Consider the following 56,710-nt stretch of genomic DNA (forward strand, 5'->3'; position numbering starts at 1 on the left):
ACAGCCGCCAATCATTGGGAATCGAAAGCCAACCGACCCGCAAATCGGCCTGGCGGACGTGGCAGTGTACCTAGCTGGCTGGGGAACGCCGACAGCATCGGAGCCGGGCGGGACGGGCGACCAGTATCTAGCCAGGTCGCAGGACAAGACGGGCAACACATTCCCCTCGATGCTGACGCATCAGGTGGCGATGGCGGGATGGCCGACGCCACTGGTGGGCAGCACCTCTCCTGCAGCGCACGGGCAGATCAGCGGGCAATGGCGTGCAGCCATGGAGCCATGCAAGCCGCACCCGGACCAACCGGCCCGACTAACGGCTACTGGCGAAATGCTGACTGGCTCTTCTGCCGGGATGGCCGCTGGCGGCCAGTTGAACCCGGCTCATTCCCGCTGGTTGATGGGGCTCCCGCCCGAGTGGGACGCCTTCGCGCCTACGGCAACGCCATCAACGCGAAAGCCGCGCAAGTCTTCATCGAAGCCGTGATGGACAGCCAGCAGTGACCACCCCACCCGACTGGTACGCCGCAGACAAGGCCTACCAGCTCCACCACGCCAACTGCCCCACCTGCCGCGCCGCCGGCACTGCCCCTGGTTCAAGGGAGCGGTGCCCAGCAGGGCTGGAGCTGTGGGGCACATATCAACAGGCGGGAGATCCGCCGCACTTCACCTGGCTGCGCAAGCGCCAGCGAGGAAAGAAACCGTGAAGACCATCCACATCAGCTACGGCGGCCCCGACCGCCAGATCAAGGACGCCACGGGCAAGGTGTGGCGCTTTGAAATGCACCCCTACTGCGGGCCAGCCGTGCAGGACGACGACGGCGAGCAGGCCGAGAAGCAGCCCGGGGAGCGCTCGCCCTTCTGGGAGGCCGTGACCCTCTGGGCTCAACAAGGCGCCGTCATTGGGCCCGATGGCCTGTGCGCCTGGAAACCCGAACCTGAAGCCTCGCTCACCCACCTGGGCGGGCGGAACTATGCAATCGCCGGGTCTGGCCTGGCTGAGAAGTACGGGAGAACCACACCATGACCGAAGCAACGAACCACATCCTGGGCGAAAACATGCTGCCGCTGGCCGATGTAGCCAAGCCGGTGTTCAACATCAGCCCGCGCATTGCCCAGCGCAAGGCAGCCACCAACACCCTGCCAGTCCCGGCATTCCGCATCGGCGGCACCCGCAAGGGCCCGATGTACGTTCTCAAAGACGATCTGGAGAAATGGGTGCGTGAGCGGTCTGCAAATGCCAAGGCGCAGCATCGTAAGATGCAGGCCGTTTGATTTTCTGTCACACCGGTGTGCCAATCGGTGTGACAGATGCCTCGCTACAGAGGGAGATAGGTCGAACCTATAATTTGATCGCTCATGAACTTGCTGCCGCTGCCCGCCTTTACCGACAACTACATCTGGATGCTGCACGACGGCCGCCAGGCGATCGTTGTGGACCCGGGCGATGCCGCACCCGTGGCGCAGGCCCTGGACGACCTCGGCCTGGGTTTGCAGGCCATTCTAGTCACGCACCACCATGCCGATCATGTCGGCGGGGTAGATGCCTTGCGCGAGGCCACCGGCGCCCGGGTCTTTGGCCCGGCGCGCGAGCGCATTCCCGAGCCCCTGGTGCGCCTGGCGCAGGGCGATGTGATGGACGGGGCCGATGTGCTGGGCCTGCGCTTCACGGTGATTGATGTGCCCGGCCACACGGCGGGCCACATCGCTTATTACTGTGCAGACATGGACGGCGAACCGTTGCTGTTCTGCGGCGACACCCTGTTCTCGGGCGGCTGCGGCCGCCTGTTTGAAGGCACACCCGCGCAGATGCTGGACTCGCTGGACCAGCTGGCCGCCCTGCCCGGCAACACCCGCGTGTGCTGCACCCACGAGTACACCCTCTCCAACCTGAAATTTGCGCGTGCCGTGGAACCTGGCAACGCCGCCTTGCTCCACTACAGCAGCCAATGCGAGGCCCTGCGGGCGCAGCAGCAACCCACGCTGCCGTCCCGCATGGACCTGGAGCGAGACATCAACCCTTTCCTGCGCGTCAGGCAACCTGCGGTGGCCCAGGCCGCCCGGGGCCACGACGCACAGGTGCCCGAAGACGACGCCGTGGCGGTGCTGGCCGCGCTGCGTCAATGGAAGAACGAATTCCGATGAAAATTCTGCACATCGCTTGCCTGGCGGGCCTGCTCTGGCTCACAGGCTGCGCCACCACCGGGCCCACGTCCACCGACCAGGCGGCCCCAGGCGGCAAACCATCCCCCGGCACTGCCACCTCTTCCACCCACACCCCCCTCATCCCCAATGGGCCGCTCAAGCCCATCACCGCCGCCCAGGCCAGCAGTGGCGAAGTGGCCTCGCTGTCGGCCCCGGCCGACCTGTGGGACCGCATCCGGCGTGGCTTTGCCATGCCCGACCTGCAGCACGAACTTGTGCAGGACCGCGAGCAGTGGTACGCCACGCGCCCCGACTACATGCAGCGCATGACCGAGCGATCCAGCAAATACCTGTTCCACATTGTTGAAGAGCTGGAGCGGCGCGGCATGCCCACCGAGCTGGCCCTGCTGCCCTACATCGAGAGCGCTTTCAACCCCCAGGCCGTGTCCAGCGCCAAGGCCGCTGGCATGTGGCAGTTCATGCCTGCCACGGGCAACTATTTCGACCTCAAGCAAAACGCTTTCCGCGACGACCGCCGCGATGTGCTGGCCTCCACACGTGCCGCGCTCGACTACCTGCAAAAGCTGTACGGCATGTTCGGGGACTGGCACCTGGCCCTGGCCGCCTACAACTGGGGCGAAGGCAGTGTGGGCCGGGCCATCGCGCGCAACCAGAAGCAGGGCCTGGGCACCAGCTACACCGACCTCAACATGCCGGCCGAGACCCGCATGTATGTGCCCAAGCTGCAGGCCGTGAAGAACATCGTGGCCAACCCCGATGCCTTCCGCACCGAGCTGCCGCTCATCGAGAACCACCCGTACTTCCAGACGGTGGACATCACACACGACATCGACGTGGCCCTGGTGGCCCAGCTCGCAGGCATCCGCGAAGAAGACTTCCGCGCGCTGAACCCTTCCTACAAGCGCCCCGTGATTTTGGCTGCCGGAACGCCCCAGATCCTGCTGCCCTGGGACAACGCCAAAGTCTTCCTGCGCAACCTGGAGGCCCGCCGCGAGGGCCAGTACGCCAGCTGGACCGTGTGGTCTGTGCCCAGCACCATGAGCGTGGCCGAGGCCGCGCAGCGCGCAGGCATGAGCGAAGCCGATCTGCGCAGCATGAACAACATCCCGCCCCGCATGCTGATCAAGGCGGGCTCGGCCCTGATGGTGCCCCGCTCCGCCACCACGCGCCAGGATGTGTCCTCTCACTTGGCCGACAACGGACAGGTGGCACTGGCCCCCGAGATCGTCACCCGCCGCACCACCGTACGCGCAGGCAAGGGCGAGACCGTGGCCAGCATTGCGCGGCGCTACAAGCTCACGGCTGCCAGCGTGGCCGACTGGAACGACGTGCGCGCCAACGCCGTCTTCAAGGTGGGGCAGCAGGTGGTGGTGTACCTGCCCGTGCGGCAGGCCCAGGCCAATGCCCGGGCAGGCAGCGGCAACAAGCGCGCGGCCGCCCCCCCGGCCCGCAAGGGTGGCACGCCCTCCAAGGTCAAGCGCCGCTGAGGCCTCAGGCGGCCCCGGACGGCACGGGCCGCCGCCCCTGGCGGATGAAGATCAGAACCGGAGCGTGTGCATCCCCAGCAACCCCAGGATGCCCATGATGATGAGGTACAGCGCCACGATGGTGCTGAGCAGACGCGGCATCACCAGAATGAGGATGCCTGCAATCAGGGAAACAAGCGGGCCGATGCTGAGGCTCAGCGACATGGGAAAGTCCTTGGAAAAATCAAACACGGAGTAAGGGGCCGCAGCCTGCGGATGCGCCCCGGCACATTGGGCAGAAGGCCTGCGCGAAAGGCAGGCGCGCCCCGCACTGTAGTCCAAACCAGCCCCTGCGCCAGGCCGGCGCTCCCGATAAAAGCCCCCACGCCACGCACCATGCCACAGTGATGCAGAGCGCAAGCCCCAGGGTCAGACGCTGTACTTCTGGCGCGCCTTGCGCACTAGGTCGTTGGTAAAGGTGCGCGCCAACTCCACCTTGGTTTCTGCCAATTCTGGCTGCACCCGGGCCAGCACCCGCAGCGCCGTGGCCGGGCCGTCGTCCGGCATCAGGCCATTGGGCGAAAAGGTCTCGCGCACACGGCCAAAGGCCGCCAGATACAGGCCCCGGTCGCCCATCAAGTACGCAGCAGGCACGGCCTTGACGAGGTCGGCCGGTCCGGCGGTCTGCAGCCACTTGAGTGCATGCACAACACCATTGACCAGCGCCTGGGCCTGGGCCTGCTGTTTCTGCACAAAGGCCTGCGGTGCATACAGGCTGCCAGCGGGCCAGGTGCCACTGCCCACCACTTCCTGAGCCGCCTTGAGCGAACGCAGGTCGCCCACGATGCGCGTATCGGCCTTCTGCTCCAGCAGCGTCATGATCGGGTCGGCATGGCACAGGGCATGCACCTGGCCCGAGCGCAGCGCGTTCATCGCGTTGGTGCCCGAGCCCACCCCCACAAACGCCACATCGCGGGGCGACACCCCCGCGCGCACCAGCATCAGACTGGCCGCCAGGTGGGTGGAAGAGCCGACGGATGAGACACCAACGCGCCGCCCCGCCAGATCGCCCAGGTCCTTGTAGGCTGGAAGCGAGCGCAACGACACCCCCAGCGCCAGCTGAGGCGCCCGCCCTTGCAGCACAAGCGAGCGGTAGGCCTGGCCCCGCACCTGCGCGCGCAGCACATGTTCAAACGCGCCCGAGCAGACATCGGCCGTCCCCTCCTGCACGGCCTGCTGCGCCAACGCACCCGCAGCAAAGTCACGCACCACCACCTCCAGGCCTTCAGCCCGGAAATAACCCAGGGCATCCGCCAGCGCGAGCGGCAGGTGGTAAAGCACCCCCTGCCCGCCCACCGCCACGGTCACACGCCCCAGCATGGCCCCATCGGTTTGCGCCCGCACGAGCGCAGGCGCACACACCGCAGCCGCCGACAGGGCGGACACGGTGCCAAAGGCACGGCGGTTGAGCAAAGGCAGGGGCATGGGGTCAGGAAACAAAACAATGTTGCATTGCAACAATCGTGCCCCAGAGGGGGGCAGACCGCATCAGGGAGATTCCCTGCGGGTTTCTACGTAAGCACAAGGTGAGGTGGCAGGGACAGTCTGCAGGCGATTCCGCCCACGGGGACATCGGCCTGCAGTAGCCCGTCCGGGGCTATGCCTTTAACGGTAGCCGATGAAAAGAATCGCCACGTTGACCAGGAAACCCGCCGCCCACACAGCGCTGCGGGCCGTGGGCATGTCGGAGACATACATCATCACGTAGAAGATGCGCAGCAGAACAAACAGCAGCGCCAGCATGTCGAGCACCGTCTGCCCGGCACCGAGCAGGTGCGCAATGATCACCGCACCGATAAAGAACGGCAGCGCCTCGAAGCTGTTGGCCTGGGCCGCATTGGCCCGTGCGCGCCAGTCGGTCTGCCGGGCCATCCAGGCGCGCGGATCGTGGTTGTCAAAGCCGCCGTCCTTGCGCGACTTGCCCAAGTTGCCGCTCTTGGCCAGCCAGGCGCAACCCATCGGCAGCAGTGCGGCGATCAGCACGCACCAGTAGGCCACGGTAAACCGGGCAACATGCATGGTGGTATTCATAGTTTTCGACCTTTTTTGGCCGCCAGCGCCTGATGGATAAGCCCGAGCAGCTATTAAATTGTGAGTATTTTAACGGCCACGCAGGGGCGGTGCCGTCACCTGCGGTCCACCAGCGCATGCGCGATGGTGCCCAGGTCCACATATTCCAGTTCGCTGCCCACGGGCACCCCGCGTGCGAGGCGCGTCACATGCACGCCCCGGCTCTTGAGGGCCTCGCTGATCACATGGGCCGTGGCCTCGCCCTCGGCGTTGAAATTGGTGGCCAGGATCACCTCCTGCACCTCGCCGCTGGTGGCCCGCTCCATGAGCTTCTGCAGACCGATTTCCTTGGGCCCCACCCCGTCCAGCGGGCTGAGCCGCCCCATGAGCACAAAGTACAGCCCCTTGAAAGCCCCGGTGCGCTCCATCGCGGATTGGTCCGCAGGCGTTTCGACCACACACAGCCGCGTGGCATCCCGCTCCGGGTCCAGGCAGGTGCTGCACACCTCGGCCTCGGTGAACGTATGGCAACGCGCGCAGTGGTGCACAGTGCCCACCGCCTCCCCCAGGGCGCGCGACAGCGCCAGGGCGCCTTCACGATCATGCTGCAGCAGATGAAACGCCATGCGCTGCGCAGACTTCACCCCCACCCCCGGCAGCCGACGCAGCGCCTGGATCAAAACGTCAAGGGAGTTGGTGGTGGACATGGACAGGCTGGAGGTAAGGCGCGTGGGTTGGTAAGGCGTGGATGAGTGAGGCGCAAACAGGGCCAACTCGAACGGATGCGAGGAAAAGCAAAGGGGATGTGCCCCCTGCCTTCACACCCCACCCTCAAGGGCGTAGCGAGCGGGATCAGCTGCTAGGCGGACGGAGCGCAGGAACCGGAACGTACTTGAAGTACGTGAGGATTCCGAGCCCCGCCCAACGACGCAGATGGCCCGCTCGGTAGCCAGCATCAGAAAGGGAATTTCATGCCGCCGGGGAGGCCTGGCATGCCTTGCGTCAGCTTGCCCATCTTCTCCGAAGAAGTCTCTTCCGCCTTGCGCACCGCCGCATTGAACGCTGCCGCCACCAGGTCTTCCAGCATGTCCTTGTCTTCGGCCAGCAGGCTGGGGTCGATGGTGATGCGCTTGACGTCGTGCTTGCAGGTCATGACCACCTTCACCAGGCCCGCGCCCGATTCGCCTTCCACTTCAATGAAGGCCAGTTCGTCCTGGGCCTTCTTGAGGTTGTCCTGCATGGCCTGGGCTTGCTTCATCAGGCCGGCGAGTTGTCCTTTGTTGAACATGGTGTGGTTTCCTTTTCGGTTTCTATTGAAATGAGTGAATAGTGGTCGTCGGTCACGCGGGTTTGATACTGCCCGGCACGATTCTCGCGCCGTAGTCCCGCATCAGCGATTGCACGAAGGGGTCGTTGTGCACGATTTCCTCGGCGCGGCGCTGACGTTTGGCAGCGGCAGCGGCGTTGCGGCGGGCGGGGCTGTCGATGACCACGCCCACCTCGACGCTGATCTGGGTGGCGTGGCCCGCAGCCTCCAGCGCCGCGCGCAGGCGCTCGCGCGCCGTGGGCTGGTTGAGCGACTCGCGCTCCACGCGCAGCAGCCAGTGGCCACCGTCGCGCGCCACCAGTTGCGATTGCAGGGCCAGCTCCCGCACCAGGGCGTTGATGGCTTCAGCCGCGACCATCTGCTGCACCGTGGTGTGCCAGACATCGCCTTCTTCGGTGGGCGTGTAGCGTGCGGATGCAGGCACAGGCGCGGAATGGGGAGCCGGTTGCAAACGCACACCGGGCTCGGGGGCTACGCGCACCGGGATTGCTACAAACTCAGGAGCTGCTTGCGCTTGATCAGCACGCGCAGGGCCGCGATTCTGATCAAATCCCTGCACCTCGCGCACGGGCAACGCCGTGACGGCTGCGAGCGCCGCTGGCACCGCGTGTGCACCGCCTGCGGTGCCAGCATCGTCCTCCGCCCCAGGCCAAGGCGGCGGCTCTGACGAAGAAGCGTCGTCGCCTTCTGATGAGGAGGCTTCTTCCCGCGCTGGCACGGCAACTGCTGGGGCAGAAGCTGGAGCCGACACGGCGGGTGCCACAACAGGGGCCGCAACGGGCGGCGCGGGCACCGCTGGTGCGGGCTGTGGCACCGGCGCAGCCATGGCAGAAGACGCCGCAGGACGCGCCGGAGCCAACGCCGGTGGCGACGCCAGAGGTGCCGACGCAGCCGCCGAAGCCCCTGCGGGCGCGGTTTCAGGCCGCGTCAGAGTTTTTTTTTCAGCCGGTTCGCCAGCGCCCCCTGCACCGCTGACGGGCTTGAAGGCCAGCAGGCGCAGCAGCACCATGGTGAGCGCTGCATATTCATCGGGCGCCAGGCCCAGCTCGCCACGCCCATGCAGGCACAGGCTGTAGAGCAATTGCGTTTCGTCGGCGGGCATCAGCGCAGACAGGCGGGCGGTTTCGGCGGCCTCGGGGTCGTCGGCATCCACCGCACCGGCCATTTGCGGCACAGCCTGGAACACGGCCATGCGCTGCAGCACGGCACTCATTTCTTCGAGCGTGGAGGCGGCCGACAGGCCGTTCATGCGCAGCGCGTCCGAGGTTTCGACCACGGTCTTGCCGTCGCCTTGGGCCAGCGCGTCAATGAGGCGGAACACATAGGAGCGGTCCACGGCACCCAGCATCTGGCGCACACCGGCTTCCTGCAACTGACCGCTGCCAAACGCGATGGCCTGGTCAGTGAGCGAGAGCGCATCGCGCATGGAGCCCCGCGCAGCGCGCGACAGCAGGCGCAGCGCCTGCGGCTCGGCGGGCACGTTCTCGCTGGCCAGCACGCGGGTCAGGTGCTCCAGCACCGTCTCGGGCGCCATGGGGCGCAGGTTGAATTGCAGACAACGACTCAGCACCGTGACCGGCACCTTCTGCGGGTCGGTCGTGGCGAGCACAAACTTGAGGTATTCGGGCGGCTCTTCCAGCGTCTTCAGCATGGCGTTGAACGCCGTGTTGGTGAGCATGTGCACTTCGTCGATCATGAAGACCTTGAAGCGCCCCTGCACCGGCTTGTAAACCGCCTGCTCCAGCAGGCTTTGTACCTCGTCCACACCCCGGTTGGAGGCTGCATCCAGCTCGGTGTAATCCACAAAACGGCCGCTGTCGATGTCGGTGCAGGCCTGGCACACGCCGCAGGGCGTGGCGGTGATGCCACCGTTGCCATCGGGCCCCTGGCAGTTGAGCGACTTGGCCAGAATGCGCGACACCGTGGTCTTGCCCACACCGCGCGTCCCGGTAAACAGGTAAGCGTGGTGCAGGCGCTGCTGGGTCAGCGCATTCGACAGGGCTTGGACCACATGCTCCTGCCCCACCATTTCGGTGAAATTGCGAGGGCGGTACTTGCGGGCGAGCACGAGGTAGGACATGCGGGCGATTCTACGGGCTGGGCCGGACAGACCTGCAGGCATCAGGACAATGCAGCGTGTCGAGAAGTGCACCCCACATCCAGCGTACAATCGAAGGTGACGGGCCTCCTCGCATGGTGAAGCGGCCAACCGGGTCAGGTGGGGAACCAAGCAGCCCTAACTGTGGAGTCAGTGCCGGGGGTAAGGCTCGTCAACTTCTTCTTTCTTTTTTGCGCGCTCGCGCAAAAACGCCCCACTCCAGTATTTCCGTAGCGCACATGGGCAAGCCTGCCAGGCTCGCCCAACCGGCACGCAGCGCCTTCTCAAGCCCCTGCGGACCGCCCCAACCAGCGCAGCGCTCCCTCGCCCGCCACGCGGCCGCTGGCCATGCTGGCGGTGAGCAGGTAGCCGCCGGTAGGCGCCTCCCAGTCCAGCATCTCCCCTGCACAGAACACGCCCGGAAACGCCGTGGCCATGAGTTGTGCGTCCAGCGCCTCAAAAGCTACGCCACCCGCCGTGCTGATCGCCTCGTCCAGCGGACGCGCAGCCACCACGGTGATGGGCAAGGCCTTGATCGCGTGGGCCAGGGCCACGGGGTCGTTCATGCCGTCCTTGCCTAGGTGTTCGTAAAGGATGCCGGCCTTGATGCCATCCAGCCCCAGGCGACTCTTAAGGTGGCTGGACAGCGAGCGCGAGCCGCGCGGGTGGCGCACCTCCACCAGCACACGCTCCGGGCTGTGGTCGGGCAACAGATCGAGGTGGAACGTGGCGTGGCCGTGGGCTTGCACCTCGTCGCGCAGCAGGTGCGACGCGGCATAGACCAGGCTGCCCTCCACCCCCGTGGCCGTGACCACAAACTCGCCCCGGCGGCTGAAGCTGCGGCCGTGGCTGTCGGTGAAGCTGAGCGCCACGGTCTTGAAGGGCTGGCCCACAAACTTCTCTGAAAAATGTGGCGTCCAGCCCACCGTGGGCGCGGGCGTGCGGCCCAGCAGTTCTTGCAGAAAGGCACGGCGCGTCTCGCCCACCGGGGCATCGGCGCGCAGCACATCAAAGCCGCAGTTGGAGGGGCGCAACGGCTCCACAGCCACGCCGCGCTGCGCCAGCAACGGCACCCAGGCACCGTCCGACCCCAGGCGCGCCCAACTGCCGCCGCCCAGTGCGAGCACCACGGCCTTGGCTGCCACGCGCACTTCACCTGCCGGTGCAGCCAAACGCAGCACGCCCTCGTCGGCCCAGCCCAGCCAGCGGTGGCGCATGTGGAACAGCACCCCCTGCCCGCGCAGGCGCTGCAGCCACGCGCGCAGCAGCGGCGCGGCCTTCATGTCGGCGGGGAACACACGGCCTGATGTGCCCACAAAGGTCTCCACGCCCAGCCCCTGCGCCCAGGCACGCAGTTCAGGACCGCCAAAGGCGCGGACCAGCGGCTCGATCTGCTGCTCGCGCCCGGCATAACGTCCCACAAAGGGCTCGTGCGGTTCGGAGTGCGTGAGGTTGAGCCCGCCCTTGCCCGCCAGCAGAAACTTACGCCCCACCGACGGCATGGCATCAAACAAGTGCACGGCCACGCCCGCCTGGGCCAGCACCTCGGCGGCCATCAGGCCCGCCGGGCCGCCGCCGATGACGGCCACATCGCACTGCAAGGTCTCCGCAGACAGGGTGGGTGTATCGGAAGGAGAAAGGGTGTGGGACACGAAAGGACCTTGCTAAAAAATGGGGGCGTCGCGCTGCGTTGGGGCCGGAAGGACCGGTCAGAACAAAGAGCCTTGCGGTGAATCCGCAGGCCCCGGCGCGGCGCGCCCGGGCTTTGCCGGGGCGACCGGCGCAGCGGGGGCGAGAGTATGCCCGACCCTAGGCGGCTTGGCGGAAGACGCCCCTGCGCCGTCCGGCGCATCGCCCACCATCACCATGCGCCCATCGCCCGTGAGGAAGGCGGCATGCACGGCCTCGCCCGGCATCAGTGCCGACACGGCTTCGCGGTAGCGCTCCAACTGCGCCACCAGCGCCTGCTGGCGCTGGGGCTGGGTGGCGCTTTTGTAGTCCAGCACCCACCATCCCGCAGCAGCATCCTCGGCCTGCGCTGCGCGGCGCAACACCAGCCGGTCGATGCGCAGGCTCTGGCCCTGGTAGTGCAGCGGGGCTTCGTTGATGGCGGTTCGAATCAGCGTTGGCTCCCACGCCCATGCGCCCTCGCCGGCCAGGATGCCCTGCGCCATGCGGGCGGCCTGCTCGGCGGCGGCGGGAGTAATGTCGTGGTCGGCAGCCAGGCGGGCCAATCGCGCAGCGGGCCACCCCTGGGCGCGCAGGTCGGCCAGCGGGGCGCCGGCCACACCGGCCTGCTCCAGCAGCTGGTGCATGGCGTCGCCCTGGCGCGACAAGGGGGTGGAGTCGCCATCGCCGGGCATGGCCACGGGCGTGGCGCCGCTGGGGTCGGCGGCGGCCGCTGCACCCGGTTTGGTGCGGGCACTTTGCAAGGCCTCGGGCAAGGACGGCAACGCAGCCATGGTGAAGGTGTCGGCGGCCGCCCCTGCCCCGGTGGCAGGCGCCTGGGCGGTGCCCACATCCACCTCGATCACCAGCGGGGCCAGCCGGTTCCACCAGCTACCCAGGGCCGAGTTGCTGGGCAGCACGGACGACAGCGCCAGGCAATGTTTGGCGCGCGTCATGGCCACGTAGAGCATGTTCAGCTCCTCACGGCTGCGGGCCTGCTGCTCGGCGGCCAGCGCCGCTTCTGCGCTGGGCGGCGGATTCGATTCGCTGGCCAGAAAGACGAAGGCCGAGGGCACAGTTTGCTCGCCCGGCCAGTCCACCAGCACACCCATGGTTTCGGCCTTCTGCGGGCGGGTGTCGGTGTCGAGCAACAGCACGCAGTCGGCCTCCAGCCCCTTGGCGCCGTGCACTGTCAGCAGGCGAATGGCCTGCGCATCGGCCCGGCCAGGGGCACGCACGCCGCCTTTTTTCATGGCCCGCACCAGGGCATAGGGCGTGAGGTAGCGGCCACCATCGTGCTGCAACGCAGCCGCCAGCAGAGCTCGCAGGTTGGCCTGCACCGCTTGGCGCTGAGTGGCTGGGGCCGCAGCAGCAAAACGTGCCAGCACATCACCGTGTTCGTAGATGGCATGCAGCGCGTCGTGGGGCGGTAGGCTGCCAACCCAGGCTTGGTATTGAAGCAAAACAGGCCCTAGCGCTTGCAAATCAAGCGGCAGCAGCTCACTTTTCAATAGCAATTCAAACCAACTGCTGCCTGCATGTTCGGATTGGCGGCGCAGCACGGCCAGGTCTACCAGGGCGTCGTCGCCCAGGCCGAACAACGGCGACTTGAGCGCACGCGCCAGCGACAAGTCGTGCGTGGGCGAGACCAGCACATCGAGCAGCGCCACCATGTCCTGCACCTCGGGTGCGTCGAACAGATCGGCCTTTTCCGGTTGCACGCAGGGCAGGTGCAGGGCGCGCAGGGCGTCTTGCATGCTGGCCAGGCGGTCGCGCTTGCGGGCCAGCACCAGCACCTCTTTGGGCGGCGTGCCGCTGGCGATCTGCGCGGCCACCCAGGCCGCAGCCTGCGTGCATTCGCGCATGCGCTGGGTTTCTTCGGCTTCGTGGCGGGGTTCGGTCAGGCTGTCGCGCCAGGCCAGCGGGTCGCGCGCCGCGCTGCCTCCATCGCCCGCATCGTCGTCATCGGTGATGGCAGGCAGGCGCAGCAGTTGGCCCTGGTGTTTGGATTCGGTGGTGTGGTCGCGAAAGCCGCTGGTCTCTTGCTGCGCCTGGGCCTGGCCCATGACGGCGTTGACGGCAGCAATCACGCCCTGCGCATTGCGGCGCGTGTGGTCGCAGCTGAGCAGGTCGCCGCCCAGCCCGTCGCGCACAAAGGCCTGCGCGGCGATGAACACCTGCGGCTCGGCGCGGCGAAAGCGGTAGATGCTCTGCTTGGGGTCGCCCACGATGAACACGCTGGGCGCGGCAGAGCCACCACCCGAGCCTGCATAGCCCGCCAGCCACGCGTGCAGCGCCTGCCACTGCAGCGGGTTGGTGTCCTGGAACTCATCCACCAGCAGGTGGCGGATGCGGGCGTCCAGCCGCTCCTGCACCCAGCCACTGAGCACCGGGTCGGCCAGCATGACCAAGGCCGTGCGCTCCACATCGTTCATGTCCACCCAGCCGTGCTGCTGCTTGACCGCCACGAACTGCGCAATCAGGCAGCGCGCCAGCCGGGCCATGCGCTGCTGGTGCAGCCAGGCCTCGTGCTGGCGGCGGGCAGTGAGCAGGCGCTGCAGCTCGGGCTCGGCCTCTTGCGCGGCGGGAAACTTCTCCAGGTTCTTCGACAGGCGGTCTTCCTTGGCGACGAACATGGCTTTGCGCAGCATGTCCAGGCGCTGGTTCAGGTCGGGGCAGGCCAGCGCGTCGATGATGGCGTCCGCCGCCTTTTGCGGGGTCTTGTTGGACTCGGCGCCCAGGGCACTGGCCCAGTTACGCCAACGTTGCTGGGCGGCCTCGGTCTGCAGGGCCTCGGCCGGCTCAGTCAGAGCAGCCAGTTCGGGGTAGGCCTGCTGGAACGGCGGCACCGAGGCATCGACCACGCCCGCCTCGTCGGCCAGGTCAAACTCCACGCGCTTGGCCAGCGCAGCGGCCAGCGCCTTGTGCGTTTGCGAGCGGCCGTGGCGGGCTACGACGGCTTCGTAATCGGAGCGCAGGCTGGCGCTGTCGGCCACGGTCTGCAGGAAAGGCGGCCAGACCTCGCGCACGGCCTCGGCATCGTCTTCCAGCAGCTCAAAGTGCGCGGGCAGGCCTTGCTGCTGCAGCAGCGCTAGCGGGGCCGTGCCCAGCAGCGCAGCAAACCAGCTATGGAAGGTGCGGATCTGCACCGGGCGGCCAGCCTCCAGCAGTTGGCGGTATAAATTTTGTAGCGCCTCGCGCTTTTCCAATGCGCCCTGGGGGCTGATTCCGCGTGCAATCAGCTCGACCGTCAGTTCTTCCAGCGGCTTGTGGCTGAACTGCTCCAGCCACTCTTGCAGACGCTGGCGCATTTCGCCCGCCGCCTTTTTGGTGAAGGTGATGGCCAATATCTCATGCGGCGCGCAGCCGTCCAGCAACGCGCGCAGCATGCGCGAGACCAGCATCCAGGTCTTGCCCGCGCCCGCGCAGGCTTCCACCGCCACGCTACGCGCGGGGTCGCAGGCAATGGCGTAGAAGGCCTCGCGCGAGACGGGGCGGCCGTTGTGTTCATACGCGGCCTGCACGGGTTGGTCGGTACTCTCGGTCATGGCGTCTCTGGCGTTGGCAGCACCTGCTCGGCGTCTGCCCACATGTCTTTGCGGCACAGGCCGCGCACGGCGCAGAACTCGCACACCGAGCCCTCGCCCAGCGCGGGCAGCGGCGCACCGGCGGCGATGCGGGCCATGTCGTGCTGGATGCCTTCAACCAGCACATCGCGCAGGTGCACCACTTCGTCCTGTTCGTGCATTTGCGTCTCGCCGCGCTCGCCCACGTTGACGTAGGCAGCGCGCAGGGTGTCGTGGCTCAGCAGGGCGGCGTAGAAGGCCAGTTGCGTGTCCTCCGCTCCGCTCTTGATGCGCTGGCGGGTCACGCTGTCGCTTTCGGTTTTGTAGTCAATCACCAGCACCGTGGGCTCGCCGGTAGACGAGACACCATCGATGCGGTCGAGGGTGCCGACCAGCTCCAGATCGCCCAGCGGCTGGCGCGCCTTGACCTCGGCCTGGCGGAAGGTGGCGCCCTGCTGCTCGTGCCCTGCCAGCCATTGCAGGTAGCCGTCGCGCAGTTGCGCCCAGCCTGCGGCAAAGGGCAGAAAGTCTCCGTCTTGCAGCCGCTGTTCGCGGGTGACAGCCTCGGCGGCGGCGTCCATGCGGGTGCGGCGCTCGTCCGGGTGGTCGGTGGGCTCAGCCAGCAACGCCTCGTGAAAGTGCTGCAGCACGGCGTGCAGCCAGTTGCCAAAGTCGCGCTTGTCCACTTCGGCATCCAGTTCGTCGGCCTCGCGCAGACCCAGCTGGCGCTGGGCAAAGAAGCGGTAGGGGCAGTGGCGCAGATCGGAATACGCGGTGGAGGACAGGTACGCCACGGGCAGCGCATGGCCCACGGGCTGGGGGCGCAGCGTGGGGGTGGCGGCCACTGCGCGGGCCGCACGGTCATCGGTGCCGGGAGTAGCGGCACCATCCAATTGCAGGGCCAGCACCAGGGCGCTGGCCAGCAGGGGCTCGCCGCCCTCGTCGCCGGTGCGCCACAGCACATCCACCACGGGCGTGCGCAGGGCGTGGGCCCAGGCGGCCCGCTGGGCAGCTTCGAGCGACTGGCGCGTGGGCAGGCCCCAGGCCTCGCGCTGGGCCTGAGACCAGTCACCGGCAGGCTCGGGTGCGGCCTGCAGGCGCTTTTCATCGCAGCCTGGCAGCACGGCGGCAGCAAAGGGGCGGGCCAGCAGCTGCGGCAAGGGCACCACCACCACGGGCGCATCGGCGGCTTGCGCGGCCACATAGCGCCCGGCTTCGAGCACGTCCTTGGCCCAGCGGGTGAATTCGGCCAGTGCCATGCGGCGACCTGCGCTGTCACCCCAGGCGTCCAGCTCGGCCTGCTGGCCGTCTTGCAGACGCAGTGCGGCCAGCACGCGCATGCCGGCTGGGTCGGCCTGCAGGCCTTGCCACTGGCCCGCTTGCTCCAGCACGGCGCGCAGGGCGGGCAGCCACTGCGCCAGCGGGCGCGCGGCGCGCAGGGATTCCCGCCAGGCCTCCACCGTGGCCAGAGTGCGGGCCAGGTGGGGCTGGGCGCTCAAATCCCGCGCGGTGGCGGCAGCCCAGTGCTGCACCACGCCCTTGCGCAGCCATTGCTCGAGGCGATTGACCTCGCCCGGCATCAGCGCAGGGGTGTGTTTGATCCAGTCCAGCACCGCGTTGGATGAAGCATTCCACGCCGCAGCCTGCAGCGCGGCCGTGACCCGCGAAGCGGCGCGTGTGGTGGACAGAATCCAGCCGCTCTCATCGCGCACCAGCACGCCGCTGCTGTCCAGGTGGGCGAGCACGCGGCGGATCAGGGCGCGGTCGGTGGCGGCCAGGGCTACGGGCACGCGACCATCGCGGACATGGGCCAGCACGCAGGCAGCAGCGCGTTGGGCTTCGTCTTCGGCATCGGTGGCAGCATGCAAAGCGCGCTGGGGTGGCGCGGGACTTTCATCAACCAACGAAGGCAGCGCAACGCAAATGCCTTGCGCACCCCAATGCGTCACCAGGGCCGGGGTCAGTGCGTCGGATTGAAAGCCTTCGAGCACCACCAGCGCATCCACCGATGCGCGCACTCCGGGCTCGAACAGCACGTCGGTGGCGTGGCGCGAGGCCAGCACCCATTCCAGCGCCAAGCGCGCCACCAGGGCTTCATAGTGCAGGCTGCTGCCTTCGTCGGCGGTGGCCAGCAGCTGGCGTGCTTCTTCGCCCCAAGCCGCGCGCTGCGCCGGGGGCACGGCCGCCACGGCGGGCGCCAGTTGGGCTGCGGCTTCTTGCAATGGCGTGGCCAGCATTTCGCGCTGGGCGCCCTGCCCCACACGCTCCAGCAAGGCCCGGGCCGTGAGGGTGTCACGCGCCACGTCGCCCGCAAAGTCGTCGGCCGATGGCTCAAAACCCTGCAGCTGGCGCGCCCAGTTGCGGGTGGTTTCGAAACGCGGTGCAAAACCCTGCGGAAACTGCAGCGCCCAGTGGCGCTGGGCCCAGGGCATGAGCTGGGCGTAAGGCACCAGCACCACGGTACGCGCCAAATAGGCGCCATGGGCCCTCGCATGCGCGGCCACCTGGGCCAGTGCGGCATGCCACAGGGCTGCGCCCAAGCCGGTGCCCTGATCGCTTTTCGCTATGACAGTCATAGCGTCGCAAGCCCCGGCCATATCGGTGAATGGGGGATTGGTTTCTGTCACAATGCCCTGACTTTAAACGTACACCGGTCGCAACCCGCCCAAAATCAAGGAATTCCGCCATGGCCAGCGAACTCATCAAACATGTCTCTGACGCCAGCTTCGAAGCCGACGTGCTCCAACCCGGCTCCGCCGTGCTGGTGGACTACTGGGCCGAGTGGTGCGGCCCCTGCAAGATGATTGCCCCCATCCTCGACGAAGTTGCAGGCACCTACCAGGGCAAACTGCAAATCGCGAAGATGAATGTGGACGAAAACCGCGAGATCCCCGCCAAGTTCGGCATCCGCGGCATTCCCACCCTGATGCTGTTCAAGGACGGCCAACTGGCCGCTACCAAGGTGGGCGCTATGAGCAAGGCGCAACTGACCGCCTTCATCGACCAGCAACTGGCCTGATTGCTCCCCCGAAAGCCCCGCCGGTGTTCTGCCTGCGGGGCTTTTTTTTAGGATACTGCGGCGCGCGCCGTGCGCCAGAGGGCATATGCAGTGATCCCCTCCTTTGCGCGCCCCTGAAGCACCTGCTTTTTTTCCTGTCATAATTCCTCTCGATCACCGGTCTGCACGCATTGGCAGCCGGACCAAGATCCCCGGCGAGCCGGGCCTGCAAACAGCAGCCCATCCGGCATCAGCCCCCTCCCCCAAGATTCTTACCAGCTCCGCCAAGGAGTCATTCCATGCACTTAAACGAACTCAAGGCACTGCACGTGTCTGAAGTCCTGAAGCAGGCCGAAGAACTCGAAATCGAAAATACGGGCCGGATGCGCAAACAGGAATTGATGTTTGCCATCATCAAGAAGCGCGCCAAGGCAGGCGAACAGGTGTTTGCGGATGGCGTGCTGGAAATCCTGCCTGACGGCTTCGGCTTTCTGCGCAGCCCCGACACGAGCTTCACCGCCAGCACCGACGACATCTACATCAGCCCCAGCCAGGTGCGCCGCTTCAACCTGCACACCGGCGACATGATCGAAGGCGAAGTGCGCACGCCCAAGGACGGCGAACGCTACTTTGCCCTCACTAAACTGGACTCGGTCAACGGCGGTCCACCGGAGCAGAACAAGCACAAGGTGATGTTCGAAAACCTGACGCCACTGTTCCCCAAGGAACAGATGCGCCTGGAACGCGACCTCAAAGGTGACGAGAACATCACCGGCCGCATCATCGACATCATCGCCCCCATTGGCCGCGGCCAGCGCGCGCTGATCGTCGCACCGCCCAAGAGCGGCAAGACGGTGATGATGCAGCACATCGCCCACGCCATCACGGCCAACAACCCTGATGTGCACCTGATGGTGCTGCTGGTGGACGAGCGCCCTGAAGAAGTGACCGAAATGCAGCGCACGGTGAAGGGCGACATCATCGCCTCCACCTTCGACGAGCCTGCCGCCCGCCACGTGCATGTGGCCGAAATGGTGATCGAGCGCGCCAAACGCCTGGTCGAACTGAAAAAGGACGTGGTGATCCTGCTGGACTCCATTACCCGCCTGGCCCGCGCCTACAACAACGTCGTGCCCTCCAGCGGCAAGGTGCTGTCCGGCGGTGTGGACGCGGCTGCGCTGCAGCGACCCAAGCGCTTCTTTGGCGCTGCGCGCAAAGTTGAGGAAGGTGGCTCGCTCACCATCATCGCCACGGCGCTGGTCGATACCGGCAGCCGCATGGACGAAGTGATCTTTGAAGAATTCAAGGGCACGGGCAACTGTGAAATCCACCTGAACCGCCGCTTGTACGAAAAGCGCGTGTTCCCCGCCATCGAGCTCAACAAGAGCGGCACGCGCCGCGAAGAACTGCTGCTGGCCCCAGAGATCCTGCAGAAGACCCGCATCCTGCGCCAGTTCATGTACAACATGGACGAGATCGAGTCTATGGAGCTGATGATCAAGAACATGAAGGCCACCAAGACCAATGTGGACTTCTTCGACATGATGCGTCGCGGGGGCTGATTCTCAGCCTGTGCAATAATAGAGGGCTTTTTCTTGCGGAAAGTACATCGGACTGGCCGGTGCGGCTCCCGCAGTTGACTCAAAGGAAGATCATGAAAGAAGGCATTCACCCCAACTACCGCGAAGTTCTGTTCTCGGACCTGTCCAACGGCTTCAAGTTCGTGACCCGTTCGTGCGTGAACACCAAGGAAACCGAAACCTTCGAAGGCAAGGAATATCCTCTGTTCAAGCTGGACACCTCCTCTGAATCGCACCCCTTCTACACCGGCACGCAAAAGTCCGTGGACAACATGGGTGGTCGCGTGGAGCGCTTCCGCAACCGTTTCGGCAAGACCGCAGCGAAGTAATTCGCCCCTGCGTTCCCGCCAAAAAGGCAGCCCGGGCAACCGTGCTGCCTTTTTCTTTGTTTTTGCCTTTATTCTCGGTGGCTCTTCGCCTTGCTGCCCACTGACGCGTGACCCCACCCACCCCCGCCATCGTTACCCAGAATGCCGTGAGCCCGCTTCCGCGCTGGGCACTGCTGTTGTTGTGCATTGCCTATGTGGTGCCGGGCTTTGTCGGGCGTGACCCCTGGAAGAATGCCGATGTCACGGCCTTTGGCTACATGCTGGAGCTGGCCCAGGGCCGCACTCCGTGGCTGAGCCCCTTGCTGGGTGGCATGCCGCCCGAGACAGAAGGCCTGCTGCCCTACTGGCTGGGTGCCTGGGCCATGCAGATTGCGCCCTCCTGGTTGTCAGCCGAAATGGCTGTGCGCATTCCGTTTACAGGGCTGCTGGCCCTCACGCTCGTTGCCACCTGGTACGGCGTGTACTACCTGGCCCGCAGCCCCGGCGCACAGCCGGTGGCGTTTGCGTTTGGTGGCGAAGCGCCTCCACTCGACTATGCCCGCGCTATCGCCGATGGTGCCTTGCTGGCCTTGATTGCGTGCCTGGGACTGGCCCAGCTTTCGCACGAGACCACCAGTTATCTGGTGCAGCTCAGCTGCACGGCGCTGCTCTTCTTTGCCGTGGCCGCAATGCCCCACCGCACTGTTGCGCCAGCCGTGGCCTTGGTGGCGGGCCTGCTCGGGCTGACGCTGGCAGGGGCGCCCGCCCTGGCTGCGATGCTGGGCGTGGGCAGCATGGTGCTGGTGGTGCTGGCCCCCGGCAGCAGCACCGACCGCCGCTGGCATTGGGCACTGGGTCTGCTGGCCGTCACGCTGCTGGCCGCATGGGCTGCCTGGACGCTGGATCTGTGGCGCTGGCGCATTGTGGGCGGCAACACAGGTGGCAAGGAATGGCAGAGCCTGGTGCGGCTGCTCATCTGGTTTGGCTGGCCCGCCTGGCCTTTGGCACTGTGGACCTTGTGGCGCTGGCGCAAGCAGATCGTGAGCCGCCAGGGCCACCGGCACCTGCTGCTGCCGCTGTGGTTCTCGGTGGTGTCCGTTGCCGCCACCCTCAGCACCCAGCCCGCCGACCGGGCCTTGCTGCTGGGTCTGCCCGCCATGGCCGCGCTGGCCGCATTTGCATTGCCGACCCTGCGCCGCAGCGTGGGGGCGCTGATCGACTGGTTCACGCTGCTGTTCTTCACGGTGTCCGCGCTGGCGATCTGGGTGATCTGGATTGCCATGCAGACCGGCGTGCCCGCCAAGCCCGCCGCCAATGTGGCCAAGTTGGCGCCGGGGTTTGTGCCGCAGTTTTCGGCGCTGGCGCTGGTGGTGGCCCTGGCCGCCACAGTGGGCTGGTGTGGCTTGGTCTGGTGGCGCGCCTCCCGCAACCGCGCCCCCATCTGGAAGAGCCTGGTACTGCCCGCTGGCGGCGCAGCCCTGGGCTGGGTGCTGCTGATGACGCTGTGGCTGCCGCTGCTGGACTATGCACGCAGCTACACCCCCCAGGTGCGCAGCGTGTTGGCAGCCATGGGGCCAGAGCCCGGGTGTGTTCAGACCGTGGGGCTGAGCCGCGCCCAGGTGGCCGCACTGCAATACCACGGCCAGCTCTCACTGCAGCGGGCCGGTTTGCAGGACGAGTGCCAGTGGCTGCTGGCAGACATTGCCTCGTGGCCCGCGTCTGAACGCATGGTCAACGCCGCCCAGTGGGAGCCCAAGGCCACCCTGCCCCGCCCTACCGACAAGAACGATCACCTTCTGCTGATGCGCCGCAAGGGTCCGGCGCGCTGATGTCCGAGCGATCCACCATCACCCGGCACGCGCTCACGGTGCTGGCCGGGCAACTGGCTGTCATGGCGTTTGGCGTGACGGACACCATCGTGGCTGGCCGATACAGCGAATCGTCGCTCGCCGCGCTGTCCGTGGGCTCAGCCATTTTCATCAGCGTCTATGTGGCACTGATTGGTGTGTTGCAGGCGCTGCTGCCCGTGTGGGCGGAGCAGCGCGGTGCGCGCGAAACCGAGGGGGTGGGCCGCTCGCTGCGCCAGGCCCTGTACCTGTGCGGTGCGGCCTCGCTGGCGGGCATGGCCATCCTGCTCTCCCCCGGGCCCATCCTGCGCTGGACCGATGTGCCCGCCGCCCTGCAGCACGACGTGGAAAACTACCTGGCCGTGCTGGCACTGGCGCTGCCCCCGGCCCTGCTGTTCCGTATCTACAGCACGCTGAATCAGGCCCTGGGCCGGCCCCAGCTGGTCACCTGGCTGCAGGTGGGCTCGCTGTTCATCAAGCTGCCACTGTCGGTGTGGTTCACGTTTGGTGGTGCGGGCCTGCCCGCGCAGGGCGTGGTGGGCTGTGCCTGGGCCACGCTGGTCGTCAACTGCAGCATGCTGGCTGTGGCCATCTGGCTGCTGCGCACCCAGGACCTCTACGAACCCCTAGGCCTGTGGCGGCGCATGGAGCCACCCCACTGGCCCACCATCGCGGGCTTTGCGCGGTTGGGTATTCCGGCGGGTCTGGCCGTAATGGTCGAGGTGACCTCGTTCACGCTGATGGCACTGTTCATCGCGCGCCAGGGCACCACGGCATCTGCAGCCCACCAGATTGCAGCCAACCTGGCGGCTGTGCTCTACATGGTGCCGCTGTCGCTGGCCATTGCCACCAGTGCACGGGTCAGCTACTGGCTGGGTGCAGGCAACCCCGCGCAGGCCCGCAAGGTTGTTTTTATAGGTTTTAAGCTCTCTGCGCCTTCTGGTATTGCCTTTGCAGCTATTTTATTGATAGCAAAAGATCATATTGGCAGCGTGTACTCTGCCAACGCCAGCGTGGTGGCCATGACCGGGAGCGTGCTGGTGTGGGTGGCCGCCTACCACGCAGCCGATGCGCTGCAGACGTTGTGCGTGTTTGTGCTGCGCTGCTACCGCATCACCCTGGCCCCCCTGGCCGTGTACTGCACCTTGCTCTGGGGCGCGGGTCTGGGTGGGGGCTACTGGCTGGCCTACGCGGGCAGCGGGCCCTGGGCCCAGAGCCCGTCACCCACCCCGTTCTGGGCCGCCAGTGCCATCGCCCTGGCGGGCACAGCCGCGCTGTTTGTGGCCATGCTCTGGCGGGCCATCAGCCCTGCAGGGCAAAACCGCGCAGCCGGTTCGCCGGGAAGGTGACCGAAAACACCGAGCCCTTGCCCAGGGTGCTGGAGATGTCCAGCGTGGCGCCGTGGCGCTGCAGCACATGCTTGACGATGGCCAGGCCCAGGCCCGTGCCGCCTGTCTCGCGCGACCGGCTGCGGTCCACGCGGTAGAACCGCTCCGTCAGGCGCGGAATGTGTTCGGGGGCAATGCCGGGGCCGGTGTCCTGCACTGAAAAAACAGCACCGCCATCTTCCTTGCGCTCCCACACGACCGCAATGGAGCCACCTGCAGGCGTGTAGCGCACGGCATTGTTGACCAGGTTGGACAAGGCGCTTTGCAGCTCGGCAGGCACCCCTGCGATGTCCCCCTCGCTGCGCAAAACCTCGGCCGACGGAAAACGGATCTCGTGCGTGCGCGGCTGGTTCTGCGTGAGCAGTGCCGACAAGGCGCGGCCCTCCTCCTCGCAACGCTGCATCAGCGACTGCACGGGAGTCCATTCGGCCATACCTGGCAGCGGGCTGCCCTCCAGGCGCGACAGCGTGAGCAAGTCCTGCACCACGCTTTGCATGCGCTGGGCCTGCTGCGCCATCATGCCCAGGTAGCGGGCGCGCTCGTCGGCACTCAGCGGCAGGGTCTGCAGGGTTTCGACAAACCCCGTCAGCACGGTGAGCGGTGTGCGGATCTCGTGCGACACATTGGCCACAAAGTCGCGGCGCATGGCATCGGCCTGCTCCAGCGCCGTGACATCGCGCGAAAGCAGCAAGGTGCGCCCATCGCCATAGGGGTGCAGGTGCACCGAGATGCGCACCGGCCGTGAGGGCGTGCTCAGGCGCCCTTCCAGCACCACATCGCTGGAGAAATCTTTGGCCGCAAAGTAGGCCGTGAACTCGGGGTTGCGCAGCAGGTTGCCGATGGACTGCATCACATCGCGCTGGGCATCAAAACCAAACTGGCTCGCCGCCATCTGGTTACACCACTCGATGCGGCCTTGCGCATCGAGCAGCACCACACCGTTGGGCGATGCCTGCAGTGCCGCCAGAATCTCCTGCAGCCGGTCCTGGCTGTCACGGACCAGCGCCTCCTGCTTGCGCAGCAGACGCCGGGCACGGTCCGCCGCCTCGCCCCAGATGCCCCGCATCGCGGGCACATCGGCCAGATCACCGGTGCGCAGCCAGCGCAGCACGCGCACGCCGCGCAGCAGGTCCCAGACAAACCAGGCCCAGCCCGCCAGCGCTGCCCCCAGGGCGGCCCCCCAGGGGCCTGCCTCCCACCAGCCCAGCCCCCCACCTGCAATTTGCCAGACCAGGAAATACGTTATTCGCCACAGCATGCGCTCAGCAAAGCCTTCTCAAAAAGCCAGGGGCGCAACGCGTGCGCCCCATTCGATACCCAAAACACCGGGCCGGTAGGCCCTGCCCTCAAGCCTGGAGTTGCACCTGCGGCTGCGCCGTGAGCCGGTAGCCCGCGCCGCGCACGGTTTCCACCATCACGGAGGCCGCCCCCAGCGCTTCGCGCAGGCGCTTGACATGCACGTCCACCGTTCGCTCCTCGATGAAGACATGGTCGCCCCACACCTTGTCGAGCAGCTGCGAGCGGCTGTGCACCCGTTCGGCATGTTTCATCAAAAAGTGCAGCAGCTTGAATTCGGTCGGGCCCACCTTGAGGGGCTGCGCCTGGAACGACACACGGTAGGTCGCGGCGTCCAGCACCAGCTCGCCAATAGTCACGCTGTCGCTCACCTGCTCGGGTGCGCGGCGGCGCAACACGGCCCGGATACGGGCCAGCAGCTCTTGCGTGGAAAACGGCTTGGTGATGTAGTCGTCAGCGCCCGCATCCAGGCCCGCCACCTTGTCCGGCTCGTCGCCCCGGGCGGTGAGCATGAGGATGGGGATGGGTTTGGTGCGGCTGTCCGCACGCCATTTGCGGGCCAGCGACAGGCCGCTCTGGCCAGGCAGCATCCAGTCGAGCAGGATGACATCCGGCAGCACGGCGTCCAGCTCACGCTGGGCGGAGTCGCCGTCTTCCGCCCAGAAAGGCTGGAAACCGTTGTGGCGCAGATTGACGGCAATCAGCTCGGCAATCGCGGGTTCGTCCTCCACGATGAGGACGCGTGGGAGCTTTCTCATAGGTGTGCCAAAGCCCTTTCTTACAGCACGGCCGACTCGATCTCGTCGAGGGCAGTGTGGCGCACATCCTTGCCCTTGACCAGATAGATGATCAGCTCGGCCACGTTCTTGGAATGGTCTCCGATGCGCTCGATCGCCTTGGCCAGGAACAAGAGGTCCAGGCTGGGCGAGATGGTGCGGGGGTCTTCCATCATGTAGGTGATTAGCTTGCGCACGAAGCCGTCGAACTCCTTGTCGATGAGGTCGTCTTCCTTGAGGATTGCGACGGCGGCCTTCACGTCCAGGCGCGCAAACGCGTCCAGCGTCTTGCGCAGCAGGCCCGATGCCAGCTCGGCCGCGGTGCGCAGGTCGCTAGACGGCAGCGAGCGCGGTGCGCCGCTCTCGATGATGGAGCGCACCATGCGGGCCATCTTGTTGGCCTCGTCGCCCATGCGCTCCAGGTTGGCCGTGGCCTTGGAGAAGGCCAGCAGCAGGCGCAGGTCGCGCGCGGTAGGCTGGCGGCGGGCAATGATGGAAGACAGCTCCTGGTCGATCTCGACCTCCATCGCATTGATGCGGGTCTCCATCGAGGCGACTGTCTCCACCGCCTCCAGGCTGAACTGGGACAGGGCGTAGACCGCCTGGCGGATCTGCGACTCCACGAGGCCGCCCATCTCCATGACGCGGGCGGAGACGCTGTTGAGTTCGCTGTCGAACTGCGAGGAAAGATGTTTATCGGGCATCTCGTTGTCTCCTTAGCCGAAACGGCCGGTGATGTAGTCTTCGGTTTCCTTGCGCTCGGGCTTGAAGAAGATCTGCTCGGTGGCACCGAACTCGATCATCTCCCCGAGGTACATGTAGGCGGTGTAGTCGCTGCAGCGTGCAGCCTGCTGCATGTTGTGGGTCACGATGGCAATGGTGTAGTCGTGCTTGAGCTCGTCGATCAGCTCTTCGATCTTGGCGGTAGACAATGGGTCCAGCGCCGAGGTGGGCTCGTCGAGCAGCAGCACCGAAGGCTTCACGGCCACGCTGCGGGCAATGCACAGGCGCTGCTGCTGGCCGCCGGACAGCGACAGGCCGCTCTGGTGCAGCTTGTCCTTCACCTCGGTCCAGAGCGCGGCCTTGGACAACGCCCATTCCACGCGGTCGTCCATTTCGCTCTTGCTCAGCGACTCGTAGAGCTTCACACCGAAGGCGATGTTGTCGTAGATGGACATGGGGAATGGCGTGGGCTTCTGGAACACCATGCCGATGCGGGCGCGCAGCAGGTTGATGTCCTGCTTGGCGTCCAGGATGTCCTGGCCATAGAAGTTGATGGAGCCCTCGGCACGCTGGCCGGGGTAGAGGCTGTACATGCGGTTGAGCGTGCGCAGCAGCGTGGACTTGCCGCAGCCAGAAGGGCCGATGAAGGCCGTGACCTTGTGCTCGGCGATGTCGAGGCTCACGTTGCGCAGGCCTTGGAACTTGCCGTAGAAAAAACTCAGGTTGCGCAGTTCCAGCGCGTTCTTGCTGGCAGTGGCGGTAGCAGTGGCGTTCATTGTCAAATCCTGAAAATGGAGACTGTCTGGTTGTGTCTGCGTACGTTGGCGGCCCGGTCAGGCACGGCTCTTTTCGCGCAGGAAGACCCGCGCCACGACGTTGAGAATCAGCACCGAGAGTGTGATGAGCAGTGCGCCGCCCCAGGCGAGACGCACCCAGTTTTCATAGGGGCTCAGCGCAAACTGGAAGATCACCACGGGCAGGTTGGCCATGGGCGCATTCATGTTGGTGCTGAAGAACTGGTTGTTGAGCGCCGTGAACAGCAAGGGCGCGGTCTCGCCGCTGATGCGGGCCACAGCCAGCAGCAGACCGGTCATCACGCCGCTGCGGGCCGCGCGCAGGGTGACCATGGTGGACACCTTCCAGCGCGGCGCGCCCAGGGCAAAGGCCGCTTCGCGCAGGCTGCCGGGCACCAGGCGCAGCATGTTCTCGGTGGTGCGCACGACCACGGGCACGGCGATCAGCGACAGCGCCAAGCTGCCGGCCCAGCCGGAGAAGTTGCCCACCGTGGCCACGGCGATCGCATAGACGAACAGCCCCAGCACGATGGACGGCGCCGACAGCATGATGTCGGTCACGAAGCGGGTCAGCTCTGCGGTCTTGCTCTGGCCGCTGTATTCGGCCAGGTACACACCCGCCAGCACGCCGATGGGTGTGGACACCAGCACGGTGAAGCCCACCATCATCAGGCTGCCCACGATGGCGTTGGCCAGGCCACCGCCCTCGGAGCCGGGGGCCGGCGTGGACTGGGTGAACATGTTCCAGTCCAGTGCGGCGAAGCCGTTGGACAGCAGCACGCTCAGGATCCAGAGCAGCACAAACAGACCCAGCACCATGGCGCCCAGCGACAGGGTCAGACCGATGGCGTTGGAGCGCTGGCGCTTCTTGTAGAGTTGTTGATTGAATTCCATGGAGCTTGTCTCGTTGGAGGGTTTCATGGCGGGCTCAGAGGCCCTTGGCCTTCTCGGCGCGCAGCAGCATGATCTTGGCCGCCGACAGCACCACGAAGGTGATCACGAAGAGCAGGAAGCCCAGGGCGAACAGCGTGGACAAATGGAAGTCGGCAGCCTCGCCGAATTCGTTGGCCAGCGTGGAGGCGATGGACGTGCCCGGCGAGAACAGCGAGGTAGGCATGCGATTGGCATTGCCAATCACGAACGTCACCGCCATGGTCTCGCCCAAAGCGCGGCCCAGGCCCAGCATGACGCCACCGATCACGCCCTTTTGCGTATAGGGCAGCACCACGCGGCGCACGACTTCCCACGTCGTGCAGCCCAGCCCGTAGGCCGACTCACGCAGGATGGGCGGCACGATCTCGAACACATCACGCATCACGGCGGCCACAAAAGGCAACACCATGAAGGCCAGCACGATGCCCGCCGCCAGGATGCCAAAGCCGTTGGTGCTGCCACCGAACAGGAAGCCCACCAGCGGCATGGAGCCCAGCAGCTTTTGCACCGGCATCTGGAAGTAGTCTGCAAACAGCGGCGCGAAAACGAACAGGCCGAACATGCCGTAGATGATGGACGGCACCGCCGCCAGCAGTTCCACAGCGGTGCCGAGCGGGCGGCGCAGCCACACTGGGCAGGTTTCGGTCAGGAACAGCGCGATACCGAAGGCAAGCGGCACGGCGATCAGCAGCGCGATGCCTGCGCTGGCCAGGGTGCCCACGATGGCGATGGCTGCACCGAATTCTTCATTGACGATGTCCCACTCCACGCGCCAGATGAACTGGGCGCCAAACTTGTGAAAAGCGGGCCAGGCGTAGATGAAAAGCGAGACGATGATGCCGAGCAACGCAGCCAGCACCAACAGGGACAGACTCTGGGTCAGCCGATGGAAAAATATGTCCTGAAGTCGCTGCCGCTTGGCAATCGACACCATCGACTTAGTGGGGGCGCCCGTCACTTTGACAGACGCGGGTTGTGAACTCATGGTGGTTCCCACGCTCATGTTGACTCCCATCTGGCTTCTGGAGGCCCCACAAACCAGCGCCCATCGGCCAGCCAGGCCGACCGATGGGCGCTATTTTGGAGCAGACTGCTTACTTCTTGATTTGCGACCACACCTTGGAACGGATCTCAGCGGTCAGGCTGTCGGGCAGGGGCACATAGTCCAGTTCTGCGGCCATGCCCTTGCCGTTCTTGAATGCCCAGTCAAAGAACTTCAGCACTTCAGCCGATTGCGCCTTGTCGGCAGGGTCCTTGTACATGAGGATGAAAGAGGCGGTGCTGACCGGCCAGCTGTTGGCACCCTTGGCGTTCACCATCGAGATACCCATGCCAGGCACGCTAAACCAGTCGGCGCTGGCAGCAGCAGCGGCAAACGTGGCGTCATCAGGGCTCACATACTTGCCATCGGCGTTCTGCAGTTGCAGGAACGTCATGTTGTTCTTCTTGACGTAGGCGTATTCAACATATCCAACAGCGCCCTTTACGCGGGTCACGTTGGCGGCCACGCCTTCGTTGCCCTTGCCCCCCACCGAAGAGGCTGCGGGCCACTTCACGGCAGCACCCTTGCCCACGGAATCCGCCCATTCCTTGCTGACAGCGGACAGGTAGTCGGTCCAGTTGAAGGTGGTGCCGGAACCATCTGCGCGGTGGACCACGGTGATGTTCTGGTCAGGCAGGGTCTTGCCGGGGTTCAGCGCGGAGAGCTTGGCGTCATTCCACTTGGAAATCTTGCCGAGGAAGATTTCTGCCAACACCGGGCCCGTTACACGCAGTTCGCCGGGCTTGAAACCGTCCAGATTGATCACAGGCACCGTGCCACCAATGATGGCGGGAAACTGAACCATGCCGTCCTTGTCCAAGTCAGCGCCGGACACTGGAGCGTCCGTGGCACCAAAAACAACGGTCTTGGCACGGATCTGGCGGATGCCGCCGGAAGATCCGATGGACTGATAGTTGAGCCCCGTGCCCGTTTCCTTCTTGTAAGCTTCTGCCCACTTGGCGTACATGGGGAACGGAAAGGTTGCGCCCGCACCGGTGATATCCGCTGCGAAGGCACTGCCGACGGCCAACGAGGCCAAGGCTACAGCAACGGTTTTGAGAAATGCGCGTTTCATTATTCAGTACCTTTTGGCTAGGGTTAACAGGAACAGGCTGAACTCTAGGCGCGCAAGATGACAATTCAGTGACACAAATACCCTTCCTGCGCTCACTGCCATACATGTGAACGCATGCCCCCAAAAGAAGTCACCCATTCGTCACAAACAGGGAACATACTTCTGAGGTTTTACAAGCCCCTCCTCCGACTGGCAGAGGGGTTGCAGCCCCAGCACCGCTGAAAGCTCGCGGTACGATGCCGCACGACGCTTTCACCAGAATCACATGCAGAACGGCACACGCCTCGCCGCGGTAGACCTCGGCTCCAACAGCTTTCGCCTGGAAATCGGGCGCTACGAGTTCGGTCACGTACAACGGGTGGAATACCTCAAGGAGACCGTGCGCCAGGGCAACGGGCTGGACGAAGATCGAAACCTGACACGGGACGCCATGGAGCGCGGCTGGGCCTGTCTGGCACGGTTTGGCGAACGGTTGGCAGGTTTCCCACGCGCCCAGGTTCGGGCAGTGGCCACCCAAACCCTGCGAGAAGCCCGCAACCGCGAAGAATTTCTGTCACGCGGCAGCGAAGTGCTGGGCTACCCCATCGACGTGGTGTCCGGCCCCGAAGAGGCCCGCCTGATCTACCAGGGCGTGGCGCGGCTTCTGCCGCAATCAGATGAAAGGCGGCTGGTCGTTGATATCGGGGGGCGCTCCACCGAGTTCATCCTGGGTCAGCAATTCACCCCACACGCGGTCGCGTCGTTTCGCGTCGGCAGCGTGGCGTGGTCCCAGCGCTACTTTGCCCGCGGCGAATTCACCGCCCAGGCCTTCCTGGCAGCAGAAATTGCGGCCAAAGCGGTGCTGGACGAGGCGCTGACGACCTTCCGCCCCGATACATGGGAGGTCGCCTATGGCTCTTCGGGCACAGCAGGCGCAGTGGGGGATGTCCTTGCAGCCGCAGGCGGCCCAGAAGGCCTCATCACGCGCGATGGCCTGAGCTGGCTCCATGACCGTATCCTGCGTGCACAAAATGCAGACCGCTTGCGCCTGGAAGGGCTCAAAGAAGAGCGGCGCGCGGTCATTGGCGGCGGAATCAGTGTGTTGCGCGCCATTTTTGATTTGCTGGAAATCAACGAAATGCAGGTGGCGCAAGGCGCCTTGCGCCAAGGCGCCCTCTACGACCTGCTGGACCGCGAGCAGCCCCAAACCGATCTTCGCACCACCACCGTGAACGGGCTCATGCAGCGCTTTGGCGTAGACATGGAGCATGCGGAACGGGTGGCACGCACAGCCTGCACGCTGTTTGACCAAGCAGCCCCCCTGGACAGCGAGCGGGCATCGCGCAAACTGGACTGGGCGGCCCGACTGCACGAGATAGGCTGCCTCATTTCGCACAGCGACTCTCACCGCCACGGCGCCTACATCCTTGACAACACCGATGCCGCTGGCTTTGCCGTGCCTGAACTGCACCGGCTCGGCGTGCTGGTGCAAGGGCAACGGGGCAAGGTCCGCAAGCTGGGCGTTGAGCTGGACGACCCTACTTTTGTGCTGCAACTACTGAGCTTGCGGCTTGCCGTAGCCCTGTGCCACGCGCGCCGCGACCCAGACACAGCAGGACTGGCATTGCATCGCGATGGACAACGCTTTCACGTCCGTACGCGGTCCGGCTGGGCCGCCGCCTACCCACAGTCAGCGCACCTTCTGCGCGAGGAAACACAGGCCTGGCAGAAAACGCCGTGGGAGCTGGCCCTTGACCTGCCATGAGCATCAGCAATAAACTATATAAACTGTTTATACCGTTTACTTTTTATTGCCATGACCAACGCTTCCGCCGCGCCCAGCACCCCCGCCTCTTCGACGGCATCCACACCGACACCGGCCGCACCGGCAGCAAAAGCTGCCCAGCCCACCAAAGCCGCCAAACCTGCAGCAACAACGGTATCCAAGCCTGCAAAAAAGATCGCAGCAAAGAAGCCAGCTGCAGCCAAAAAGCCTGCTACGCCCAAGACTGCAGCGCCAGCAACCCCCAAGCCGGCCAAGGATGTCAAAGTCAAGAAACCCAAACTGGTGCGCGACAGCTTCACCATCCCCAAGGATGAGTACGCAGTAATCGAAACGCTCAAGCAGCGTGCAGCCACCTTGGCCCAGCCGGTCAAGAAAAGCGAGTTGCTGCGCGCAGGCCTCAAGGTGCTGACGGACCTGTCTGACAGCGCACTGCGCAGTGCTTTGCAGGCCGTGCCCTCCATCAAGACTGGGCGTCCCAAAGCAGAGGCCGTAGTGGCTCCCACTGCGGCACCGGCAGCAAAGGCCGGCTCGAAATCACGCAAATAAGGCAAAGCCGCTAGCGGAACCGGGCGATGGAGGGCGAAGGCATGCCACCCCGCCTGCGCTCAGTTTTCCGCACCAATTGCGCTACAGGAACTCCGGCGACTGCACGGTCAGCAGCACAGTCTGGCTTTGGTCCAACCTCTGGCGCTGGCGCAGCCACCACACAGCGCCCTTGCGAACGGCACATTCCGCCGCCTGAAGCTCCAGCAACTGAGCAATGGTCTGGCCCAGCACAGGCTGGTGCCCGACGATCAGCACGGCACCCTTGGAGCGGGGCCACTGGGCCAGCTCCAACAGATCCTCCACGCTCCCGCCCGGAAGCAGTTCTGCCCGCATCTTGAACTTGCGCCCCAGGGCATTGGCCGTCTGCTCGGTCCGCCGCGCCGGGCTGGCCAACACGCGCAAGCCTTCGGGCAACTGGCGGTCCAGCCATGCGGCCATGCGAGCGGCCTGCTTTTCCCCCCGGGAAGTCAGTGCCCGCGCCAGATCATCGCTGCCGTCTGGAGCCTCTTCGGCCTCCGCATGACGCCACAGGATCAGGTCCATCATGCCGTCCTTTGTTCGATCCGGGAAATGGCAGCAGCGGGCCCATAGCGCACCATCAAGGCATCCTGCGCACCCAGTCCGATACCTGGTCGCGGGGCACGGTCGTAGGTGCCCCGCGCGTTCAATGTCCAGGCATCCCTGTCATCGTGCAGGTAGGCCACCAGGCATTCATCCACGATCTGCTGGCGCAGGCCAGCGTCTGTCACGGGCCAAGCCAGCTCAACGCGACGCATCATGTTTCGGTTCATCCAGTCGGCACTGGAGAGGTACAAGTCCTCCTCCCCATCCGCCCGAAAGTAGAAAACGCGTGTGTGCTCCAGAAAACGGCCGATCACCGAGCGAACACGGATGTTGTCCGTGACGCCTGGCACCTGCGCCGCCAACATGCAGGCTCCGCGCACGATGAGGTCAATGCGCGCACCGCGCTGCCCCGCCAGAATGAGGGCGCGAATCAGCGTCTCATCGGTGAGGGCATTCATCTTGGCAACGATCCGAGCATCCTCGCCACGACCCGCCGCCAGGCCAACCTGCTCAATCTTCTCGACCATGCGACGGTGCAGGTGGAATGGCGCCAGCATGAGCTTGCGCAGTTTGGGCGGGCGGTTCTGGCTGGCCAGGTGGTTGAACACGCCATCCATGTCCGCCGTGGTTTCCTCATCGGCGGTCAGGTAGCTCAGATCGGTATACAGACGGGCTGTGCGCACGTTGTAGTTGCCTGTGGAGAGATGCCCGTAGCGCCGTAACTGCCGCCCTTCCCTGCGCGTGACCAGCAGCATCTTGGCGTGCGTCTTGAGCCCCACCACGCCGTACACCACCTGCGCGCCAATCGACTCCAGCGCCTCAGCCCAGTTGATGTTGGCCTCTTCATCAAAACGCGCCTTGAGTTCCACAACCGCCATCACTTCTTTGCCCCGACGCACGGCCTCGGACAGCAGGTCCATCAGCTCGGAGTCAGCGCCAGTACGGTAGATGGTCTGCTTGATAACCAACACCTGAGGATCGTTCACAGCTTCGCGCAGGAAGGCCAGCAGGCCATCGAAACTCTCAAAGGGCTGATGAATCAGCGCATCCCGCTGGCGCAACTGGTCCATGATGGACACGCCCGGCTGCAACTGGCGGGGCCACGACGAACTCCAGGCCGGGAACAACAATGCAGGGTCGTTGACCAGGTCCACCAGTTGCGTCAGTCGCACCAGGTTCACCGGGCCGTGCACACGGTACAGGGCGGCAGCCGGAAGGCCAAACTGCTCCAGCAGGAAGTCGGACAGGAACTTCGAGCAACCGGCCGAAACCTCCAACCGCACAGCCTGCCCATAGTGGCGGTGTTGCAGCCCTTGCCGCAGGGCGGTGCGCAGGTTGCGCACGTCTTCCTCGTCCAGCGCCAAATCCGAGTGGCGCGTGACGCGAAATTGCGAAAACTCGGTCACCTCGCGACCCGGAAAAAGGTCCTCCAGGTGCGCGCGGATGATGCTCGACAAGCTGACGAAAAGCGCTTCCTTGGGTGCCACCTTGGCTGGCATGCGGATCAAACGTGGCAGCGCGCGCGGCACTTTGACGATGGCGATTTCGTTCTCGCGGCCAAAGGCATCCCGCCCCTTGAGACGGACGATAAAGTTCAATGACTTGTTGGCAACCTGCGGGAACGGGTGCGCCGGATCCAGCCCCACGGGAATCAGCAAGGGACGGACTTCGCGCACAAAGTAGTCGTGCACCCAGCGCTTTTGCTCAGACGACCGATCACCATGGCCAACGATGCGGATGCCATGCTGGGCAAATGCGGGCACCAAGTCGTCGTTGTACAGGCTGTACTGGCGCTCCACCAGATCGTGGACCTTGGCAGACAGCGCTTCGAATGAGCCCACGGTATAGAGCCCCTTGGTCTCACCTTTCTTGGCCGCCGTGATGTGGGGCGCTGCGCGCACTTCGAAGAACTCGTCCAGGTTGGACGAAACGATACACAGATAACGCAGACGCTCCAGCAGGGGAACGTCCGTGCGTACCGCCCAATCGAAAACCCGTTCGTTGAAAGCCAGGATGCTGTGATCGCGGTCCAGAAACACGGATGGGGACGCACCGTGACCGACCACCTCCGGGACATGCCCCGAATCAGGAAATGATGCCGGGGACATGTCAACCACGGAGTCTGAACGCTCGCGCTGCACAGACACAGCGTCATTGGGAAGCAAAGGCAACATGGATACGCAAACGCGGCAAATGCAGGATGCCCCAGTATTTAACGACCAGATGACAATGATGTGACAGATTTTGTGACAGCTGAAAAACCCGTCACACCCGCATGGCGGACTGGCACAAGGTACTGTTGAAACAGTTGCGCCGCATGGCCCCAGGTGAAATCCAGCGCACGGCTGCGCGCCTCGGAGCGCGGGATCGCCAGTGCCTGCTGACTGGCTGTCAGCAAGTTGTCATCCAGCACACCACCACGGGCAACGCCACGCTGGTGAGCGCCAAGCACCTCCATGGGGCCGTCCACAGGAAAAGCCGCTACCGGGGTCCCGCAAGCCATCGCCTCCAGCATCACCAGTCCAAACGTTTCCGAACAACTGGGGAATACAAAAACATCAGCAGCCGCGTACACCTGCGCAAGAGCTGCGCGGTCCAGAATGCCGAGCCAACGTACCTGCGGATATTTCGCCTTGAGCCGGGCTTCCAGCGGCCCGACACCGCACACCACCTTGGTGCCGGGCAAGTCCAATTGCAGGAACGCCTCGATGTTCTTTTCGTAAGAAATTCGCCCGACATACAAAGATACGGGGTGAGCCAAAGCACCCGTCAGCGGGCTTGGGCAAGCCACGCCATGGAAAGGAAAAGCTTGTGTGTCCACACCGTGGGTCCACTGGCGCAGGTTGCGAAAACCTCGCTGCTCCAGCATCTGCAGAACCCCATGCGTAGGCACCATCACCCCAGACGACGGCCGGTGGAAATGCTTGAACAACGCGTAACCCCACGACAAGGGGACACGCAGGGCCGCGTGGAGGATTTCTGGAAACTTGGTGTGAAACGCAGTTGTGAAGGCCAACCTGTTCTGCAGGCAATAGCGCCGCCCCGCCCAACCCAAAGGCCCCTCGGTGGCCAGATGAATGGCATCGGGCTGCAGGGCATCCAGCATCTTGACCACCAATCGGCCTGGACGCACAGCCAGATCAATGCCGGCATAGCCCGGGCAGGGTCGGGTGGCGAAGTGTCCTGGATGCACCACTGTCACCTCGTGCCCCATGCCCTCCAGCTCCCGCACCAGCTCCAGCAACGTAGTGACCACCCCATTGACCTGAGGCAACCAGGCGTCTGTCAGCAAGGCGATCTTCATGCGGGCACTCCGGCTTTGACAGGGGAGGCATGGGGTACAGGCACAGCAGGCCACTGCAGAAGCTCCAGACGGCCGTCCAGATGCTCTACCAGCGCTGTGTGGCTTTCCACCCAATCGCCGTCATTGCAATAAAGCGTGCCGCCAATTTCGCGCATCTCGGCCCGATGAATATGGCCACACACCACCCCATCGTGGCCACGGCGGCGCGCTTCAGTAGCCACAGCAACCTCGAAATCGGTCACATAGTTGAGGGCCTTCTTCACTTTGCCTTTGAGGTAAGCCGACAACGACCAGTAAGGCAAGCCCATGCGAGCGCGCAGGGTGTTGAGGTGGCGATTGAGCTTGAGCGTGAACTCGTACAGGTTGTCCCCCAAGTACGCGAGCCATTTGGCGCACTGGATGACACCATCAAAGTGATCTCCGTGTGTCACCCAGAGGCTGCGGCCATCGGCCGTGGTGTGCACTGCATCCGCCACGACTTCGATCCCTCCAAACGAGTGGCCCACAAAGGCCCGCGCAAATTCGTCATGGTTGCCGGGCACGAACACCACCCGGCATCCCTTGCGCGCGCGGCGCAGCAGCTTTTGCACCACATCGTTGTGGGCCTGCGGCCAGAACCATTTGCGCCGCAACTGCCAGCCATCCACGATGTCCCCGACAAGATAAAGATGATCGCTGGGGTGGTGCTTGAGAAAATCCAGCAAGGCAATGGCCTGGCAACCGGGTGTACCCAGGTGCAGATCAGAGATAAAGACCGCCCGGTACCGGCGCGGCCCGCCAGCGTGCATGTGGGCGTCGGGCTCGGCGTCATCAGGCCCCAGGGGCTCGTGCAGCCAGGGGCCCAATGCGTCGAACGCGGCGCGCATCAAGCCCCCAGGAAATGTTTGCGATAACGGGGATGCAGATCTGCCAGGCGCATCAGCATGGGGAGGTCTGCAGTGTTGAAATCAGGGTCCCAAGCCGGGGCTCCCAATACCCGCGCGCCCAAACGGAGATAGCCTTTGATCAAGGCAGGAGGCTCCACGGCGATAGAGCTATCCAGATGCTCCACGGGGAGGGGCAAGCGCGGCAACACGTGGTATTCAATGGCAGCAAGATGGGTCTTGCGCACTTGCTGCCAGATGCTGGCCGCAGCGTCACCGCTGACCACCCCGTTGTGGAGCATGGGAATGCTGGCGCAGCCGATCATGGTGTCGAGCTGGTTGCGCACCATGAAGTCCGCCAATGCGCTCCACAGCGCCATGATCACGCCGCCATGGCGGTGGTCGGGATGCACACAGCTGCGGCCCAGCTCCACCATGCGGGGGCGCAAAGTGCGCAGCCTCGTCAGATCGAATTCCGTATCACTGTAGGTGCCCCCCACCCGTTTGGCCTGCGCAGGCGTGAGCACCCGATAAGTCCCAATGACTTGCTGGCTCTGGGCATCGCGCACCAGCAGGTGTTCGCAGTAGTCGTCAAACAGGTCCACATCGTGGCCGGCGATGGGGGTCGTCAATCGAGCGCCCATTTCAGCAGCGAAAACGTCGAACCGGAGACGCTGTGCCTCACGAACCTCATCCTGATGTCGTGCCCACGCCACCTGAATGGCGCCACGTTCCTGGGCTGGCTTTTCTGCGCCAGGCACAACAACCTGCCGATGTGAAGCGCCTGCGCCAACAGCATCAACAGCGGGGGACAAGGTCAGGCGGGACAAATCATTCATGGTGCAGCGTCTCTTTCTATGAGGACGGGACCGGCTGAAAGCGCCGGCCGCTCGGGGAATCCGTTTCCCTGGCCGGGAGTGTGGAATTGGTGCGTGACGCCAACGTGTCTGTGACATGTCATCGCCATGACAAACGAGCTCTTTGGAACCAGCTCCACGCGGCCATTGGGCCTGCATAATTGGTTCAGGAAACCGCACTGTGTCCGCACTGCCCCCACCCCCTTCCCGTCGCTCCCTGACTGCTTTTGTGGCCGTTTTTGCGCTGGCGGCAGTCTGTGCGGGAACCTTGATCTGGACCATCGAACGCCAGGAACAGGCCCAACAACGCACACAGGCGGCAGACATTGCGGGGGATCATGTGCAGGCACTGCAAAGGGCCATAGAACTGGCGCTTTCGGCCAACAACGCACTCGTGGCGCTTGTGCGGCAAGGGCAAGGCAATGTCACCCAGTTCGAAGAAGTGGGCACGCAGATGCTGCCGTTCTACCCTGGCATCGCGGCCATGGGCCTCTCTCCCGACGGGGTTGTGCGGCAGGTCGTCCCCCGGCAAGGCAACGAAAACCTCATCGGGTTTGACCAACTCAAGGACCCCCGGCAAAGCGCCGAGTCGATCCGGGCCCGAGACACTGGCTTGCACACGCTGGCCGGCCCGATCGAACTTGTGCAGGGGGGACTTGGGGTGGTGGGTCGCCAGCCCGTGTACCTGGACGATGACCAGGGACGCCGCCGCTTCTGGGGATTCACCTACGTCACGATCCGCCTGCCCGATGTGTTGGCCGCTACCCGGCTGCCACAGCTCACCGAGCGCGGCTACCACTACCGCTTGTGGCGTGTACGGCCCGACACGGGAGAGGAGCAGACCATCACGGCCTCAGCTCCGCCGCCGGGAAGCGATGCAGAGGGCCGCTCGTTGACTCTGCCCAATGGGCAATGGACGCTGAGCCTTGCGCCCGCCAATGGCTGGGGTTCACCAGCTGTACTGGCACTGCGTTGCGCACTGGGTCTCCTGTTTGCGCTGCTCATGGCATACTTGGCACGCCTGCTTGTGGTGCTGAAAGCGCACGAACGCGGGCTGGCCTTCGAGGTAGCCCAGCGCACCTCCGAAATCCAGGCCACCCAGCAGCACCTGCAGGCCACCATCGACGCCATTCCCGATCCTTTGTTCGAGCTTGACCTGGATGGCCGCTATTGCAGCGTGCACAGCCAGCGTGCTGAGCTGCTGGCGGCCCCTGCTGAGCAGTTGATAGGGCGCAGCGTGACTGAGGTTTTGCCCGCATTGGCGGCGCTGTCGGTGATGGACATATTGAAGGAAGCCCAGACCCAGGGCTGGTCCACCGGACGGCAAATTGTGCTGGACCTGCAGGGTCTCGGCATCACTTGGTTCGAACTCTCGGCCGCCCGCAAACCGGGCTCGCCGGGCGCCACGCCCCACTTCATCCTGCTGTCGCGGGACATCACTGAACGCAAACGGTCTCAGGAACAGCTGCAGTTGACGGCCCAAGTGTTCGACCAGAGCAGTGAAGCCATCGTGATTGCGGACGCATCCCACACCATCGTGCGCATCAACCGTGCCTTCACACGGATCACGGGTTACTCAGAATCCGAGGCCGTAGGCCAGTCCGTGCGACTGCTCACGTCGGCCCAATCTGCCCAGGACTTCAACGCCGATGCCGTCTATGCCCGCCTCACCCAGGAGGGGCACTGGGAAGGCGAAGCATGGGGCCGCCGCAAGGACGGCTCCACCTATCCGCAATGGCTGTCCGTGAGCGGCGTACGCGATGGCAACGGCTGCACGACACATTCAATCACGCTGTTTCGAGACATCACCGTGCAGCGCGAGGCGCAAGACCGCATCCAGCGCCTCGCACATTTCGACCCCTTGACTGACCTGCCCAACAGGGCCCTGTTGGCCGAACGGGCCCGACGCCACATTGCCGACCTGCAAGCCCAGGGGGGCACGCTGGCAATGCTGTTCCTGGATCTGGATCACTTCAAGAATGTGAATGACTCGCTGGGCCATCGCATCGGCGATATCCTGCTGGTGGCCGTAGCCCGCCGCCTGCAGTCACTGCTAGGCCCCCAGGACACCGTCTCACGCCTGGGGGGCGATGAGTTTCTGCTGTTGCTGCCCTCGGCCTCTGCAGCCCACGCGGCCGAAGTAGCCACCCGGTTGCTGACGGCTGTAGCACAACCTTTTCAGATTGACCCCTACGAACTCACCACCACCTTGTCCGTGGGCATTGCCATGTATCCGGCCGATGGCGATTCGTTTGACACGCTCTACCAGCGTGCGGATGCCGCCATGTACCGCGCCAAACAAAGTGGGCGCAACCGGTACGGTTTCTTCACTGCCGATTTGGAGGCAAGAACGGCCCGCGCGCTGCAGATCGAAAATGCGCTGCGCCGCGCCCTGGAGCGCAACCAGTTCGAACTGCACTATCAGCCCCAGGTGTCACTGACCACGCGCCAGGTGGTCGGCGCCGAAGCGTTACTGCGCTGGCGCCACCCAGAACTGGGTATGGTGTCCCCAGCAGAATTCATTCCTGTAGCCGAGAGCAGCGGCATGATCGTGGTCATTGGCGAGTGGGTGCTCCACACAGCTGTGCACGATGCCAAACGTTGGCTGGACATGCAGTTGCCGTTACGGGCGCTCTCGGTCAATTTATCAGCGGTGCAGTTCCGCCACCCACAACTGCCAGAAATGGTGACACGCTGCCTGCAACAGGCCGGGTTACCCGCACGCCGACTTGAGCTGGAGCTGACGGAAGGCGCTGCGGTGGACGACCCTGCCGCCGCCCTGGCCATGATGGACCAGTTGCACGACCGCGGCGTGCGCCTGTCGATGGACGACTTTGGCACTGGCTATTCCTCCCTGAGCTATCTCAAACGCTTCCAGATCTACAAACTGAAGATCGACCAGTCATTTGTGCGTGACCTTGATGACGATGCCAATGACCGTGCCATCGTCAGCGCCATCATCAGCATGGCTCAGGCACTTGGCATGCAGACCACGGCCGAGGGCGTGGAGACCGATGGCCAACTCGAATTCCTGCGGGCCCAAGGCTGCGACGAAGGCCAGGGCTATCTCTTCAGCCGCCCTCTGCCCGCAGACGAGTTCGAAGCCTACCTGCGCCAGCATCTGGGCGGCTGACTACACCGGTCAGCGCACCCTTGCCCCTGCGGCATACCCGCAGTAGGGTTGTAAGCTGGCGCTGCTACACTTTGGCACAATTTTTTTGAGGCCATGTCTGGCCCTGCCGCCCGCACTGGTCTCTATGTCCCCGCTGTACAGCACTCCGGAATTGCAGCGTCCTGGAGTTGCCACCGATCCCCCACTGCATCGCACACTGCGTGAACAACAGATCCTGCTCGACAGCGCGGGAGTGGGTATTGTTTTCCTGCGCCAACGCAGCGTGGTCCGCTGCAATCAGCGGTATGCAGAGATTTTTGGCTATGCCAGCCCCGCACGCTTGGTAGGGATCAACACAGAGGCTTTTTACCCAGACCGGGACGCGTTCCGGGAGCTGGGGCGCATGGCCTACCCAGTGCTGGCCCAGGGGCAATCTTTTCGGGTGGAGCGTCAGCTGCGCCGCTGTGATGGCACCCTTTTCTGGGGCAGTCTCACGGGCAGGCTTATCAATCCGCACGACACTACCGAGGGGTCTATCTGGATCCTGGACGACATTGATGAGCAAAAATGTGCCCAGGCCGCACTGAGCGCTGCGGAACGAGAGAAACAGTTGCTGTTTGACAGCGCCATGGTGGGCATTGTTTTTCTGCGTGACCGGCACCTGACCCGTTGCAACGATCACTTCGAGCAGATGTTGGGCTTTCAACCTGGCGAACTCATGGGCAGTTCCTCACGCCGCTGGTATGCCAGCGACGAGGCCTGGGAAGAAGTGGGCCACCGCTGCTATCCCTTCCTGGCCGCCGGTCAGTCCTACGAAGGCGAGGTGGAGCTTTGCCGCAAGGATGGTACCCCCGTGATCTGCGAAGTTCGCAGCAAGTCCATCGACCCGGCCGACCCATCGCAAGGATCCATCTGGATCACGATGGACATCACCGAACGCAAGCAGGCCCAGGCCGCGCTGGCCCGCGCGCATGAAGAACTGGAACAGCAGGTCCAGGACCGCACACGCGAGTTGCGCGAAACGGTGGACAACCTGCACCGTGAGATCAGCGACCGCAAGGCTGACCAGGAACGCATCTACTGGCTGGCCCACTACGACGCCCTCACCGGCCTGCCCAATCGCGCGTTGCTGGCCGAGCGGGCGCAGCGGGCCATCCAGGTGGCCCAGGAGAACGGTACGCCGCTGGCCGTGATTTTCCTGGACCTGGACCATTTCAAGCATGTGAATGATTCGCTGGGACACCGCGTGGGCGATGCCCTGCTGGTCGAAATCGCAAAAAGATTGCGGGCCGTGGTGCGTGACAAGGACACCGTGGCGCGCCTGGGCGGGGATGAGTTCATCCTGCTGCTGCCAGGCGCCAATGCCCATGGCGCAGCCCGGGTGGCAAGCAAGCTGCAAGAAGCATCACGCCAGCATTACCAGATTGATCACCATGAACTGACCATGGCCCCGTCCATGGGAGTGGCATTGTTCCCACAAGATGGCAGCAACTTCGACACGCTGACCCAGTCTGCCGATGTGGCCATGTACCGTGCCAAGCTTGACGGCCGCAACACCTTTCGCTTCTTCACCCCCGAAATGCAGGCCCAGTCGGTGCGCGCATTGCAGCTGGAAAATGCCCTGCGCCGCGCCTTGGAGCGTGACCAGTTCCGATTGCACTACCAGCCCCAGATGAGCCTGGCGACGGGCAATGTCCGCAGCGTGGAGGCCTTGCTGCGCTGGCAGCACCCACAGCTGGGGCAGGTCTCGCCCGCAGAGTTCATCCCCATCGCCGAAGACAGCGGGCAAATCCTGCAGATTGGGGAGTGGGTGCTGCGCACGGCACTGGCACAACTCAAGGCTTGGCGCTCTTGCGGCTTCCCCGGGCTCACGATGGCTGTGAATCTCTCCGCCATCCAGTTCCGTCAGCCCCAGTTGCCCGAGCTGGTCAGCCGCATGCTGGCGGAATTCGACCTTCCACCCGACTCGCTGGAGCTGGAATTAACCGAAGGTGTGGCAGTGGATGACCCGCATGCTGCTGTGGCCACCATGGACCAGTTGCATGCCAGAGGTGTGCGCATGTCCATGGATGACTTTGGCACTGGCTACTCGTCACTGAGCCAGCTCAAGCGGTTCCAGATTTTCAAGCTCAAGATCGACCAGTCGTTCGTGCGCGATCTGGGCAACGACAGCAACGACCGCGCCATCGTGAGCGCCATTATCCGCATGGCCCAAGCGCTGGGCATCCGCACCACGGCCGAGGGGGTCGAGACGGAGTGCCAGCTGGAGTTTCTGCATGAGCAAGGGTGCGATGAAGCCCAGGGCTACCACTTCAGCACGCCGCTGCCCGCCGCAGACCTGGAGGTGTTCATGCGCCAGCACCTGCACCGGGACTCCCCTGCGGACGCTCTGGCCTGAGTCCCCGGCCTCTTGCGGGCTGGGCGATGGCCCCGTCCCCCTGTCAGTCCAGCAACAGCTTCTGAAAAAACTGCGCCGACCCCATCTGGGGGGCCAGCACGTAGGCAGCAAACCCTTCGCGCTCATAGGCCTGGATTGCCGCCCGATTGCCAGACAGGACCTCCAGCGTGAGCTTGCAGGCACAGCGCTCCCGAGCCAGGGTTTCGACCTTCTGCAGCATCCGCTGTGCAATCCGGTGGCCGCGCCAAACAGGTGCCACCACCACATCGTGCACATTGACCAAGGGCTTGCAGGCAAAAGTGGAGAACCCTTCGAAGCAGTTGACCAACCCCACGGCCACCCCGGCATTGAGCGAAGAGGGCTGCCCCTCCTCTTCCATCCAGGCCATGACACTGAACGCCTGGGGTTGCCGTTGGCGCAGCGCCTGGACCAGCCCCTGCTTGACCTCAGCCTCCAGTGGCTTGCCACCGCCCGCCACGTCCCGTGCGTAGCCGTCCATCAAATCCACCAGCGCGGCGGCTTCTCGGGGATTGGTATAGTCCACCGTGCGCACGGAGATGGGGAGCATGGATTCGGTGAGCGGTATCATGAACTACTCCTGCGAATTGAAGCGGTAGAAGATCCTCTCCCCAGGAAGGCGGCGTAGAGGCGCCAGAGGCTCAGCCCGCGCGGGCCGCATCGGCCAGCCGCTGAGCGCAGGAACTGGCCATTTGTGCGTCCTGGGCCTCCACCATCACGCGCAGCAAAGGCTCCGTGCCACTGGCGCGGATAAGCACGCGGCCCGAAGCACCCAGGTCGCGCTCCACGGCCTGTGTCGTCTCCGCCAGCAGGCGGTTGGACTTCCAGTCCTGGCCCGGGGCCATACGCACATTGAGCAACACTTGGGGATAGAGAGTGACGTCGCCGAGCAATTGGGCTATGGTCTGCCCACTGCGCACGCAGGCTTGAAGCACCTGCAAAGCGCTCACCAGGCCATCACCCGTGGTGTGGCGGTCCAATGCCAACAAGTGTCCAGAGCCTTCCCCGCCAAGCACCCAATGGTGGCGCGCCAATTCCTCAAGGACGTAGCGGTCACCCACCTTGGCCCGCACAAACTTCACACCCCGGGACTGCAGCGCCACCTCCACCGCCATGTTGGTCATCAAGGTGCCCACCACACCGGGCACATGCTCGTCACGCCCCATGCGGTCGGAAGCCATCAGGTACAGCAGTTCATCGCCGTTGTACAGGCGCCCCGTGGCGTCCACTATCTGCAAGCGGTCGGCATCGCCATCCAGCGCAATGCCGTAGTCGGCCCGATTGGCGCGCACCGCGCGTACCAGGGCGTCCGGGTGGGTGGCACCCACCTCGTGGTTGATGTTCAAGCCATCAGGAGCGCACCCGATAGACAAGACCTCAGCCCCCAGTTCATGGAACACCTTGGGAGCCACCTGGTAGGCCGCGCCATGGGCAGCGTCCACCACGATCTTCAGCCCCTTGAGGGTCAGGTCCTGCGGAAAGGTGCTCTTGCAGAATTCGATATAGCGCCCCGCAGCATCGTCCAGTCGCCGCGCCTTGCCCAGGCTGGCCGAGTCGGCCCACACTGGGGGCTGCGCCAAAGCCTCTTCCACAGCGAGTTCCCAGGCGTCAGACAGCTTGGTGCCTTGCGCACTGAAAAATTTGATGCCGTTGTCAGGGTAAGGATTGTGGCTCGCACTGATGACCACTCCCAGGCTGGCCCGCTGCGCGCGGGTCAGGTAGGCCACGCCGGGCGTCGGCAGCGGCCCGAGCAGCACCACGTCCACGCCTGCCGAATTGAAGCCAGACTCCAACGCGCTCTCCAGCATGTAGCCAGAAATGCGGGTGTCCTTGCCGATCAGCACTGTGGGACGCTCTTCTGTCCGGCGCAACACCCGACCCACAGCATGCGCCAGGCGCAGTACAAAATCCGGCGTGATAGGCGGCTGTCCCACCGTGCCACGAATGCCATCGGTTCCAAAATACTGGCGCGTCATGTGCTGCATCTCCTCGTATTGATCTCTGTATCGGCGGGATGGTTTTCCATCCCACTCTTTCTCTTAACTACCCCTAGGCCGGATACCTAACGCTGACCACTGTCAGCCTTCGCAGCGCATGGCCGACCACACGGCCAGTGCAGCAACCGTCTCCCTCACATCATGCACACGCACCACCGAAGCGCCCCGGTCCACCGCCAACACAGCAGCGGCCACACTGGGCACCATGCGCTGGTCCACCTCCAGACCGGTCACGACGCCCAAGGACGACTTGCGCGACCAGCCTGCCAGCAATGGGTAACCTGCCATCAACAGTACATCCTGCCGGGCCAGCAAGGCAAAGTTCTGCTCCAAGGTTTTACCAAAGCCGATGCCCGGGTCCAACAGAATTTGCTCTTTTTTGGCCCCTTGGGCGAGCAGGTCCTGCGCTTGATGCTCCAAAAACGATAGCACTTGTGGTACTACATCCTCCGCCATGGGCGCCACCTGCATGGTCTGCGGATCACGGTGCATGTGCATCAGACACACGCCACACTGGGGATGAGAGGCCACCACCGTCAAGGCCCCCGGCTGCCGCAAAGCCCATATGTCATTGACGATATCTGCCCCCAGGTCCAGCACAGCCTGCATCACGGCAGGCTTGTAGGTATCTACCGAGATCGGGACCCCCAGCGCCACCGCCTCACGCACCAACGGCACCACACGGGCCAGTTCCTCGTCCAGAGGCACTGCCGGGCTGCCCGGGCGGGTGGACTCACCTCCTATGTCCAGAATGTCGGCGCCATCCCTGAGCAATCGCTCGCAGTGCCGCAACGCTGCCAGCGTGGAAGCATGGCGCCCGCCATCGGAGAACGAATCAGGGGTCACATTGACGATACCCATGACTTTGGGTTGCTCCAAGTCAATGCGAAAACGAGAGGTTTGCCAAAACATGATTCGCTAAGAAGAACCCGGCGCAACAGAGGCCACGGAAATTGAAATGCCGGCGGCGGTCACACCTGCAGGAGGATCGCGCAGCAAACAACCAATATGAAAAACGGGGCACAAGGCCCCGTTGCTGGAACAGCAGTGAACGCTCAAGCTACCGTCGGTGCGGTTCCCGCAGCAACTGCTGGTGTGCCACCGCTGGAGCTGTCCCCCCCAGAAGGAGGCGTACGTGGCGTCCAGTCCTTGGGAGGACGCGGCTCCTTGCCCGCCATGATGTCGTCCAGTTGCTCCGCATCAATGGTTTCCCATTCCAGCAGCGCCTTGGCCATGGCATGCATCTTGTCGCTGTTTTCTTCGATCAGGCGACGTGCCAGGTTGTATTGCTCATCGATGATGCGACGCACTTCGCTATCGACCTTCTCCATGGTCTGTTCGCTCATGTTCGTCGTCTTGGTGACCGAACGGCCCAGAAAGACTTCACCTTCATTCTCGGCATAGACCATCGGTCCCAGGGCCGTGGTCATGCCATACCGGGTCACCATGTCCCGCGCGATGTGCGTGGCACGCTCAAAGTCGTTGCTGGCGCCAGTGGTCATCTGGTTCATGAACACTTCTTCAGCAATCCGGCCGCCGAACAGCATGCTGATTTGGTTGAGCATGTACTCGCGGTCGTAGCTGTAGCGGTCCTGCTCGGGCAGGCTCATGGTCACGCCCAGGGCACGGCCGCGGGGGATGATGGTGACCTTGTGCACCGGATCGCACTTGGGCAGCAGCTTGCCAATCAGGGCGTGGCCGGCCTCGTGATACGCCGTGTTGCGGCGCTCTTCCTCGGGCATGACCATGCTCTTGCGCTCGGGGCCCATAAGGATCTTGTCCTTGGCCTTCTCGAAGTCCTGCATCTCCACGGTGCGAGCATTGCGGCGCGCAGCCATCAGGGCGGCTTCGTTGCACAGGTTGGCCAGGTCGGCACCGCTCATGCCGGGCGTGCCGCGCGCGATGATCGCGGGGGCCACGTCCTGGCCGATCGGGATCTTGCGCATGTGCACGTTCAGGATTTGCTCACGGCCACGGATGTCGGGCAGCGTCACATAGACTTGGCGGTCGAAACGGCCGGGGCGCAGCAGGGCAGCGTCCAGAATGTCGGGGCGGTTGGTGGCAGCCACCACGATCACACCCAGGTTGGTCTCGAAACCGTCCATCTCGACCAACATCTGGTTCAGGGTCTGCTCGCGCTCGTCGTTGCCACCGCCCAGGCCGGCGCCGCGCTGGCGGCCCACGGCGTCAATTTCATCGATGAAGATGATGCAGGGGGCGTTCTTCTTGGCGTTGTCGAACATGTCGCGCACACGGGCCGCGCCCACGCCGACAAACATTTCCACGAAGTCCGAGCCCGAGATGCTGAAGAACGGAACCTTGGCTTCGCCAGCAATGGACTTGGCCAGCAGGGTCTTGCCGGTGCCGGGTGGGCCGACCAGCAACAGGCCACGCGGGATACGGCCGCCGAGCTTCTGGAATTTCTGCGGGTCCTTAAGGAAGTCCACGACTTCCTTGACTTCTTCCTTGGCCTCGTCGCAGCCTGCCACATCAGCGAAGGTGACCTGGTTGTTGTTCTCGTCGAGCATGCGCGCCTTGCTTTTGCCGAAGCTGAAGGCGCCGCCCTTGCCACCGCCCTGCATCTGGCGCATGAAGTACACCCACACACCGATGAGCAGCAGCATGGGGCCCCAGCTGACCAGCAGGGTCATGAGCAAGGAACCTTCCTCGCGGGGCTTCACGTCGAACTTGACGTTGTGGTTGAGCAAATCACCCACCAAACCCCGGTCCAGCACAGAGGCGTTGGTGCGGATCTTGCGGTCATCGGTGGTGATCGCCACGATTTCACCGCCACTCAAGCCCTCGGGGATGGTCGCGCTCTTGATACGGTTGTTCCGGACTTCGTCAAGAAATTCGGAATAGCCGATGTGCCCGGCACTGGCGCCAGTGCGGGTGTCAAACTGTTTGAACACCGTGAACAGCACCATGGCGATAACCAGCCATACGGCAATTTTTGAAAACCACTGATTGTTCAAGCGGGGCTCCAGTTGCAGGGAACAGAAAACGGACACACTGCCGTCACGGCGTATGTGTGGCCCATTTTAGGTCTTTCAAGCCGCGGGACCACTCTTATTCCCACTCACGGCCATGGAATCAGCGCGGGCTTTACTGCCATATTTCAAGCATTCTTGACCAGAGGCAAGCTCTCTCAGGCCGCCTTCCTGAGCCCCATGCCCACCAGAAAGGTTTCAGACGACTTGTCGCGCGAAGCCTTGGGTTTGAGCGGTTTGACCACCTTGAAAGTCTGCTTGAAAAGGGTCACCAGGTCACTGTAGCCACTGCCATGGAACAGCTTGACGACCAGTGCTCCTTCTGGTTTCAAATGGTTGCAAGCAAAATCCACAGCCAACTCGACCAGGTGGGCAATGCGGGCGGCATCGGCTGACTCGATGCCCGACAGATTGGGCGCCATATCAGACACCACCACATCCACCACGCGACCGTCGAGCGCCTGCTCCAGGCGTTCGAGTACATCGGCCTCGCGAAAATCGCCGTTGAGGTAAGTTACGCCCTCAATGGGCTCCATGGGCAGGATGTCGAGTGCGATGATCGCGCCGTTGAGTTGCCCCGCCGCCGCCCCAGAGGGTGACAGGCGTCGGCGCAGGTATTGGCTCCAGGCACCCGGGGTCGAGCCCAGGTCTACCACGGTGTACCCCGGTTTGATGAGGCCCAGCTGCTCGTCAATCTCCTTGAGTTTGTAGGCTGCACGTGCGCGGTATCCCTCTTTTTGGGCCAATTTGACGTAGGTGTCGTTGACGTGGTCGTTCAACCACGCCTTGTTGACCTTCTTGCTCTGAGTTTTGACTTTCATCTCTGCTTCTTCGGTTGGGGGGAACGCGTCCAGCATCGATTGGATCATCTTTGCTGCTCCCGCCTGGATTTCGTCTGTCGGGTCCAGTTGTGCGACTACAGCCTCTAGCGTTTCTCTGCTCTTGTTCTTAGGTTTACGCGTTTCATCGATTCGCGCAAGCCGCTCGATGGTGCTGGATGCTATTTCGTGGCTCGTGGTGATCTGCCTAATCCTCTCACGCAGCACCGGGTTTGCGTTTCCCTCGAGGTCCATTTGACGCTCTAGGGACTCTGCAAACCGTCTTTGTCGCAAGCCTTCTGCGTTTTCCATCATCGATAAGAGTGCTGTCGTGGGCACGCTTACGCCTCCTATCGCTGCCAGCTCGCATTGCGCCTCAAGGGATGGGGTCTTGTGGCCCGTTCTCCAGTTGCTCAGAACCTTAGAGCCTATGCCCAGTTTGGCCGCCACCGTCGCGTCACTCCCTTCGGGGCAGTAGAGCCGGGCGCTGTCAATTAGCGAATTGATCCGTTTCAGGTCTTGCATGTGTAATCCAGTTCGGGTTACTATCGAAATACCCCAATTTGGTTTACTTGTACACCGGTTTGGGGTTCGCCACTTTACACCCAGCGGCCAGCGCGCAGTGATCAACAGCCCGGCCTAGCGCCAGAAGCATCTGGGTGAATGTGGACCTTCATCAATACAGCCAATAGAGGCACACACCATGGCATTCACTAGCACGATTCAAATCCTCAAGGTCTCCCAAGAGCTCAGCAAAAAGATCAACCCCGACACGGGCAAGCCCTACGAGTCCACTATCGCCCGAACGGCGCTGATCAACGATGACGGCGAGCTCGAAACCGTTGGCCGTCTCCGCGTTCCCCGTGATTTGGTGAACGTTGCGGCGGTCGGCGTCTTCCGCGCAGGCTTTGCGCTCCGCGTGCCTGACTACGGCGCGGATAAGGGTGATGTGGTGGCCGTTCTCACCAGCCTGACGCCCGTGCCCCCTGCCCGCACGGCTGCGCCTACTCCCGCTGCTCCCAAGGCCGCGTAATGTCCCCGGAAATCGACCTCGTCCACGTGGCCCAGCGGTTGGCCATCGTCGGCATCTGCAGCGGTTTCATAGGCGCGGCGCTGTGGCAACTGCTCGTTGGCTCCATGCACGTTCTGGCCCTGCGCCTTCACGCCCGCATGGCCCAGCGCCAGCGCATTGCAGACGCTCGCACTCGCGCCCATGGCTGACCCTGTCGTCATCGACTGCCCCAGCACCTGCACGGTGACTGTGGTGCATGAATTAAGCCTCCCTCCGCTGCAACTCGATACAGCGGATGGGGCAGCAATCGCGGGCGCCGTCCTCGCGGTCTGGGCTGTTGGCTGGGCATTTCGCATGCTCATCCGCGCTCTGAACATCGACGGCAATTCATCAACTTCAAAAGAGGAAACCTGAAATGACTCAAGCAATCAAGCGCGGCCTCGTCGCCGCTGGTGTTCTGGCCGCTGTGGGCTCGGCAAATGCTGCCGCCGTGGACGTCACGGCAGTGACTGCGGACATTGCTCTGCAAGCTGCCCCCATCGCCGCGATCGGTGCCGCAGTGCTGCTGATCTACGTGGGCGTCAAGGCCTTCCAGTGGGTGCGCAAGGCTCTGTCCTAAGCCGTCGCCCCAAGCGCTCCCTGACCGGCCGGCAGGGGCCTTGCAAAAGCTCACGCGGTGGGCTTCTTCAAGGTGCAAACAAATGGGCCTCTTCGTCATCATCGCCGTCTTGGGGGCCGCATGGTTCATCTTCACCGCCTAGCCCTCGCCGCGCTGCTCTCGCTGTTTGCGTGCAATGCCTTTGCTGCATTTCAAGCATGGTCGATCAGCTACGGCGATAAGACCTCACGCGGCACAAGTGCGGCAGATGCGTGCAGCGGTTTGGTCGGCGCACAGTACCTGTCTGCAACAGGCACAAACACAGTCATCACTGCGGCCATTGATGGCGATCAGTGCCACTACACCTACACCAGCAGCTGGGGCAGTGGCTACAACGGCGGCGGCACTGGCATACCGGTTCGCGGCCCTGATACCGCCTGCCCCAATCCTTATGACATCGAGCAGGGTGGCGCTTGCGTTCCCCGCAACTGCAACCCCGGTCAAGTACGTGTCAACGGCTTTTGTGTCAATCCACCGCCTTGTGACCCCGGATACACCCGCATAGCTGGCGAGTGCAAGAAAAACAACTGCCAAGCGGGCCCGGCGGGTGATTACACGGATCTGCCTGATCAGGTCACATACATCTGTGAGCAAAGCGGCGGCAAGTCCTGTCTTGTGCGCATAAAGCCGGATATCTGTGTTTCATTCAACGGGTCAACCTCCTGCAGCGGCGCTGGCCGCTTCACTGGTGCGTCATGCACTGGCGGCGGTGATGGCGGTTCATCCTCCCAAGGCCCTGGCGGCGGTGACACGGGCGGCAATACCGGGGGCGGAACCGGTGGGACTGGTGGCAACACTGGCGGCGGCACGGGTGGGACCGGTGGCAATACCGGGGGCGGTACTGGTGGCACTGGCGGCGGCACGGGTGGGGGCACTGGCGGCACCGGTGGCGGAACTGGTGGAACAGGCGGCAACACTGGGGGTGGCACGGGTGGCAACACGGGCGGCGGAACTGGTGGCGATACGGGCGGCGGTGGTCCGCGTCCGGTCCCTCCGGGCGATGAGACGGGGGCGCTCCCACCCCCTGAGCCAAAGCCCAAAGAACCTGATGGTTCTTGCCCCGCTGGCTACTCGCAAAGCGGTCGCTTCTGTGTGAAGAACCCCACGCCACCAGATGGCGACGGCACATGCCCTGCGGGCTCCGTCAAGATTGGCGATACCTGTGTCTACACGCAGCCCGGGGGCGGTGGCAGTGGCGGGGGTAGCGGTGGTGGTGGCGGTGGGAATGGTGACGGCGAAGGCGAAGAGGAGCAAAGCGGCTTCGGCGGTGCCTGCATGAGTGGCTTTTCATGTGAGGGCGACGCCATCCAATGCGCCATTGCTCAAGAGCAGCACCGCAGGGCCTGCAAGCTCTTTGATGACGAGTCACCCGAGTCGAAGCTCTACCAGGACAACAAAGGCAAAGAGGGCAACCAAACCGGCAACCTCCCCGGCAACGAGACCATCAGCATTGCCGGGCGCATCAATACATCAGACGCCATCGGCGGCGGCGGTTGCTTCGGTGACCTCAATCTGACGGTCTGGCACACCTCTGTCACCCTGCCTCTCTCGAATCTCTGTCAATACCTTGCCATGCTCGGCAACATCCTTGTGGCCGTGTCCATGCTCATGGCCGCCCGCATCATCACCAGGGGATAAACCATGCCCATCTTCATCGCTGCTATCGGCGGCATGCTTATCAACCTCGTCGGCACACTCGCGGGCCGCGTTCTGATCGCTCTGGGCATCAGCGTTGTGACCTATACCGGCGTGTCGTCCTCGCTGGACTGGTTGAAGGCTGGCGCTATCTCTGCGCTCAGTGGCCTGCCTGCTGATCTGTTCGGCCTCATCGGCTTCATGAAAGTTGGTGTGTGCATCAGCATCATCACCAGCGCAATTGTTGCTCGCGCCGTCATCAGCGGCGTATCTGGCGACACCTTCAAAAAGTGGGTCTTGAAATGATCTATCTGACGACAGGCGGCAACGGCGCGGGCAAAACCCTGTTCACCCTCAAAGACGTACGCGAGCAGCAACTCAAAGAAAACCGCCCCGTCTACTTCCACGGCTTCAAGGCCAAGCAGGTCTTGCTCGATTGGGGCTGGCAGGAATTCGACCCGAAGAGGTGGCAAGACCTGCCAGACGGCTCCATCTGCGTGATGGACGAGTGCCAAAACGAGTTTCCCGCGAAGGTCCAAGGCGAACTGCCTGACCCCCGGCGGCCACCCAAACTGCCCCACTTATGGCCACCCAAACTGCTCCACCTGGCCGGGGTGAGTTGACCCATTGATTTCGGTGAGTCAGGCGCCTCAGCTCTGACGTGCAGGACGTAACTTCCACCCCCTTGATCACAAGGGGGGATTCACGAGGTGAACGTCTTGAAGCCACATCTACAAACCACGATCTGGACGCTCCTGCGCGCGGGTAACACCCAGCGCGAGATTGAGCGCCGCACCGGCATCTCCCGCCACACCATCCGCGCCTGGGCTAAGCGCTTTGAGGCCCAGGGCGATCCGCCGCCCCCGTCGCCTGACGATTCAAACTGCCCCGGGGTGGCCACCGACCTGGTTGTGCCCCTGGCCAGCCAAACTGCTCCACCCCGGCCACCGGCTTTACTGCTGGCGCCTGCGCCGGCGGCCACCTCGCTGTGTGAGCCCCACCGCGCCTTCATCGAAGCTCAGTTGCGCTTGGGCCGCAATGCCACGGCCATCTACCAGGACCTGGTCGATGCCCACGGCTTTGCTGCACGCTACAACTCCGTCAAACGCTTCGTGGCGCGCATCCGGGTGCGTGAGCCTGAGCAGTTCGACCGCCTGAGCTTCCTGCCCGGCGAGGAGATGCAGGTGGACTTCGGCGAAGGCGCGCCCACCCGCGTGCCCGGCACCGACCGCTGGCGCAAGCCACGCCTGTTCGTGGCCACGCTTCGGTATTCGCGCCGCAGTTTCCGCCGCGTGGTCTGGAATTCTGGCCAACAGGTCTGGGCCGAACTGCACGAACAAGCCTGGCGCTACTTTGGCGGCTCGTGCCGATACGTGGTCCTGGACAACCTCAAGGAAGGCGTGCTCAAGCCCGACCTGTACGAGCCCGAGCTCAACCCCGTGTACGCCGCCACCCTGGCACACTACGAGGTCGTGGCCGACCCGGCGCGGGTACGTGACCCCAACCGCAAGGGCAGTGTCGAGAATGCCATTGGTCACACTCAGGCCACGGCACTCAAGGGCAAGCGCTTCGAGACCATTGAAGAACAGAACACCTACCTGGAGCACTGGGAGACCAAGTGGGCGGCCTCTCGCATCCACGGCTCAGAGCGCCGCCAGGTACAGGCCATGTTCGAAGAAGAGCGGCCCCACCTGCAGCCCTTGCCCACGCTGCCCATGGCGTACTTCCGTGACGAGCAGCGCACCGTGTGCGACGACGGCTGCGTGCGCGTGGCCCATTGCAGCTACGCCGCGCGGCCGGCGCACATTGGCACCAAGGTGCTGGTGCGCATCTTCGAGCGCCGCCTGGAGATTCGCGACCTACAGACCCAGGCCCTGCTGCGCACGCACACCTTGGCCGAGCGGCCAGGCACCGTGGTGCTGCCCATGGACGAGCGCGTCTTCAACCCCTCCCGCGAGACCCTCCACATCCTCAAGCAGGCCGATGCCATCGGCGTGGACGCCGCCCGGCTGTGCCAGATGCTGTTTGCCATCGAAGGCCGTGTGGGCCAGCGCAAGCTGTGGGGCATCGTGCACCTGGCCGACCGCTATCCACGCCAGATGGTCAACACCGCCTGTGCCCAGGCCATCGACGACGGTGTGCACAGCTACCGCCACGTCAAGGCCATCACCGAACGCCTGGTGGCGCAGGCTCTGGCCCAACTCGATGCCGCCCCGACAGCGACGCAGGCCGCACCCGCGAGCACCACGCAAACGCACGACCTCATCCGCAACCCACAGGAGTACGGCGAACTCTTCGCCATGGCCACAGCGGCCACGACACCCGCCATCACACCTCAAGGAGATTTCTTCGCATGACCGCCATGACCCCCCACGACATCGAGGCCACCCTGCGCAAGCTGCGCCTGTCAGGCATGGCTGAGACCCTGCAGACGCGCCTGATGCAGGCCCAGGCCGCTCAGGAGCCCTTTCTGGATACGCTCTCAGCCTTGCTGCAAGACGAACTCGACCGACGCCACAGCAGGCTGATGGCACGTCGCTTCAAGCTCTCCGGCCTGGATGAGAAGCCCTCCCTGGCCGACTTCGACTGGCGCTTCAACCCAAAGCTGCCGCGCGCAGCCTGCTTCGAGTTGCACACCTTGAAGTTCCTCAGCGAAGGCGCCAACGCCCTGATCGTAGGCAAGCCCGGCACCGGCAAGAGCCACATCGCCAAGGCCGTGGCCTACCAAGCCACCTTGCTCGGTCATGACGTGTCCTACATCGAAGCTGACAGCGAGTTCGCTCGCTATGCGCTGGCCGACGCCGACGAGCGCGCCAGTCTGCTCAAGGGCTGGGTGGCGGCCGACTTGCTGGTGCTCGATGACCTGTTCCTGGCAAGGCGCATCAGCGAGCATGCCGCCGAGTTGCTGCAGGCCCTGGTCCACCAGCGTTACAAGCTGCGCCGCTCCATCGTCATCACCTCCAACCGCGTCGTGCAGGACTGGGGTCGCTACCTGGGCGACGCGACCATGGCCACCACCATCCTCGATCGCCTCATGCACCGCTGCGCCATGCTGGAGTTCGAGGGCAAGAGCTACAGGCTCAAAGAGGCTGCTGCACGCCTGATCATCACCTCAGACCCCGCATAATCACCCCGTCCTGCCTGGAGCAGTTTGACTGGCCAACAGTGGAGCAGTTTGGGGTGGCCATCGGGGGCCTGACTACATCAACGCGGTAGCTCAGCACCGCCGCCGCCGTGGCTTTGACTTCTGGATGATCACGCCCCATCCAAGCCTGATCCATGTGAACATCCGGCGCCTGATCGAGTCGCCCAGTTGGCACCGCCACCTCAAGCGCACCGCAGGCGCGGCCATGGTGAGCGAACTCAAGTTCAACTTTGCTGAACTCAAGTGCGAGCAACCTAACTCCGGTGCCCGTGGTGTCGTAAGCATGCGGGCGTATCCCAAGGAGGTGTATGACTGGTACGAATCGGCCAGCCTTCACACCGCAAAGGTGCGCATCCCAAAGCAGGTCTGGATGCTCGTCGCCTGCGTATTGCTTGTGCCCGCGCTTGGCTATTTCGCTATCACTAAGGTCTATGGCAACGTCACAAAGCAGACCAAGCAACAGGACGCTACGCAAGGCATGCCCCCACCAGGTCAAGGCATGCCCGGCACACTGCCGCGCGAACGTCAGAAGCTCACAGCAGATGAATACATTGCCGACCGCATTGCGCGTCTGAAAGACTTCCCCCATAGCGCCCCTGCCTACGACGATGTGACTAGGCCCACCGAAGCGCCATACCCCGCAGCGTGCGTCCAGATGGGCAACGTTTGCAAGTGCTACACCCAGCAAGCCACCCTGTTGCAAGTGAGCGGCTCCGTGTGCCTCCAGATCGTGGCGCAAGGCTTCTTCATCGACTGGAAAGCTCAGGAGAAGGGCGATAGCGGGCGCAGAGATAGGGGCGACTACCGGCCCCACCCCGTCGCGGTCCCTGACGCTCAGCAAGTAGCTCAAGCGCCGCCGCCGCGCACTGTTCCTGTCCCCATGCCTGCGGCAAAGCCTGAGCCCTTCAAAACAACGTCCGAATGGGCGCAGGGCCTCGCCGCGCGGAATGCCCAGGTGCGTTCGAGTCTCGCCCAGTGAGGTACCGCATGCGCTCTGTTTCTGAGAGACAAACCGGGGGCCCCGAAGTGACGAATAGTCACGCGCCGAAGGCTCGGGGGTTGGGGTATGGGGCGACAGGCCCCATGGTGAACCGTTGTGCGGCCCGTACCCGTGTTACTGCTCCCCTCCTGCTGATCCAGATGGATCTGTTTGATACCCCTGCGTGGCATGGCTGCGCACCGGCACCGCTGACGCGAGCGAAGCGCGGCGGCGGGGCCGGGCGAAGCCCGGCCTAGATTTATCCCATAAACACTTTGGAACATCAGGCATAGACGCCTGAAAAAGGTGAACCCCGCAACAGCGCCAACTGTCCGGGGTTCGTGATGTCAACCACTACGACTGGTCAACATGATCCGCATTTTCGACGAAACCCGCCCTACTGCCAAATTCACTCCCGCTGAGCTGCTCGATATGCACCGCCGTGGCGTCCCCCTCGTTGCTTTCGAGGGAAAGATGGGTGATGGCATCAACGTCAAAGCCCACGATCTGGGCAACGGCCATATCGAGGTGACGGGGGTAGCCCCAACAAAGTGGGAAGAGCTCGATTGGTCCCCCATGGCGCTTGAGATGTACCTCGAGACGGTCATCAAGCATCGCGAAGACAACGCAGACGAACTGCGCGAGAAGTCCCTCACCATCGCCGCAAACAGGGCAAACGCGAAGGTTCGCAAGCTCTGCAAAGCCATGGGCGCCGATACCCTCCTAACGCTCACCTACCGGCAAAACGAACAGTGCGTAAAGCAGGCCAAAAAAGACTTGAAAGAGTTCGTGCGCCGTCTCCGCCGCGTCATGCCTGAATTCCGTGCTGTGGCCGTGTACGAAACCCAAAAGCGCGGCGCCATCCATTGGCACATCGCTACCGCCAATGTCCCCACGTTCTTCACCCAGTCCGGCCCCCATGGCCTCCCCT

General features: G+C 64.1%; 52 protein-coding genes and 1 other RNA gene (2 of these 53 cut by a window edge). 26 read left to right on the forward strand and 27 right to left on the reverse strand.

Features of this window, described 5'->3' with window-relative positions; genetic code table 11:
- The 5 genes from ACSQ3O_RS16260 to ACSQ3O_RS16280 form a co-directional block, all read left to right on the forward strand.
- Positions 1–501: the end of a DNA cytosine methyltransferase gene (locus tag ACSQ3O_RS16260; protein ID WP_436139669.1), read on the forward strand. The gene continues 528 nt to the left of window position 1, outside the view; only the last 501 of its 1,029 coding nucleotides appear in the window; the start codon falls outside the window, past its left edge; its stop codon occupies positions 499–501.
- Between the two features lie 199 nt (positions 502–700).
- Positions 701–1,024: a hypothetical protein gene (locus tag ACSQ3O_RS16265; protein ID WP_436139670.1), complete on the forward strand. Its 324-nt coding sequence runs from the start codon at positions 701–703 to the stop codon at positions 1,022–1,024.
- A complete protein-coding gene (locus ACSQ3O_RS16270) occupies positions 1,021–1,272 on the forward strand; it encodes a pyocin activator PrtN family protein (protein WP_436139671.1) in 252 nt (83 codons plus the stop codon). Before ACSQ3O_RS16265 ends, ACSQ3O_RS16270 begins: the two co-directional genes overlap by 4 nt.
- 84 nt (positions 1,273–1,356) lie before the next feature.
- Complete coding sequence (gene gloB / locus ACSQ3O_RS16275) at positions 1,357–2,142, forward strand: hydroxyacylglutathione hydrolase (protein ID WP_436139672.1); 786 nt, start codon at positions 1,357–1,359, stop codon at positions 2,140–2,142.
- Positions 2,139–3,650 (forward strand): transglycosylase SLT domain-containing protein, encoded by a 1,512-nt coding sequence (locus tag ACSQ3O_RS16280; protein ID WP_436139673.1) that lies wholly within the window; start codon positions 2,139–2,141, stop codon positions 3,648–3,650. Before gloB ends, ACSQ3O_RS16280 begins: the two co-directional genes overlap by 4 nt.
- A gap of 51 nt (positions 3,651–3,701) precedes the next feature.
- On the opposite strand, the gene ACSQ3O_RS16285 is transcribed toward ACSQ3O_RS16280, so the two are convergent.
- The 6 genes from ACSQ3O_RS16285 to dnaX all read right to left on the reverse strand — a co-directional run bounded on the left by ACSQ3O_RS16285 (position 3,702) and on the right by dnaX (position 9,106).
- On the reverse strand, positions 3,702–3,854 hold the full coding sequence (locus tag ACSQ3O_RS16285) for a DUF3096 domain-containing protein (protein ID WP_015013605.1): 153 nt from the start codon (positions 3,852–3,854) through the stop codon (positions 3,702–3,704).
- A 204-nt stretch (positions 3,855–4,058) separates the two neighbouring features.
- Positions 4,059–5,114: an ABC transporter substrate-binding protein gene (locus ACSQ3O_RS16290; protein WP_436139674.1), complete on the reverse strand. Its 1,056-nt coding sequence runs from the start codon at positions 5,112–5,114 to the stop codon at positions 4,059–4,061.
- 180 nt (positions 5,115–5,294) lie between these two features.
- Positions 5,295–5,720 (reverse strand): MAPEG family protein, encoded by a 426-nt coding sequence (locus ACSQ3O_RS16295; RefSeq protein ID WP_137748282.1) that lies wholly within the window; start codon positions 5,718–5,720, stop codon positions 5,295–5,297.
- Between the two features lie 95 nt (positions 5,721–5,815).
- Complete coding sequence (gene recR / locus ACSQ3O_RS16300; RefSeq protein ID WP_436139675.1) at positions 5,816–6,406, reverse strand: recombination mediator RecR; 591 nt, start codon at positions 6,404–6,406, stop codon at positions 5,816–5,818.
- 248 nt (positions 6,407–6,654) lie between these two features.
- Positions 6,655–6,987, reverse strand: a complete 333-nt coding sequence (locus tag ACSQ3O_RS16305) for a YbaB/EbfC family nucleoid-associated protein (RefSeq protein WP_055398201.1) — start codon at positions 6,985–6,987, stop codon at positions 6,655–6,657.
- Positions 6,988–7,039: 52 nt separating this feature from the next.
- Positions 7,040–9,106 (reverse strand): DNA polymerase III subunit gamma/tau, encoded by a 2,067-nt coding sequence (gene dnaX / locus ACSQ3O_RS16310; RefSeq protein ID WP_436139676.1) that lies wholly within the window; start codon positions 9,104–9,106, stop codon positions 7,040–7,042.
- Positions 9,107–9,204: 98 nt separating this feature from the next.
- Here dnaX and ffs point away from each other — a divergent pair.
- Positions 9,205–9,301: signal recognition particle sRNA small type (gene ffs / locus ACSQ3O_RS16315), an RNA gene on the forward strand.
- 107 nt (positions 9,302–9,408) lie between these two features.
- Here the strand turns inward: ffs and ACSQ3O_RS16320 are convergent.
- From ACSQ3O_RS16320 to ACSQ3O_RS16330, 3 genes are read right to left on the reverse strand one after another with little or no spacing between them, the layout of a single operon-like run.
- Positions 9,409–10,776: a TIGR03862 family flavoprotein gene (locus tag ACSQ3O_RS16320; RefSeq protein ID WP_436139677.1), complete on the reverse strand. Its 1,368-nt coding sequence runs from the start codon at positions 10,774–10,776 to the stop codon at positions 9,409–9,411.
- Positions 10,777–10,833: 57 nt separating this feature from the next.
- Positions 10,834–14,340, reverse strand: coding sequence for a UvrD-helicase domain-containing protein (locus ACSQ3O_RS16325; protein WP_436139678.1), 3,507 nt, complete (start codon positions 14,338–14,340; stop codon positions 10,834–10,836).
- Positions 14,337–16,934, reverse strand: a complete 2,598-nt coding sequence (locus tag ACSQ3O_RS16330; RefSeq protein WP_436139679.1) for a PD-(D/E)XK nuclease family protein — start codon at positions 16,932–16,934, stop codon at positions 14,337–14,339. Before ACSQ3O_RS16330 ends, ACSQ3O_RS16325 begins: the two co-directional genes overlap by 4 nt.
- A 110-nt stretch (positions 16,935–17,044) precedes the next feature.
- Between ACSQ3O_RS16330 and trxA the strand changes: the two genes are divergently transcribed.
- The 5 genes from trxA to ACSQ3O_RS16355 all read left to right on the forward strand — a co-directional run bounded on the left by trxA (position 17,045) and on the right by ACSQ3O_RS16355 (position 22,440).
- Positions 17,045–17,377, forward strand: coding sequence for a thioredoxin TrxA (gene trxA, locus ACSQ3O_RS16335; RefSeq protein ID WP_008906761.1), 333 nt, complete (start codon positions 17,045–17,047; stop codon positions 17,375–17,377).
- A 278-nt stretch (positions 17,378–17,655) separates the two neighbouring features.
- Entirely contained in the window at positions 17,656–18,918 is a 1,263-nt protein-coding gene (gene rho, locus ACSQ3O_RS16340; protein WP_137748287.1) for a transcription termination factor Rho, read from the forward strand.
- 92 nt (positions 18,919–19,010) lie between these two features.
- A complete protein-coding gene (locus ACSQ3O_RS16345; protein ID WP_056163725.1) occupies positions 19,011–19,265 on the forward strand; it encodes a type B 50S ribosomal protein L31 in 255 nt (84 codons plus the stop codon).
- 107 nt (positions 19,266–19,372) lie between these two features.
- Positions 19,373–21,073 carry a hypothetical protein gene (locus ACSQ3O_RS16350; protein WP_298453997.1) on the forward strand — a complete coding sequence of 567 codons (1,701 nt, stop codon included), beginning with the start codon at positions 19,373–19,375 and terminating at the stop codon, positions 21,071–21,073.
- Positions 21,073–22,440, forward strand: coding sequence for an MATE family efflux transporter (locus ACSQ3O_RS16355; protein ID WP_436139680.1), 1,368 nt, complete (start codon positions 21,073–21,075; stop codon positions 22,438–22,440). The genes ACSQ3O_RS16350 and ACSQ3O_RS16355 overlap by 1 nt, the downstream gene beginning before the upstream one ends.
- Here the strand turns inward: ACSQ3O_RS16355 and phoR are convergent.
- The 7 genes from phoR to pstS form a co-directional block, all read right to left on the reverse strand.
- Positions 22,394–23,737 carry a phosphate regulon sensor histidine kinase PhoR gene (phoR, locus tag ACSQ3O_RS16360; RefSeq protein ID WP_137748290.1) on the reverse strand — a complete coding sequence of 448 codons (1,344 nt, stop codon included), beginning with the start codon at positions 23,735–23,737 and terminating at the stop codon, positions 22,394–22,396. The two genes, ACSQ3O_RS16355 and phoR, sit on opposite strands and share 47 nt — an antisense overlap.
- Positions 23,738–23,825: 88 nt before the next feature.
- Complete coding sequence (gene phoB / locus ACSQ3O_RS16365; protein WP_137748291.1) at positions 23,826–24,533, reverse strand: phosphate regulon transcriptional regulator PhoB; 708 nt, start codon at positions 24,531–24,533, stop codon at positions 23,826–23,828.
- A gap of 20 nt (positions 24,534–24,553) precedes the next feature.
- Positions 24,554–25,255 carry a phosphate signaling complex protein PhoU gene (gene phoU, locus ACSQ3O_RS16370; protein WP_055398209.1) on the reverse strand — a complete coding sequence of 234 codons (702 nt, stop codon included), beginning with the start codon at positions 25,253–25,255 and terminating at the stop codon, positions 24,554–24,556.
- 12 nt (positions 25,256–25,267) lie between these two features.
- Positions 25,268–26,050 (reverse strand): phosphate ABC transporter ATP-binding protein PstB, encoded by a 783-nt coding sequence (gene pstB, locus ACSQ3O_RS16375; protein WP_137748292.1) that lies wholly within the window; start codon positions 26,048–26,050, stop codon positions 25,268–25,270.
- Positions 26,051–26,107: 57 nt separating this feature from the next.
- Positions 26,108–26,962, reverse strand: a complete 855-nt coding sequence (gene pstA, locus ACSQ3O_RS16380; protein ID WP_137748293.1) for a phosphate ABC transporter permease PstA — start codon at positions 26,960–26,962, stop codon at positions 26,108–26,110.
- Between the two features lie 34 nt (positions 26,963–26,996).
- The gene (pstC, locus tag ACSQ3O_RS16385; RefSeq protein ID WP_137748294.1) at positions 26,997–28,016 is read right to left on the reverse strand and encodes a phosphate ABC transporter permease subunit PstC; all 1,020 of its coding nucleotides are present in this window, start codon (positions 28,014–28,016) and stop codon (positions 26,997–26,999) included.
- Positions 28,017–28,095: 79 nt separating this feature from the next.
- Complete coding sequence (gene pstS, locus ACSQ3O_RS16390; RefSeq protein ID WP_436139681.1) at positions 28,096–29,118, reverse strand: phosphate ABC transporter substrate-binding protein PstS; 1,023 nt, start codon at positions 29,116–29,118, stop codon at positions 28,096–28,098.
- 265 nt (positions 29,119–29,383) lie between these two features.
- Here pstS and ACSQ3O_RS16395 point away from each other — a divergent pair, with 265 nt between their 5' ends.
- Positions 29,384–30,862, forward strand: a complete 1,479-nt coding sequence (locus ACSQ3O_RS16395) for a Ppx/GppA phosphatase family protein (RefSeq protein WP_436139682.1) — start codon at positions 29,384–29,386, stop codon at positions 30,860–30,862.
- Positions 30,863–30,876: 14 nt separating this feature from the next.
- Here ACSQ3O_RS16395 and ACSQ3O_RS16400 read toward each other — a convergent pair whose 3' ends face one another.
- Positions 30,877–31,185, reverse strand: coding sequence for a hypothetical protein (locus ACSQ3O_RS16400; protein WP_436139683.1), 309 nt, complete (start codon positions 31,183–31,185; stop codon positions 30,877–30,879).
- Between ACSQ3O_RS16400 and ACSQ3O_RS16405 the strand changes: the two genes are divergently transcribed.
- Positions 31,166–31,429 carry a hypothetical protein gene (locus ACSQ3O_RS16405; RefSeq protein WP_436139684.1) on the forward strand — a complete coding sequence of 88 codons (264 nt, stop codon included), beginning with the start codon at positions 31,166–31,168 and terminating at the stop codon, positions 31,427–31,429. The two genes, ACSQ3O_RS16400 and ACSQ3O_RS16405, sit on opposite strands and share 20 nt — an antisense overlap.
- An 81-nt stretch (positions 31,430–31,510) precedes the next feature.
- Here the strand turns inward: ACSQ3O_RS16405 and ACSQ3O_RS16410 are convergent, their stop codons facing one another.
- The 5 genes from ACSQ3O_RS16410 to ACSQ3O_RS16430 form a co-directional block, all read right to left on the reverse strand.
- Entirely contained in the window at positions 31,511–31,975 is a 465-nt protein-coding gene (locus tag ACSQ3O_RS16410; RefSeq protein ID WP_298453981.1) for a SixA phosphatase family protein, read from the reverse strand.
- On the reverse strand, positions 31,972–34,032 hold the full coding sequence (gene ppk1, locus ACSQ3O_RS16415) for a polyphosphate kinase 1 (RefSeq protein ID WP_298454087.1): 2,061 nt from the start codon (positions 34,030–34,032) through the stop codon (positions 31,972–31,974). Before ppk1 ends, ACSQ3O_RS16410 begins: the two co-directional genes overlap by 4 nt.
- A gap of 173 nt (positions 34,033–34,205) precedes the next feature.
- The gene (locus ACSQ3O_RS16420; RefSeq protein WP_436139685.1) at positions 34,206–35,297 is read right to left on the reverse strand and encodes a glycosyltransferase family 4 protein; all 1,092 of its coding nucleotides are present in this window, start codon (positions 35,295–35,297) and stop codon (positions 34,206–34,208) included.
- Complete coding sequence (locus ACSQ3O_RS16425; protein WP_436139686.1) at positions 35,294–36,163, reverse strand: UDP-2,3-diacylglucosamine diphosphatase; 870 nt, start codon at positions 36,161–36,163, stop codon at positions 35,294–35,296. The genes ACSQ3O_RS16420 and ACSQ3O_RS16425 overlap by 4 nt, the downstream gene beginning before the upstream one ends.
- Complete coding sequence (locus ACSQ3O_RS16430; protein WP_436139687.1) at positions 36,163–36,999, reverse strand: GNAT family N-acetyltransferase; 837 nt, start codon at positions 36,997–36,999, stop codon at positions 36,163–36,165. The genes ACSQ3O_RS16425 and ACSQ3O_RS16430 overlap by 1 nt, the downstream gene beginning before the upstream one ends.
- A 199-nt stretch (positions 37,000–37,198) precedes the next feature.
- Between ACSQ3O_RS16430 and ACSQ3O_RS16435 the strand changes: the two genes are divergently transcribed.
- Positions 37,199–40,150, forward strand: a complete 2,952-nt coding sequence (locus ACSQ3O_RS16435; RefSeq protein WP_436139688.1) for a bifunctional diguanylate cyclase/phosphodiesterase — start codon at positions 37,199–37,201, stop codon at positions 40,148–40,150.
- A gap of 124 nt (positions 40,151–40,274) precedes the next feature.
- Positions 40,275–42,527 (forward strand): sensor domain-containing protein, encoded by a 2,253-nt coding sequence (locus tag ACSQ3O_RS16440; RefSeq protein ID WP_436139689.1) that lies wholly within the window; start codon positions 40,275–40,277, stop codon positions 42,525–42,527.
- Between the two features lie 43 nt (positions 42,528–42,570).
- Here ACSQ3O_RS16440 and ACSQ3O_RS16445 read toward each other — a convergent pair whose 3' ends face one another.
- From ACSQ3O_RS16445 to ACSQ3O_RS16465, 5 genes are all read right to left on the reverse strand, one after another.
- Positions 42,571–43,116 carry a GNAT family N-acetyltransferase gene (locus tag ACSQ3O_RS16445; RefSeq protein ID WP_436139690.1) on the reverse strand — a complete coding sequence of 182 codons (546 nt, stop codon included), beginning with the start codon at positions 43,114–43,116 and terminating at the stop codon, positions 42,571–42,573.
- Between the two features lie 70 nt (positions 43,117–43,186).
- Positions 43,187–44,521 carry a phosphoglucosamine mutase gene (gene glmM, locus ACSQ3O_RS16450; protein WP_436139691.1) on the reverse strand — a complete coding sequence of 445 codons (1,335 nt, stop codon included), beginning with the start codon at positions 44,519–44,521 and terminating at the stop codon, positions 43,187–43,189.
- Positions 44,522–44,623: 102 nt separating this feature from the next.
- The gene (gene folP / locus ACSQ3O_RS16455; protein WP_137748306.1) at positions 44,624–45,454 is read right to left on the reverse strand and encodes a dihydropteroate synthase; all 831 of its coding nucleotides are present in this window, start codon (positions 45,452–45,454) and stop codon (positions 44,624–44,626) included.
- A 143-nt stretch (positions 45,455–45,597) separates the two neighbouring features.
- Positions 45,598–47,517: an ATP-dependent zinc metalloprotease FtsH gene (ftsH, locus tag ACSQ3O_RS16460; protein ID WP_137748307.1), complete on the reverse strand. Its 1,920-nt coding sequence runs from the start codon at positions 47,515–47,517 to the stop codon at positions 45,598–45,600.
- Positions 47,518–47,690: 173 nt separating this feature from the next.
- A complete protein-coding gene (locus tag ACSQ3O_RS16465) occupies positions 47,691–48,353 on the reverse strand; it encodes an RlmE family RNA methyltransferase (protein ID WP_436141135.1) in 663 nt (220 codons plus the stop codon).
- A gap of 700 nt (positions 48,354–49,053) precedes the next feature.
- Here ACSQ3O_RS16465 and ACSQ3O_RS16470 point away from each other — a divergent pair.
- From ACSQ3O_RS16470 to ACSQ3O_RS16520, 11 genes are all read left to right on the forward strand, one after another.
- Positions 49,054–49,383 carry a hypothetical protein gene (locus ACSQ3O_RS16470; protein ID WP_436139692.1) on the forward strand — a complete coding sequence of 110 codons (330 nt, stop codon included), beginning with the start codon at positions 49,054–49,056 and terminating at the stop codon, positions 49,381–49,383.
- Positions 49,383–49,571: a hypothetical protein gene (locus tag ACSQ3O_RS16475; protein ID WP_436139693.1), complete on the forward strand. Its 189-nt coding sequence runs from the start codon at positions 49,383–49,385 to the stop codon at positions 49,569–49,571. Before ACSQ3O_RS16470 ends, ACSQ3O_RS16475 begins: the two co-directional genes overlap by 1 nt.
- On the forward strand, positions 49,564–49,776 hold the full coding sequence (locus tag ACSQ3O_RS16480; RefSeq protein WP_436139694.1) for a hypothetical protein: 213 nt from the start codon (positions 49,564–49,566) through the stop codon (positions 49,774–49,776). The genes ACSQ3O_RS16475 and ACSQ3O_RS16480 overlap by 8 nt, the downstream gene beginning before the upstream one ends.
- Before the next feature lies 1 nt (position 49,777).
- On the forward strand, positions 49,778–49,981 hold the full coding sequence (locus tag ACSQ3O_RS16485) for a major capsid protein (protein ID WP_436139695.1): 204 nt from the start codon (positions 49,778–49,780) through the stop codon (positions 49,979–49,981).
- A gap of 1,131 nt (positions 49,982–51,112) precedes the next feature.
- On the forward strand, positions 51,113–51,658 hold the full coding sequence (locus tag ACSQ3O_RS16490) for a virulence factor TspB C-terminal domain-related protein (RefSeq protein WP_436139696.1): 546 nt from the start codon (positions 51,113–51,115) through the stop codon (positions 51,656–51,658).
- Positions 51,659–51,661: 3 nt separating this feature from the next.
- Complete coding sequence (locus ACSQ3O_RS16495) at positions 51,662–51,961, forward strand: DUF2523 domain-containing protein (protein ID WP_436139697.1); 300 nt, start codon at positions 51,662–51,664, stop codon at positions 51,959–51,961.
- On the forward strand, positions 51,958–52,278 hold the full coding sequence (locus ACSQ3O_RS16500) for a hypothetical protein (protein WP_436139698.1): 321 nt from the start codon (positions 51,958–51,960) through the stop codon (positions 52,276–52,278). The genes ACSQ3O_RS16495 and ACSQ3O_RS16500 overlap by 4 nt, the downstream gene beginning before the upstream one ends.
- Before the next feature lie 87 nt (positions 52,279–52,365).
- On the forward strand, positions 52,366–54,012 hold the full coding sequence (istA, locus tag ACSQ3O_RS16505) for an IS21 family transposase (RefSeq protein WP_374258795.1): 1,647 nt from the start codon (positions 52,366–52,368) through the stop codon (positions 54,010–54,012).
- A gap of 5 nt (positions 54,013–54,017) precedes the next feature.
- The gene (istB, locus tag ACSQ3O_RS16510) at positions 54,018–54,782 is read left to right on the forward strand and encodes an IS21-like element helper ATPase IstB (RefSeq protein ID WP_374258801.1); all 765 of its coding nucleotides are present in this window, start codon (positions 54,018–54,020) and stop codon (positions 54,780–54,782) included.
- Between the two features lie 76 nt (positions 54,783–54,858).
- Entirely contained in the window at positions 54,859–55,779 is a 921-nt protein-coding gene (locus ACSQ3O_RS16515) for a hypothetical protein (RefSeq protein ID WP_436141136.1), read from the forward strand.
- A gap of 369 nt (positions 55,780–56,148) precedes the next feature.
- Positions 56,149–56,710: the 5' portion of a rolling circle replication-associated protein gene (locus ACSQ3O_RS16520; RefSeq protein ID WP_436139699.1), read on the forward strand. The gene runs 386 nt beyond the window's last position; the window shows 562 of its 948 coding nt (coding positions 1–562); it begins with the start codon at positions 56,149–56,151; its stop codon lies beyond the right edge, outside the window.

Source organism: Acidovorax sp. LjRoot74, from assembly GCF_964254355.1.
GTDB lineage: Bacteria > Pseudomonadota > Gammaproteobacteria > Burkholderiales > Burkholderiaceae_C > Acidovorax.

Bases quoted from the DNA above. Each gene is read 5' to 3' on its own strand.
- ACSQ3O_RS16465 (WP_436141135.1), bottom strand. From the start codon at position 48,353: ATGAAAGTCAAAACTCAGAGCAAGAAGGTCAACAAGGCGTGGTTGAAC.
- phoU (WP_055398209.1), bottom strand. From the start codon at position 25,255: ATGCCCGATAAACATCTTTCCTCGCAGTTCGACAGCGAACTCAACAGC.
- folP (WP_137748306.1), bottom strand. From the start codon at position 45,454: ATGTTTTGGCAAACCTCTCGTTTTCGCATTGACTTGGAGCAACCCAAA.
- pstB (WP_137748292.1), bottom strand. From the start codon at position 26,050: ATGAACGCCACTGCTACCGCCACTGCCAGCAAGAACGCGCTGGAACTG.
- trxA (WP_008906761.1), top strand. From the start codon at position 17,045: ATGGCCAGCGAACTCATCAAACATGTCTCTGACGCCAGCTTCGAAGCC.
- ACSQ3O_RS16325 (WP_436139678.1), bottom strand. From the start codon at position 14,340: ATGACCGAGAGTACCGACCAACCCGTGCAGGCCGCGTATGAACACAAC.
- ACSQ3O_RS16290 (WP_436139674.1), bottom strand. From the start codon at position 5,114: ATGCCCCTGCCTTTGCTCAACCGCCGTGCCTTTGGCACCGTGTCCGCC.
- ACSQ3O_RS16270 (WP_436139671.1), top strand. From the start codon at position 1,021: ATGACCGAAGCAACGAACCACATCCTGGGCGAAAACATGCTGCCGCTG.
- ACSQ3O_RS16480 (WP_436139694.1), top strand. From the start codon at position 49,564: ATGGCTGACCCTGTCGTCATCGACTGCCCCAGCACCTGCACGGTGACT.
- pstC (WP_137748294.1), bottom strand. From the start codon at position 28,016: ATGGGAGTCAACATGAGCGTGGGAACCACCATGAGTTCACAACCCGCG.
- ACSQ3O_RS16445 (WP_436139690.1), bottom strand. From the start codon at position 43,116: ATGATACCGCTCACCGAATCCATGCTCCCCATCTCCGTGCGCACGGTG.
- ACSQ3O_RS16395 (WP_436139682.1), top strand. From the start codon at position 29,384: ATGCAGAACGGCACACGCCTCGCCGCGGTAGACCTCGGCTCCAACAGC.
- ACSQ3O_RS16485 (WP_436139695.1), top strand. From the start codon at position 49,778: ATGACTCAAGCAATCAAGCGCGGCCTCGTCGCCGCTGGTGTTCTGGCC.
- ACSQ3O_RS16305 (WP_055398201.1), bottom strand. From the start codon at position 6,987: ATGTTCAACAAAGGACAACTCGCCGGCCTGATGAAGCAAGCCCAGGCC.
- ACSQ3O_RS16425 (WP_436139686.1), bottom strand. From the start codon at position 36,163: ATGCGCGCCGCGTTCGACGCATTGGGCCCCTGGCTGCACGAGCCCCTG.
- pstA (WP_137748293.1), bottom strand. From the start codon at position 26,962: ATGGAATTCAATCAACAACTCTACAAGAAGCGCCAGCGCTCCAACGCC.
- phoR (WP_137748290.1), bottom strand. From the start codon at position 23,737: ATGCTGTGGCGAATAACGTATTTCCTGGTCTGGCAAATTGCAGGTGGG.
- ACSQ3O_RS16410 (WP_298453981.1), bottom strand. From the start codon at position 31,975: ATGATGGACCTGATCCTGTGGCGTCATGCGGAGGCCGAAGAGGCTCCA.
- rho (WP_137748287.1), top strand. From the start codon at position 17,656: ATGCACTTAAACGAACTCAAGGCACTGCACGTGTCTGAAGTCCTGAAG.
- phoB (WP_137748291.1), bottom strand. From the start codon at position 24,533: ATGAGAAAGCTCCCACGCGTCCTCATCGTGGAGGACGAACCCGCGATT.
- ACSQ3O_RS16400 (WP_436139683.1), bottom strand. From the start codon at position 31,185: ATGGTGAAGCTGTCGCGCACCAGTTTGGGTTTCTTGACTTTGACATCC.
- ACSQ3O_RS16475 (WP_436139693.1), top strand. From the start codon at position 49,383: ATGTCCCCGGAAATCGACCTCGTCCACGTGGCCCAGCGGTTGGCCATC.
- glmM (WP_436139691.1), bottom strand. From the start codon at position 44,521: ATGACGCGCCAGTATTTTGGAACCGATGGCATTCGTGGCACGGTGGGA.
- pstS (WP_436139681.1), bottom strand. From the start codon at position 29,118: ATGAAACGCGCATTTCTCAAAACCGTTGCTGTAGCCTTGGCCTCGTTG.
- ACSQ3O_RS16440 (WP_436139689.1), top strand. From the start codon at position 40,275: ATGTCCCCGCTGTACAGCACTCCGGAATTGCAGCGTCCTGGAGTTGCC.
- istB (WP_374258801.1), top strand. From the start codon at position 54,018: ATGACCCCCCACGACATCGAGGCCACCCTGCGCAAGCTGCGCCTGTCA.
- ACSQ3O_RS16280 (WP_436139673.1), top strand. From the start codon at position 2,139: ATGAAAATTCTGCACATCGCTTGCCTGGCGGGCCTGCTCTGGCTCACA.
- ACSQ3O_RS16345 (WP_056163725.1), top strand. From the start codon at position 19,011: ATGAAAGAAGGCATTCACCCCAACTACCGCGAAGTTCTGTTCTCGGAC.
- ACSQ3O_RS16495 (WP_436139697.1), top strand. From the start codon at position 51,662: ATGCCCATCTTCATCGCTGCTATCGGCGGCATGCTTATCAACCTCGTC.
- ACSQ3O_RS16430 (WP_436139687.1), bottom strand. From the start codon at position 36,999: ATGAATGATTTGTCCCGCCTGACCTTGTCCCCCGCTGTTGATGCTGTT.
- ACSQ3O_RS16355 (WP_436139680.1), top strand. From the start codon at position 21,073: ATGTCCGAGCGATCCACCATCACCCGGCACGCGCTCACGGTGCTGGCC.
- ACSQ3O_RS16500 (WP_436139698.1), top strand. From the start codon at position 51,958: ATGATCTATCTGACGACAGGCGGCAACGGCGCGGGCAAAACCCTGTTC.
- recR (WP_436139675.1), bottom strand. From the start codon at position 6,406: ATGTCCACCACCAACTCCCTTGACGTTTTGATCCAGGCGCTGCGTCGG.
- ACSQ3O_RS16285 (WP_015013605.1), bottom strand. From the start codon at position 3,854: ATGTCGCTGAGCCTCAGCATCGGCCCGCTTGTTTCCCTGATTGCAGGC.
- ACSQ3O_RS16295 (WP_137748282.1), bottom strand. From the start codon at position 5,720: ATGAATACCACCATGCATGTTGCCCGGTTTACCGTGGCCTACTGGTGC.
- dnaX (WP_436139676.1), bottom strand. From the start codon at position 9,106: ATGTCCTACCTCGTGCTCGCCCGCAAGTACCGCCCTCGCAATTTCACC.
- ACSQ3O_RS16330 (WP_436139679.1), bottom strand. From the start codon at position 16,934: ATGACTGTCATAGCGAAAAGCGATCAGGGCACCGGCTTGGGCGCAGCC.
- ACSQ3O_RS16470 (WP_436139692.1), top strand. From the start codon at position 49,054: ATGGCATTCACTAGCACGATTCAAATCCTCAAGGTCTCCCAAGAGCTC.
- ACSQ3O_RS16420 (WP_436139685.1), bottom strand. From the start codon at position 35,297: ATGAAGATCGCCTTGCTGACAGACGCCTGGTTGCCTCAGGTCAATGGG.
- gloB (WP_436139672.1), top strand. From the start codon at position 1,357: ATGAACTTGCTGCCGCTGCCCGCCTTTACCGACAACTACATCTGGATG.